We start from the raw sequence: 55,173 nt of genomic DNA, 5'->3' as shown, positions 1-55,173 counted from the left end.
GTTTTTGCTTGAGTTCGGCTTCGTCTGGCGAACCGGTCACGACCTTGGCTTCGGGGTTGGCGCCCAATGTGTATTGCCACACTTTGGCCGGCATCTCCTTGGGTTGAACCAGCAAGTGGTCGCCGCTAATGATAGCCACCGTCTGATCGCTACCCGACGGCTTGATCACACCACTGCCTTTATCGCCTTCAGGCAAGGTCAACAAGTCACGGCCCCAGCACTGTTGGCGGAACTCGCCACCCAGACGGCCCATGATGGTCGGCACGATGTCGACTTGAGTGCCCACGATGTCGCTGCGCGGACCAAATTTCTCCTGGATACCCGGGCCAATCAACAGCAACGGCACGTTGAAGCGTCCCAGGTCCATCTCTGAAATCTGCTGTTCGTTACCGAAGCCGTGGTCGCCCACAACGACAAACAGGGTTTCCTTGAAATACGGCTCCTTGCGGGCCTTCTCAAAGAACTGACCCAATGCCCAGTCCGAGTAACGCATGGCGGTCAAATGTTCATTCAGCGAACCACGGTCCGTCACCGGCTCAACCGGCAACGGTGTCGGCAGCGCGTACGGCGTGTGGTTGGACAGCGTTTGCAGCAAGGCATAGAAAGGCTCTTTGCCTTCACGCTTTTTCAGCTCCTCAAGCCCGCGGTTAAACATGTCCTGATCGGACACGCCCCACGTAGGATCTGAGAACACCGGATCAACGAAATCGTTACGACCTACGAAGGTGGTCATACCCTGATTACTGAAGAAACCGGATTGGTTGTCCCACGCGAAATCACCGTTGTACACATACACGTCATCAAATTTGCGTGCGCTGAGCAACTCAGGCAAACCCGACAACTTGTGGCTGCCTTCCGGGGTTTGCATCAGGTATTCAAAGCCTGGCAAGTTCGGGAAGCACGCCATCGTGGCAAACATACCCTGATGGGTGTGGGTGCCATTGGAGAAGAAGCGATCGAACAACAGACCTTCTTTCGACAATTGGTCGAAGTACGGCGTGATGTTGCCTGGACGGCCCAGCGCGCCAACCGAATGGCCAGCAAAACTTTCCATCAAGATGACCACAACGTTCTTGATCGGCAGCGTTTTTTCGGCCGGTGGCGTGGTGTCACGGCGTACAGGGGCGGTGTCCGGGTCGACCAGCTTGTCGTTATCGGTCAGCAACATTTCACGCACGGTGCTCACGGCGACCGGGTCTTCCAGGGTTGCTTTCCAGATGTTGGTGCGCTCGTCAGAAAAACGGCTTTTCGCAGCAGCGATCAACGAGAGCGAGCCATTGAGGCCCAACTGGTTAGCGAAGTTGGAATCAGTTGTGTAGGCATCGCCCCAACGCAGCGGAGGGCCTTGGCGCAAAGTGCCGCGAGCCGCCACCACACACACCAACAGCACCACGACGAAGACAGCAATGCGTGTATACCAGGGAGCCGCAGCGCGAATAGCGCCCGTACCCGCGGCCGGCAGTTGCGGACGTGTGACCCGATCTGCAGCACGAAAGGCGAAATACAACACCACGGTGCCCACGGCCCACGCCAACAAGTAGCGCACCACAGGGAAGCCATACCAGAGCATGCTCATGACCGTTTTAGGGTCTTCTTTCACATACTGGAACACCAGACCGTTCAACCGTTGATGAAACTCACGGTAGAAGTCCATTTCCATCAGGCCCAAAAACAGTGCCAGGCTAGAGGCCGCAGTCAACCAGAAGCGCATTACACCACGCTGGACCATTGCCTTGACGCTGAGCAAGGCCAGCAGCAGAGGAATGCTGAGATACACCACGATGCGCAGGTCAAAGCGCAGGCCGTTCGCGAACGCTTCCAAAAAAGTCGACGCCGGGGTGTCGAGGATCATTTCCCGGTTGTAAACCAGCAATGCAACCCGAAGCAGGGTAAACATCACCATCATGACCAACGCGCACAACAGCGTAAAAGCCAGATGCGATTTAACGGTTGGTTGCAACACACGCGTTCCAGCGTGCTGTTGTCTTAGGGCGTCCGGGTTTGCCATGTCGTTTTAGGACCCATTGGTTCAGTTGGTATGACGTGGATTGCGCATCGCCCCGCCAGGGCAACAACACCCTGAAGTACGGGCGTGGCGGGTCATGCACGGTGGGCAAATGTTGCACGATCATCCGTGGTTTTCCACTGATGGCGTACTTTTATAACGTAGAACGCGGCAGCCTCTGACTTGAAAGCCTCAACCCAGAGCCTTGTAAGCCGTTATTGGTGCATAAAATGCGAGCGCGAATTCTCTTAAATGGAACGTGAAAATTTCGTTCAAAGCATAATTTGAAACAAAAGAAAGGGCCTTTCGGCCCTTTCCTATATTCAGACGGCTTTAATCGTTGCTGGGCTTGTTCACGGCCTGCAACACGTATTGTGGCAACGCGAAAGCACCAAGATGGATTTCAGGGTTGTAGTAGCGCGTCACAATACCGCTACCTGCAAACCGCTGACGCAGGGTATCCAGTGACACCTTACGGTAAGCGTTGTCGGTCGAGCCCCAAGCAAACGTCATCGCCCCGCCGATGTAAGTCGGCACGGCCGCCTGATAGAAATGCCAGTCTGCAAACAGGCTGCGCAGACGACCCGCCGTGGTTTTGACTTCACCCAACTGCATGAACGGCGTGCCATTTTGCGTGACCAGAACCCCGCCTTCATTCAGGCACCGATGGCAGGCCTCGTAGAAGTTTTCCGAGAACAACACTTCACCCGGCCCAATCGGGTCGGTGGAGTCGGAAATAATCACATCAAACTTTTCGTCGGTGGTGGCTACAAAACGCATGCCATCGTCGATTACCAGGTTCAGGCGTGGATCGTCATAGGCGCCTTTGGAATGGTTGGGCAAAAACTGCTTGCACATGTCCACCACGGTGCCATCGATCTCGACCATGGTGATGTGCTCAATACCCCGGTGCTTGGTCACTTCGCGCAACATGCCGCCATCGCCGCCGCCAATGATCAGCACACGTTTAACCGTGCCGTGGGCCAGGATCGGCACATGGGTGAGCATTTCGTGATAGATGAATTCGTCGGCTTCGGTGGTCTGAATAACGCCATCGAGCGCCATGACGCGGCCCATCACCGGATTTTCGAAAATCACCAGGTGCTGGTGATCGGTGCGCACTTCGTGCAGCAGCTTGTCCATGCGAAAGCGCTGGCCATAGCCTTCATAAAGCGTTTCGAGATAGTCGGTTTTAAGCGCTTCGGTCATGGGAAGTCCCCTTGAATGCTGGTGGCAACGGACGGTCACCCGCCCATGATCGACAGTTGAACGGTGTGCCGCGACGGCACACACGTTCAATTGCCCAAGAAAGGCGCGCATTCTACGTCGAGGAACATGACAGGTCGAACCTTGACGCTGACAAACTCAATGAGCTGTCACGCTAGCAGGTGGCAGCTCACTGACAAACGGGTCAGATTCTGACATTGCCCCTTGGCCCCGCGATGGCCCAGATCACCAGGCCCAACACCGGCAGGAAGATGATGAGCAGTACCCAAAGGATTTTCATCCCGGTTTCGGCACCGCTTTTCAGCACGTTGATGATGGCCCAGATATCCAGAGCCAGAATGATCAGGCCAATCAGGCCGTTAAACGTGGAACCCATGATGACGCTCCTGAGTGAAGGGCTTGTTCACTTAGGATAGTCAGCCGTGGCCAGGGTTCCGTTATTTATTACAGGCCAATACTTCAGACGTGAACAGCCACTTTCAAGGCTTCCAGTGATGGCTCGGCGTGAATACCGACTTCACCACACAGTTCAAGCACGCGGGGTACGTCATTGCCATACACCAGCACCAACTGAATCTCGTCGTCCAGCGGCTGGCTGAGGTTCATCAGCACATAACCGCCATTGTCCTTGTTCATGCTGCCCATCTGGATTTGAATCCGGTTCAGGGCTGTCAGGTCTTCGGTTTTGGCCAATTGCTTGGGTTTGATGTTGAAAGCAACACCCGGACCAAACGAAGCGACAATCTGCTCAAACAGATCCATGTACGTGTCGGCCTGAAACAATACCGTTTCAGGCAGGCTGCCGATCACGACCCATTCACCCAACGAAATCGGGAACGTGTCGTCGTAGTTAATATCTGGATTGGCTGCAAGAAACGCGTCTGGATCAGCGTAAGCCTGAGCTGCCTCGTCCGCGATTTTAGTAATGTCGTTTTCGTCCATGCACCCAGAGCTGATTTTGCTGATGAGTTCTACGAGAGCGGTTTTCATGGGCGAGGCCTGTCACAGGTAAATTTGAGGGCGCGCAGGATATATCAAATGCGCCCCTCAAGGCAGGCTATCAGCCCGACAGCTTCTCAAGTTGAGCGACTGTGTCGGTTGCGCCCATCGTTTTGGCGGCGTCCAGCGCAGTGATGCCATTGGCATCTTTGGCTTTGGGGTCTGCGCCTTTGCTGATCAGGTAATCAATGATCTCAGTGCGGTTAAACATGGCGGCCATCATCAGCGCGGTGCGGCCATCGAACGATGCGCCTTCCACTTGCGCGCCACCTTCAATGAGTGCTTTGACCACCGCCAGGTCACCTTTGAACGCAGCGCCAGCAATCGGACTTTGGCCGTTGTCGTTGCGCACCTCGGGATCAGCGTTGTGTTCAAGCAAGACTTTCACCGCATCCACATGCCCGTGGTAGCTGGCCAGCATCAACAGCGTGTCGCCCTTGTGATTGCGCAAGTTCGCCGGCAGACCTTTGCTCAGCAAGGCGGCGAGCATCGCCGCATCGCCTTCGCGAGCCTTGTTGAAAACCTGCTCGGCAAATTCAGCCGCTTCTTCCGGGGTCATCTGCCGGGGTGAGTCTGCGGGCTTGGTGTCGGACATTTAAGGCTCCAGGTGCGCTACAAAAAGAACGTAGTTTCCTGAGACCGGCAGAGCGTGTCATCCCTTTTTTGTTGAAGATGGCAATAGCCGTAATTTATCAAGCCACTGGCGCGGCTTAGCGCAGCCTTAGCCCGTAAACCGGCCTCCGACGAATGGGCAAAATGCAGGATGCACGATGGCCTTTCATGCAGAATGCACGATGAGTATCATTTTGATAAAACGTAAGCCATTGTTTTATAAGGTTTTTTACAAACAGCAATAGTGGCACAATCACTGCAATACCTACTCCATGCAAGCCCTTCATGAGCTAATGGAGCTGAAAGACATGAGCCTGATTCAAGAAAAATTCGCATCCCTGTTCTCAAACCACACCGTCACCACCCAAGCCCGCCCGGATGGCGGTGTGTTGCTGACGTTGTGCGACAGTGATGGCAAACAGACCCAGCGCTCTATTTCTTATGCGCAACTGCACACCGCGGAACAACTGACTTGGGTTATCAGTGCGATTCGCCGTGACCTGGCAGGCCAAGCCAGCGAACTGCCTACCATTTCGTTGCTGCAAAGCCAGAACCGCTTTGCCCTGCCGACCTATCACAACGCCTGATCGCGCTGGCTACGACAGACAGCAAAAAGCCAGCAACCGCGATAACGCGTTTGCTGGCTTTTTTACGCCTGGCTTACCGATGCTCAGGGATGCGTCAAATCAATCTCGGCAAAACTTCTGACCGTGGTGTGGCCTTCAAGCTCTCCGCCTTCGCGAGCCAGCCCACAGGTCAGCATGCCCGCTTCCTGCGCAGCATCCAGCTCCTGGACAATATCGGACAGAAACAGGATTTTGCCCGCCGGACAGCCAATCGCTTCAGTGATATGCCGATACGATTGCGCGTCACGCTTGGGGCCTGACGTGGTGTCGAAATACCCGCTGAACAAAGGCCTCAGATCACCCGCCTCGGAACAACCGAAAATCAACTGCTGCGCCTGAATCGAACCTGACGAATACACATACAACTCATACCCCTGCTGGTGCCAGGCTTTAAGGGCTTGCACCGCATCAGGGTACACATGGCCTTTAAGTTCGCCCGTTTCATAACCTTGCTGCCAAATCATGCCTTGCAGCGCCTTGAGTGGCGTGGCTTTGCGATCCTCGGCAATCCACTGCTGCAAAATCTCGATCACCCGCTCTACATCGGCTTCTGGCTCCCCGCTGTCCAGGCGTACCGCACCCAATTGCATGGCCACGTCCGGGTCTTCGGCATGCGCACGCACGAATTCGGGCAGGTGTTTGGCCGCATAAGGGAACAACACATCGAATACGAAGCTGACCGCGCTGGTCGTGCCTTCGATATCGGTCAGGATGGCTTTGATCGGCATGTGAAATCCTTAGTCTTCGAGGCGCGGGAAGCGGTTGGCGATGTCCTCACCGGTAAAGTTCGCCACCCAGCCGTCAGGGTTATTGAACAGGCGAATCGCGATGAAATGCGGGTGCTCGCCCATGTCAAACCAATGCGGTGTGCCAGCGGGCACTGAGATCAAGTCGTTCTTTTCACACAACACCGCATACACATAGTCATCAATGTGCAACGTAAACAGACCACGTCCGGCAACAAAAAATCGTACTTCGTCTTCAGCATGGCGGTGTTCGTCAAGAAACTTGGCACGCAATTGGGCTTTTTGCGGATGGTCACTGTTGAGGCTGATGACATCGACGGTGACGTAGCCACGCTCCGTCATCAATTGATCAATCTGCTGACGGTACGCACTGATCACTTCGTCCTGAGCGGCGCCAGGCTGTATCGGTGTGGCCGCTTGCCAACGATCAAAGCGCACGCCCTGCTCGGCCAGCGTCGCGGCGATGTCAGCAAAATGGGTCAGCACTTTATTGGGTAATTCGGGGCTTGAAACGTGATAAACGGACAGGCAGCTCATAGGGCGTAATTCCTCGGCTTGGGCACACTTGCGGCTTTTACAGGCCGTTGCGGCATACCCATCAATCAGGTAGGTGTGTGCTCGACGACGTCAACGTTAACGGTTAAGCACGGCGCGGGTCTTTAGCTCACATTCAAACAAGAACTCGAACGCTTCGATCTGGCGCAAAGCATCGCTCATGCGCGCGCCCCAGGTATACAGGCCATGCCCGCGAATCAGATAACCGACACAGTCTGGATGCGCTTCAAGCCACGGCTGCACCTTGGCGGCCAGGCGCGGGATGTCTTGATCGTTATCGAAAATGGGCACCAGCACCTTCGACTCGTGGGTCGACACGCCGCTGAACGCCTTCTGCAGTTCGTAGTCCTCAAATTCGATACGGTCACCCGCCGTAATACGCGACAGTACCGTCGCGTTCACTGAATGGGTGTGCAACACCGCACCGATCTGCGGGTTCCAACTGTAAAGCTGGGTGTGCAGCAGGGTTTCAGCGGAGGGCTTTTTGCCCGGTTCAAGACTGTTACCGGCCAAATCTGTGGCCAATACATCCTCCAGGCCCAACTGCCCTTTGTGTTTACCCGACACGGTCAGCAGCGCTTCGCTGGCCGAGAGCCGGGTTGAGTAATTGCTGCTGGTGGCCGGCGACCAGCCGCGGCCATACAAAAAGCGCCCGGCGTTTATGATTTCCTGGCTCAGGTGTTCACGGGTAAGGCTCATGGCCTGTCCTCTTGCAGTCGAGTGGCAATGATAACGGCTGCGGCCAGCGCTGCGACGCTCGCCATACTAAAGGTGATAGTGGGGCCCAACGTGTTCCAGCTGTAACCGGCATACAGCGCGCCCATTGCGCCACCGATACCGGCCAGGGTGGCATACAAAGCTTGCCCCTGACCTTGCTGGCCCGGCCCGAAACTGCGCTGCACAAAAGTCATGGCTGCGGCATGAAAACTGCCGAAGGTCGCGGCATGCATCAGCTGCGCCAACAACAATGCCCCGACGTGGTCGGCGAACGAGCCGAGCAACAGCCACCGTGCGCTGGCCAACAAAAAGCTGACCATCAGAACGCGGCGCAGCGAAAAGCGCAGCAAAATGCGGCGCATGGCCATGAACATCAGCACTTCAGCCAGCACCCCCAGCGCCCACAGTAAACCGATGACACCGCGGCTGTAACCCAGCGACTCAAGGTGTAACGTCAAGAACGTGTAATACGGCCCGTGACTCATCTGCATCAGCGCGACACAGGCGTAAAACGCCAGCACACCGGGGCTGCGTAATTGCGCCACAAAGCCGCCCGCCTGGGGTTGGCGGCCCTCGCTTGAAGGTTGAGCATTGGGCACCCACAGGCTGCACAGCACAATCCCGGCCATCACCACGATCAGCGCGACCGGGTAGACATCAAGGCTCAACCACTCAAATACCCGACCTAAAATCACCACGGTCAGAATGAAGCCCACAGACCCCCATAAGCGGATCTGACTGTAACGCTCAGGCTGCTGACGCAAATGAGCGAATGTGATGACTTCAAATTGCGGCAACACGGCATGCCAGAAAAACGCATGCAACGCCATGACCAGCGCCAGCCACGCGTAGCTCTTGCTGACAAAGATCAGCGCAAAACTGAACAACGTACAGAGCGCGCCCAGCCGCACGATCAGCAAGCGTTTACCGGTGTAATCGCCGAGCCAGCCCCACAGGTTGGGGGCCACGCAGCGCATCAACATGGGGATGGCCACCAGCTCGCCGATTCGCGCACTGGAGAAACCCAGATGGTGGAAGTACAGCGCCAGAAAAGGCGCTGTGGCACCCAGCAAGGCGAAGTAAAAAAGATAGAAGCCAGACAGTCGCCAGTAAGGCAGAGGCGCCACCGTCGTCAGACCGTGGCGCTCAACAGGCTTTGCATTACAGCTGGCCCAGCACAGGCGTACTGACACGCACGTCGGCATTCTGACCGCGATGACGCAGCAAGTGATCCATCAGCACGATGGCCATCATGGCTTCGGCAATCGGCGTGGCACGAATGCCAACACAAGGGTCGTGACGACCTTTGGTGATGACATCAACCGGGTTGCCGTGCACATCAATCGAACGCCCCGGTGTGGTAATGCTCGACGTTGGCTTGAGGGCCAGGTGCGCAACGATGGGCTGACCCGAGGAGATCCCGCCCAAAATGCCACCCGCGTTATTGCTCAGGAAACCTTCTGGCGTCATCTCGTCGCGATGTTCGGTGCCGCGCTGGGCGACGCTGGCAAAACCGGCGCCGATCTCAATGCCTTTCACCGCGTTGATGCTCATCAGTGCGTGCGCCAGCTCGGCATCCAGACGGTCGAAAATCGGCTCGCCCAGGCCCGGAATCACGCCTTCTGCCACCACGGTGATTTTGGCCCCGACCGAGTCCTGATCACGGCGCAATTGGTCCATGTAGGCTTCAAGTTCCGGCACTTTGTCCGGATCAGGGCTGAAAAACGCATTGTGCTCAACCGAGTCCCAGGTTTTGAAAGGGATTTCAATCGGGCCCAACTGGCTCATGTAGCCACGAATCACAATGCCCTGCGTCGCCAGGTACTTTTTGGCGATAGCGCCGGCCGCCACGCGCATGGCGGTTTCGCGTGCCGAACTGCGACCGCCGCCACGGTAGTCGCGTTCGCCATATTTGTGGTGGTAGGTGTAGTCGGCATGCGCCGGACGAAACACGTCTTTGATGGCGGAGTAGTCCTTGGACTTCTGATCGGTGTTACGAATCAACAGGCCAATGGCGCAACCGGTGGTACGCCCCTCGAATACGCCAGAGAGGATTTCGACTTCGTCGGCTTCCTGGCGCTGCGTGGTGTGGCGGCTAGTGCCCGGTTTGCGGCGGTCCAGATCGAACTGCAAATCGTCAACAGACAGCTCAAGCCCGGGCGGGCAGCCATCAACAATGGCGACCAACGCCGGGCCATGGCTTTCGCCAGCGGTGGTGACAGTGAACAGCTTGCCGTAGGTATTGCCGGACATGCAGGGCGCTCCGTGAAAAACAGCCGATAAAACTCAGCCTGGATAACTAAGCGCGCCAGTATACGCAGGCTGTCCAAGTAGTTCATCCTCGAACCTTATTCATCCGGGTTTGTCCAACCGGCACTCAGTCAAAGATGGCGAAATGATGCTCAGGATTCTGCTCGTGGCAATAACCTTTTTCAGTGCCGTGGCCCACGCCGCAGCACCCAATGTGCTACTGCGCCCTATCGAACTGAACACCGAAAGTGGCACGCTTTATGGCTCACTGGTATTGCCCAAAAGCGACAAGCCCGTGCCGGTGGTGCTGATCATTGCAGGCTCCGGGCCTACGGATCGCGACGGCAATAACACGCAAGCGGGGCGCAACGACGGTTTGAAGAAACTGGCCTGGCGGCTCGCGCAAAGCAACATTGCCAGCGTGCGCTTCGACAAACGCGGCATCGCCCAAAGCCTGCCAGCGGCGCCGGACGAACGCACGCTCACACTCGACCAATACGTGACCGATGCCGTGGCCTGGGGCCAACAGCTCAAGGCTGACCCACGTTTTGGTGATGTGTATGTGCTGGGGCACAGCGAAGGCGCGCTCATTGCCAGCCTGGCCGCACCGCGCATGGACGCAACCGGGGTTATTTCCATTGCCGGTACAGCGCGGCCCGTCGGCCAAGTACTGCGCGAACAATTGCAGCGTAACCACCTGCCCCCTTCCCTGCTACAACGCAGTTTTGAACTGATCCACACATTGGAAGACGCACGCACGGACGACAACGTGCCGCAAGCCCTGCAAGTGATCTTCAGGCCCAGCGTGCAGCCGTACCTGATCAGCCTGTTGCGCCACAACCCGGCCAAGGCCTTCGCTGCACTGACAATGCCCGCACTGATCATTCAGGGCACCCACGACATTCAGGTGGACGTCAACGATGCACGCTCACTCAAAGCCGCCAAGCCGGATGCCGATTTGACCTTGATCGATGGCATGAACCATGTGATGCGCATCGTACCGATGGACATGAAGCGCCAAATCCAGTCTTACAACGACCCGAACCAGCGCTTATCCAGCGAACTGGGGGACGCCATTGTGCGTTTCATCACTAAAGTGAGCACCCGCTGAGCCGTTAGCCCTCCAGTCCTGCGCATAACGGCCGATAAGGCTATGTCGGCAGCCTTTGTTTTGCCGACATACCGGGCTTGCACAGGATTCCGCCGTTATGAGCGACACCCCATCAAAATCCGCCGACGCTCAAGAGCCGGCGACCCCCGAAGCGCCGCCGCTGCCTTGGGCTGACGTGCAACCCGAGCATTTCAAAATGCTACGGCTCGCGCCTTTGCAAACCGACCGCAACACCGGCGGTCGGCCGCTGCGTTTTGTGCAGTTCGGTTATGCCGAGCGCAACAACAAAGAGCGCAGCCTGTTGCGCATGAACATCTTGTTGCCCGGCCAGCGGGTGCGCAAAGAGCAAAACCAGCTCGACATTTGGGTCGACCACGAAACCCGGCGCGTGAGTATCAGCCCTGAGAGCGGCTTGCAGGTGGAGCCGTGGAATCGCGGCATCGGTCGCTTCCTGATGGCCCAGGCCATTTTATGGGCGCAGAAAAAATGGTCGACATACCGTGTCGACGCCATGGCACTGGCCAGCAAGGATGCCTTGAACGAAGACACCCGCCTGCGTCGCGACCATTTCTTGCGTATGCATGGCTTTGATGTGGTCTACGCCGACGCTCAGCATCTCAAAGCCAGCCTCGAAGACGTGCAGGTGGGTGAGCTGCTGAACAACTGGAACACCGAAAAAGTCCAATTTGTGGAGATTCTGGAGGCCGCGCAAATGCTGCAACAGGCCGAACAGACCTTGCAGGAGCAGGAAGTCAAACTGCGCGAGAAAGAAGAAAAGGTCACTAAATACCAGCGCGAAGACACCGGTCTGCGTTTCACCATCACCTGCCTGGTGGCCTTTGCGGTGTTTCAGGCGGGGCTGCTGATCTGGATCGCCACGCACCGGTAATGCCCACTGAAATTGCGCAGTCATGCGGAGTCGCTACCGGGTAGCACAAGGCTGCGAGCGGGCGTAAAGCCGTTCACGCCAGTGTGAAGACACACTGGGTGATTGCCTTTACGACCGCTTTGCCGTCGATCGCAGCCTCGCGCTACTCGTCAACGGCTACAGCGCCTTGCCCTTACACCCGTGACGCAAACAACGCTTGATGATTGCGGCACTGCTCAGCGGTGAGCATGAACACGCCATGACCGCCGCGCTCAAAATCTAGCCACGCAAAATCGACTTCCGGGTACAGCGCCTCAACATGCACCTGGCTGTTGCCCACTTCGACAATCAACAAGCCCTTCTCGGTCAAATGCTCACCCGCCTCGGCCAGCATGCGACGCACCAGATTCAGCCCATCATCGCCACAGGCCAGGCCCAGCTCTGGCTCGTGCTGATACTCAGCTGGCATGTCAGCAAAATCTTCGGCATCCACATACGGCGGATTGGACACGATCAAATCAAAACGCTGGCCCGGCAACGCGTCGAAACCGTCGCCCTGCACCGTGTACACACGCTCATCCACGCCATGACGCTCGATGTTTTGATTGGCCACCTCAAGCGCTTCGTACGAAAGATCCGCCAGCACCACCTCAGCGTTCTGAAACTCATAGGCGCAGGCAATACCGATGCAACCCGAGCCGGTGCACAAGTCAAGAATGCGTGCAGGCTCAGCCGCCAACCAAGGCTCAAAGCGTTTTTCGATGAGTTCGCCAATCGGCGAGCGTGGGATCAGCACGCGCTCGTCAACGATGAACGACATGCCGCAGAACCACGCCTCACCCAGCAAATAGGCGGTTGGCACACGCTCTTCAATACGACGCTTGAGCAAATACTGAAGGTTTACCAGCTCATCATCTTCAAGACGGCAATCCAGATAGCTGTCAGCAATTTCCCACGGCAGGTTCAACGCGCCCAGCACCAATTGGCGGGCCTCGTCCCACGCATTGTCGGTGCCATGACCGAAGAACAGCTCTTCCCCATGAAAGTGGCTGACGGCCCAACGAATATGGTCGCGCAGAGTGCGCAGACGGGAAGTGATCAACGGTCTTACTCCTCAAAATCGACCGACGATTCTAACAGCCAAAACCCGACCCGGCCAAAGTTGTGCCCGGCGGTCACACCAAACGCCTCCCCTCACACGCCAAACTGAGCAAAATCGTTCTGTTTTATACATTTTTGAACCGCCAATTCAATGCTTGACTTGGCTACAGCCCAACAACCACGGCGTTTACAAGAATGGGCATTCACATAAACGCCCGGCCAGTGGAGAATGTCGCAAAAGCCCCACTCAAAGGAGCCCCGAATGTCAGCTTTAAAAACGATGTTTCAACTGACTGGACGCGGTTATGCCGCCGCCACTCTGAGCAACGCCAGCCTGTTGATCATCGATGCGCAAAACGAGTACCTGAGCGGCCCTCTGGCCCTGTCGGGCATGGACGCTGCCACCGCCAACATCGCCCTTCTGCTGGAGGCCGCCCGCAAGGCCAACCGCCCGGTGGTGCACATCCGTCACCTGGGCACGGTGGGCGGCATGTTCGACCCCCAAGGCGAACGCGGCGAATTCATCAAGGGCCTGGAACCCCAAGGTGATGAGGTGATCATCGAAAAACGCATGCCTAACGCGTTTAACGATACAGGCCTGCAAAAAACCCTTGAGCGACTGGGCTCGCTCGACGTAATTGTCTGCGGTTTCATGAGCCACTCCAGCGTCAGCACCACAGTGCGTGCCGCCAAGGATTACGGGCTTCGCTGCACCCTGGTCGAGGACGCCTGCGCCACCCGCGACCTGCCTACCCGAGACGGCATCATCCCGGCTGCCGAGGTGCAACGCACCGAGATGGCCATCATGAATGACAACTTCGCAACCCTCGCGCTCACTCAAAACCTGATTTGATCTAACGCCCTGCTGATAGGCGGCGCCTACTAACCGCCTATCTGTAATACCCATTTCCTACATATCAAACACCTATTTCCGATTCCACTCCGGAACAAGATGCGAGTCTTCCTGTCGAAGGCCCGATACTCTTTAAGGAAAGATCGGAATGAAGATCTCCGATGGTTTTGATGCTCGTCGGTTACGTCCCAAAGGCCCCAGCCATTGGCGCTCACGCTTTATCTTGACGCTAGCGGCGCTGATCACGCTCTGTGGCTTGCTGATGGCACTGGCCGGTGTGGCGAGTGTGTTGGGCCGCCCTGCGGCCTTGAGTGAACTCAACGCCAACCCGGCCGGGGCTTCAGTGGTGCTGGGCATTGGCCTGCTAATCACTTGGCTGGGGATCTGGATGTGGCGCCGCCGTCGCCGTTACATGCGCCAGCCGCTGGGGCTGAACATGTCTGCACATTTAATGAAAAAGCACGATTAAGGCACATCCGCCGCACGCGGGTCGCCGACTTGGGTAAACTGGCGCCCCTTCGCGGAGGCTGACATGCAAGACGACGATTTTTCCCTGTTCAAAAACGAAATCCGCGGCGTGAAGCCGATCAAACATGATCGGGCTGATACCGGCAAACCCAAAGCTGACCGGGCACAATTGGCCAAACTGCGGCAAAACGCGATTGTGCGTAGCAATGAGACGATCATTGACGGCTTGTCAGACCAGTTTGTGATTGATGTGGGACCCGAAGATCAACTGAGCTGGTCGCGCGATGGCGTGCAAGAAAGCCAGATGCGCAAGCTCAAACTGGGGCAGATCAGCTTTGAAGGCAGCCTTGACCTGCACGGCATGACCGTCGAAAAGGCCCGCGAAACCTTGTGGGAGTTTTTGAGCGAAGCCACCCGGCTCGAAGTGCGCTGCGTCCGCGTGACCCACGGCAAGGCGGTGCGCCTGGATGGCAAACGGCCGATGATCAAAAGCCACGTCAACACCTGGCTGCGCCAGCACTCACAGGTGTTGGGATTCTGCTCATGCCAGTCCAAACACGGCGGCGCAGGTGCGGTGTACGTAATGCTCAAACGCACCATGATGGAGGGTCGCGACGAGTAAACGTCGCGACAAGGGCGCAGACTCAGGCGCCCAGCTCTTCTTTTCTCTTTTCAGACCAGGCGTGATCACACTCAGCACATTCATAGTCATAGCGATTGATCACAAAGGTCGTGCTCATAAAGCGCGTATTGGTGCCGCGTGAATTTTTTTCGTGCACTTTGATACGTCCCTTGAAGCGATCCATCTCCTTGTGCCCCGTGCAGTCAAAATTCAGCGATTTGCACGATGGGCAACGATGACGGATGAAACGGTGCCATACAAAACCACCCAAAATGGCCGCCAATAACAGCCCTGTCCAAAGCAACCACTGCCCGCGTGCCTGACTTTCTTGACGGAGTTGCGTTTGCTGGCGCTGCTCTTGTAAAGCGACGGCCTGCGCCTGCTCGCGCGCAAGCGTGGCTTGCTGCTCGGCCTGGGCTTGTAGTTGCTGAGCCTGGTGCCTGGCGCGTTGCTCGCCATTGGCCTGTGCAATCCAGTATTTGAAGCGCGGGATGCCGTCAATGACCTTTTGCATGGCCTCAGTACGCAAACGGTAGGTCGAGTCCTGAGTGGGATCATTTTGCAAATTACGCTGCGCGTACCAGTTACGCGCTTCTTGCAGTTCGGCCATTTTTTGCTGCTCAAGCCGATACTTCAAATACTCAAAGTCGGCGTCATCCCACTGCAACACCGGCTTGCCAAACAACTTGGCCTGAGGATCACGCCAGGCTGACTCGCTCAATAGCCCCTGCACGTTATAAAAATACTTGGGATCAAACAGAATCGGGATCGGGTTATCGGCCGCCATCGCTGGAGCTGTCGGCGCAATGACCGGGGCCGCGACTGGAGCCGCAACTGGAGCCGCAACTGGAGCGGCCGCGGGCACGCTTGAACTCACCCCGTTCAAAGCATCCAGTTGTTGCTGATAGGCTGCGGTCAAACACACCACGTTTGCCGAACACTGTTCACGCGGGCCTCTGAGCCACGCCAGTTGCCGACTTCTGACCTGAGGGTCCTGCGCAAGCGCCTGACGATAAGTGCGCGACAACTGCTCATCCAGTGCCGACAACGTCGGATTGCCACAAATGGCATATTCGACCTGGGTGCTGGCCTTGGTGCAGTCAAAACTGGCGGCGTTGCTGTGCGTCATGCCCACGCTGAAAAACAGTCCCGCCAACACCCGTGACGACCTGTGCAGTAATGCGTCCATGTCCGCTGTGCATCCTTGATCAAAAAGAGGGCCTGCCCGAATTGGCATCATTTAGCCATTAGGCGCGCATGCTATCGATTTCGCAGTGGGCAAACCAGATGCTCAGTTGCGAATACGCACTGCGCGTACACCCATCGCTCGACCTACGCTACTATGTGCGCCAAATGAAGTGCACCCCAAGTACCTGATCACCCTTCGCGGCACACACTTGCCGATGGGCGCCACCCAGGTACAGTCCACTCGATACCCCTTTGAAACCCACATGGAAAACAGCCCTGTGACATTGGAACAAAACTACACCGCCATCCTCGGTCAACTGGGCGAAGACGTCTCCCGTGAAGGCCTGCTCGACACGCCAAAGCGCGCAGCCAAAGCCATGCAGTACCTGTGCCGTGGCTATGAGCAAACCCTGGAAGAAGTCACCAACGGTGCCTTGTTCAGCTCGGACAACAGCGAAATGGTGCTGGTCAAGGACATCGAGTTGTATTCGCTGTGCGAGCACCACCTGCTGCCGTTTATCGGCAAGGCGCACGTGGCGTACATTCCGAGCGGCAAAGTGTTGGGCCTGTCGAAAGTGGCACGTATCGTCGATATGTATGCCCGCCGCCTGCAAATCCAGGAAAACCTCAGCCGTCAAATTGCCGATGCCGTGATGCAAGTCACGGGCGCCCTGGGCGTTGCGGTCGTGATCGAAGCCAAGCACATGTGCATGATGATGCGCGGTGTCGAGAAGCAGAATTCGTCGATGATCACCTCGGTGATGCTCGGCGAGTTCCGCGACAACGCTGCCACACGCAGCGAGTTCCTGAGCTTGATCAAGTAATACGTGTACAAAAACCGGCGTTCATCGCCGGTTTTTTTTCGTCCGCCGAATTCAGGTAAGCTGCGGGCCTTATTTCTTGCCCCATGAGGCTTTTACTGTGTTTATCAAAGCGCTTCGCGTAGGCCTGGGTCAGTTGATCATCGCTGGCGACTTCATGACCCGCCCCAGTAAAAAACAACGCCCTGACGCTGCTCAGGCGCAGGTGGACCAAGCGGCCAAAAACCTGACCCTGTATCAGTTCCATGCCTGCCCGTTCTGCGTCAAAACCCGCCGTAACCTGCGCCGCTTGAACGTGCCGGTGGCGCTGCGGGATGCGAAAAACAATGAGCAGGATCGCCAGACCCTGCTGGAGCAAGGCGGCAAGATCAAAGTGCCGTGCTTGCGCATTGAAGAAGATGGCAAGACAACCTGGATGTACGAGTCCAAGGTAATCATTGAGTACCTGAACAACCGTTTCGCCAACGTGTAACCCGCAAAACTCAGGCCTCGCCCGCCACTCCAGAGTTGGCGGATGTAAAAAAACCGGCACATGGCCGGTTTTTTTATTGCGCGGGTTTACCCCAGCATCGTCACGTGGTGCGGGTGACTGGCCACCCGCTGTAACCAGGCCTGAATACTCGGGTAAGCCCCAAGCTCAAAGCCGCCCTGATGGGCGACATGGGTGTAGGCATACAGCGTCACATCGGCAATCGAGTAGTGCTCGCCCACCAAATAGGGTGTGCGGGCCAACTGTTGCTCCATGACATCCAGCGCCTTGTAGCCGCGCTTTTGCAGTGCGCGGTACTCCTCAAGTCGCGCTTGCGGCAAACCCAGATAAAACTGGATAAACCGCGCCACCGCGATGTAAGGCTCATGGCTGTATTGCTCGAAAAACTGCCATTGCAGCACCTGGGTGCGCAAGCGCGGTTCGGTCGGCAGGAACTCGCTGCCGTCCGCCAGGTAGTTGAGAATCGCGTTTGATTCCCACAAGCACGTGCCGTCTTCAAGCTCCAGTACCGGCACTTTGCCGTTGGGGTTTTTCGCCAGAAATTGCGGGGTTTCGGTTTCGCCCTTGAGAATGTCCACCGCATGCCATTGGTATTCAAGCCCCAGCAAATGCAGCATCAGCTTGATTTTGTAGCAATTGCCCGAGTTGTAATCGCCATAAACCTTGAGCATCGCGACTCCTTTTACGCCGCCTGGGCGGCTTGTGCCTGACGAATAACATTAGCCAGGCGCTTAAGGCCCTCGTGCAAACGCGCAGGGTCGATGTGGCTGAAGTTCAGGCGCAGGCTGCCAACGTTCTGGTCCGGCTCGGCAAAGAACGGCTCGCCCGGCATGAATGCCACATTCTGCTCCAGCGCCGGCTTGAGCAAGGTACGGGTGTCAAACGGTTGCTTGAGGGTCAGCCAGAAAAACAATCCGCCCTGTGGCACCTGCCAATCGGCCAGATCCGCGAAGTGCTCTTGCAGCGCGGCTTGAAAACCATCACGGCGAATGCGGTAGAAGTCACGCAACTCGGCCAGGTGATTGCTCATTTTTTGCGTGCCGATCCACTGCAAGGCTTGCCATTGGCCCACACGGTTGGTGTGCAGGTCGGCGGATTGCTTGAGGCGCAGCAAATGCGGGTACAGGTCGGGGCTGGCAATCAAGAAACCGACGCGCAGACCTGGCAGCAAGGTTTTGGAAACGGTGCCGGTGTAGATCCAGCTGGCTTTTTTCAAACGGCTGACAATCGGCGTGGCGCTGCCACCGTCGAAGTTCAGCTCGCGGTACGGCTCGTCTTCGATCAGCGTCACACCGAACTCGTCCAGCAAGGCTGCAACGGCATCGCGCTTGGCTTCGCTGTAACGCACGGCCGACGGGTTCTGGAACGTCGGGATCAGGTAGATGAAGGCGGGCGAATGTTGTTCAAGCTCGCTGCGCAGTGCGGCCAGGTCCGGGCCATCGGCTTGCAACGGAAAGCTCAGGCACTGCGCGCCGAACAATTGGAAAATTTGCAGCGCCGCCAGGTAAGTCGGGGCTTCGAGCATGATCTCGGTACCCTTGTCGATGTACAGCTTGGCGGCCAGGTCGAGGGCTTGCTGCGAACCGCTGAGTACCATCACTTGGCTCGCGTCGCAGTCAACGCCCAGGGCGCGGGCCTCTTGGGCCAACACTTCACGCAGCGCCGGTTCGCCTTCGCTCATGCCGTATTGGCCCATCGAGGCGGGCATGTCGGTCCAGTCGACTTTGGGCAGCATCGCTTCGGCCGGTAGACCGCCTGCAAAGGACATGACTTCCGGACGTTGGGCCGCAGCCAGAATTTCACGAATCAAAGAGCTTTTCAGGCGGGAAACACGTTCGGAGAAGGCCATACAGATCACCGGTAGCGGAAGTAATTGGAAATAAGTCAAACTGATTGACCGAAATTACGCCGCGCAGCCTAGATACGTCAATATGCTTGACCTTAAAAATCCGACCACTCAGCGTGCTGCCATGCAAGCCTTCTTCTTTGGCTATCAAGCATTTACCGCCAAAGCGGATGAAATGCTGGCGCGTCGTGGGCTGAGCCGGGTGCATCAGCGCATCGTGTTTTTTATCGCGCATTACCCCGGTGTCAGCGTCAAAGAACTGCTGACATTGTTGGGGGTCAGCAAGCAGGCACTCAATACGCCATTGCGCCAGTTGATCGAGATGAACCTGGTGCGCAGCGTCGCGCCAGAGACCGACAAGCGCAAGCGCCTGCTGGAGTTGACCCCCGAGGGCGTGCGTTTTGAGCGCAATTTGCGTCGCGAACAGGTCAAGCTCTTGCAACGCGTCTTCGCCCAAGAAGGCGAAGACGCGGTGAACGGCTGGTTGGCAATCAATCATGCCTTGGGGCAAAACCGTACCTGACGCGCTCATCACCCTCCCCCTGACAACACCCTTCGTACATTTCTGAAAACATTATTTGCTTTATTTGTATACAAAAGCATAATTCAGCTCACGCTCTTTCTTGACCTTGCAGTCAGAAAAAGCCGTTTTTTGCCTTATTTGCCTCAACCAGCGCGCTCAAAAACAATAAAAGCCTGAGGAAATCACTGTGGACAGCCCTAAACCGCAAGCCCCTGCCCTGGACCTTTCACCGCCCGTTCAACGCGGCTGGCTGGAACGTCTGTTCAAACTGTCGCTGCATGGCACCACCGTCAAAACTGAGTTGATCGCCGGGCTGACCACGTTCATCACCATGGCGTACATCATCTTCGTCAACCCCAACATCATGGCCGACGCGGGCATCAATCACGGCGCAGCCTTTGTTGCCACCTGCATTGCGGCCGCCCTGGGCAGCTTGCTGATGGGTTTGTATGCAAACTGGCCTGTGGGCCTTGCTCCCGGCATGGGCTTGAATGCGTTTTTCACCTACACCGTGGTCGGCACCATGGGCTACAGCTGGGAGACCGCGCTGGGCGCGGTGTTTGTCTCGGGCGTGTTGTTTTTGATCCTGACCCTGTCGCGCATACGCGAATGGCTGCTTAACAGCATCCCCGTGAGCCTGCGCTATGCGATGGGCGCGGGGGTCGGTCTGTTCCTGGGCATCATCGGCCTCAAAACCTCGGGCATCATCGTCGACAGCTCCGCCACCCTGATCAAACTCGGGTCGTTGCGCGATCCGGCCCCTTTGCTGGCCGCCGTGTGTTTTTTGATGATTGCGATCCTCAGTTACCACCGGGTGTTCGGCGCCATTTTGATCAGCATCATTGCCGTTACTTTGGCGGGCTGGGGCCTGGACCTGGTGCACTACAACGGCATCCTCTCCGCCCCGCCCAGCCTGGCGCCAACCTGGATGGCGATGGACCTCAAAGGCGTATTCAACATCAGCATGATCAGCGTGGTCCTGGCCTTCCTGTTTGTGCACATGTTTGATACCGCGGGCACCTTGATGGGCGTGGCGCAACGCGCAGGGCTGGTCAAGGCCGACGGCAAAATCGAAAACCTGTCGCGGGCACTTAAAGCCGACAGCGCTTCCAGCGTTTTTGGCGCCGTGGTCGGCGTGCCACCGGTCACCAGCTACGTCGAAAGTGCCGCCGGGGTGGCCGCAGGCGGGCGCACCGGGCTGACGGCTGTGACGGTCGGCGTGCTGTTCGTTGCGGCCATGTTTTTCGCGCCGCTGGCCGGCATGATTCCGGCGTATGCAACGGCAGGGGCGTTGATTTACGTGGCCATGCTGATGATGGGCGGCATGCAGCACATCAACTGGGAAGAACCCACCGATTGCATCCCGGCGATTGTGACCATGATCATGATGCCGTTGACTTTTTCAGTGGCAGACGGCATCGCCCTGGGCTTTATCAGCTTTGTGGCGCTGAAGGCGGGCACGGGTAAATACCGGGAAATCTCCGTCAGTTTGTGGGTGCTCTGCGCGATTTTCATTGCCAAGTTTATTTACCTGTAAACGCGGCAATACCAACCGGCCCCGCCATTGCGCGGGGCATTTGTTGCAATGGAGGAAGTGATGAGTCTGGAAACCTGGTTGCTGTTCAGCAGCGCGGCATTGGTGGTAATCCTGATTCCAGGGCCGCTGTCGTTATTGATGATCAGCAACAGTTTGAACTACGGCCTGCGCCGTTCGTACCCGGCGTTTCTGGGCGGAGTAATTGCCTCGATCTGTTTACTCAGTGCCTCGGCGCTGGGGCTGGGCGCCTTGCTGCTGGCCTCGGAGCAATTGTTCAGCGCACTCAAAATTGTCGGCGCGCTGTACCTGTTCTACCTCGCCTGGCAGAGCTGGAAGCAATCGCGGCTGCCAGCCCAAGCGGCCCAGGTACCTGAAGCTGCCCCAAAACCGCGCTTCAGCGCGCTGTTTGGGCGCGCCTTTGTTTTGGGCGCCAGCAACCCGAAAGACATTCTGTTTTTTGCAGCATTCTTGCCGCAGTTCCTCAACCCCGACCAACCCTTCCTCAGCCAGTTACTGGTGATGATCGCCACCTGGACGGTACTCGACTTGTGCTGCAAGTTGGCTTACGGGCTGGGCGCCCACGGCGCTGCGGGTTACTTGCGCAGCGGCAAGGGCCAAAGCTGGTTTAACCGGGTCAGTGCCGGCTTGTTCGGTGTGGCGGGTACAGCGTCGTTGTTGAGCCGTTAGGCCCGATCAGCGCGTTTGTGTGGCGCGCACTGTTGAATGTTTGACGACGGCCACGCCGCCGGATCACAGCCCCGCCCCTGCGCGACTCCAGCCTGTAAAGCTAGTCGCGCAGGAGCGCAGCGACGCTGCGATGACCGGGTTGCTTTTCGACAGGCGAAAAAAAGCCCGCAGTGTGAGCGGGCAAAAACCACATGCGCAGGGTGAAAACTAGCTGCCGCGATACGTGGAGTAGCTGTACGGCGAAATCAACAGGGGGACGTGGTAATGCGCTTGTTCGGCATTGATACCGAACCGCAGCACCACGACATCCAAAAAGGCTGGCTCTGGCAGTTGTACACCGCGGGCGCGGTAGTAATCCCCAGCGCTGAACTGCACCTGATACACCCCGGAGCGGTAGTCGTCACCTTCCAGCAATGGCGCGTCGCAACGGCCGTCGCTGTTGGTCAGCGCGGTGGCGACCAGTTCCAGCTGTGAACCCTCAACCCGATACAACTCGACTTTGATCGAGCTGCCTGGGCAACCGTGTGCGGCATCCAAAACGTGCGTGGTTAAACGTCCCATTGATTTTGCGTGCCTGGCGAATGAGTGTTCACTCAGGCCTCGCGCCTCCCGGTGTCAGTGAATAAAAAGGAGCCAGCGCACTCTATCGATGCACGATTGAGCAGCGGCGAAGTCACGATTAAGACATTTATCAAAAAAATTGTACACAATTAAAATCACAACTTAACCCAGGCCCCGAATCACGCGGCCTCACAGCTAATCCCTGTCAACGACGCAGCTCTCGACGACTTTATATTCACGACCTGACCGATCAGGCAGGTTTCTTGCTTGTACACTTGCAGCACAAATCATGGTAAAAATGCAAAAAATCAGGCTTACAAAGTGTTTGTAAAGTTGTATACAATCAGGCCATCGCAGTGAAGCCAGGTCTGGCCGAACGACTGTCAACACGAATAATAAGGAAGACTGTAGTGAGCGCTGATTACCCACGCGACCTGATTGGTTACGGTCCTAACCCTCCCCACCCGCACTGGCCGGATAACGCGCGCATTGCTCTGTCGTTTGTACTCAATTACGAAGAAGGCGGCGAGCGCAACATCCTGCACGGTGACAAAGAGTCCGAAGCCTTCCTCTCGGAAATGGTTTCAGCGCAGCCACTGCAAGGCGAGCGCAACATGAGCATGGAATCCCTCTACGAATACGGCAGCCGCGCTGGCGTGTGGCGGATTCTCAAGCTGTTCAAAGAATTTGATATTCCCCTGACCATTTTCGCCGTGGCTATGGCTGCCCAGCGTCACCCCGATGTGATCCGCGCCATGGTCGCTGCGGGCCATGAGATTTGCAGCCACGGCTATCGCTGGATCGACTACCAGTACATGGATGAGGCGCAAGAGCGCGAACACATGCTCGAAGCGATCCGCATCCTCACCGAAATCAGCGGCGAGCGCCCCTTGGGCTGGTACACCGGCCGCACCGGCCCCAACACCCGCCGCCTGGTGATGGAAGAAGGCGGTTTTTTGTACGACTGCGACACCTATGACGATGACCTGCCGTACTGGGAACCCAACAACCCGACTGGCAAACCGCATCTGGTGATCCCGTACACGCTGGACACCAACGACATGCGCTTCACCCAGGTGCAGGGTTTCAACACCGGCGAGCAGTTTTTCCAGTACCTCAAGGATGCCTTCGACGTGCTCTACGCCGAAGGTGCGCAGGCGCCAAAAATGCTTTCCATTGGCCTGCACTGCCGCCTCATTGGCCGCCCTGCCCGCCTGGCCGCCCTCAAGCGTTTCATTGAATACGCCAAAGGTCATGACCACGTCTGGTTCGCCCGCCGCGTTGATATCGCCCGCCACTGGCACGCCACACACCCTTTCGCCGCGGAGAACTCGAAATGAGCGCATTCAAGACCCTCAAGCCTTCAACCCTGAGCCGCGAAGCGTTCGTGCAAGCCTTTGCCGATATCTATGAACACTCACCCTGGGTCGCCGAGAAGGCCTACGACCTGGGCCTGGATGCCAGCGTCGATCAGATCGAAAGCCTGCACCAGCGCATGAGTGACATTTTGTTGAGCGCCGATCACGCCAGCCAGCTGGCACTGATCAACGCTCACCCGGACCTGGCCGGCAAAGCTGCCGTCCAGGGCCAACTGACCGAAGCCAGCACCCATGAACAGGCTGGCGCCGGTATTCACCAATGCACGGCCGAAGAGTTTCAGCGCTTCACCGAGCTGAACGACGCCTACAAAGCCAAGTTCAAGTTTCCCTTCATCATGGCGGTAAAAGGCAGCGACCGGCACCAGATCCTCGCCGCGTTCGAAACCCGCATCCATAACCCGGCAGACGCCGAGTTCAAGTGCGCGTTGGCAGAAATCAACAAAATAGCCCTGTTCCGATTACTCCAGCTCTAAGCCGACCCGGCATGTGCCGGTCAGGCATCTCCAGCCACTTATTCAAAGGCAGACCAGAAGAATGAAAGCTTACGCCGTACCGTTCGAGAAGTTCGTCAACTTGGCCGACGCCCGCTTGGGCACCAAAATCATCAGCGTCACCGATGATTGGTTCGCCGACGCCAACCGTCTGTTCCAGCCGACCCCGGCCGTATGGAAGGAGGGCGTTTTCGATGACAACGGCAAGTGGATGGACGGCTGGGAGTCCCGCCGCAAGCGCTTCGAAGGCTATGACAGCGCGGTGATCCGCCTGGGCGTACCCGGCTCGATCAAAGGCGTGGACATCGACACTTCATTCTTCACCGGCAACTTCCCGCCGTCTGCCTCGCTTGAAGCCTGCTTCCTGGCCTCGGGCGAACCGAACGAAAACACCCAGTGGGTTGAAGTGCTGTCGGCTGTCGAGTTGCAAGGCAACAGCCACCACTACCACGAGATCAACAACGATCAGGCGTTCAGCCACCTGCGTTTCAACATCTACCCGGACGGCGGCGTTGCCCGCCTGCGCGTCTACGGCGTGCCGTTCCGCGACTGGTCGGCGGTGGGTGACAACGAGCAGGTTGACCTGGCTGCGGCCCTCAACGGCGGCCGCGCGCTGGCCTGCTCCGATGAGCACTTCGGACGCATGAGCAACATCCTCAACCCCGGCCGCGGTATCAACATGGGCGATGGCTGGGAAACTGCCCGTCGTCGTACACCGGGCAATGACTGGGTCATCGTCGCGCTGGGGCATCCGGGCGAGATCGAAAAAATCATCGTCGACACCCTGCACTTCAAAGGTAACTACCCCGACAGCTGCTCGATTCAGGGCGCTTACGTCAAGGGCGGCACCGACAGCCAGATCGAAACCCAATCGCTGTTCTGGCGTGAACTGTTGCCGAGCCAGAAGATGGAAATGCACGCTGAACACACGTACAGCGAGCAACTGAAAAACCTCGGCCCGATCACTCACATCCGCCTCAACCTGTTCCCGGACGGTGGTGTAAGCCGCATCCGTGTACTGGGCAAAGTCGCTAAATAAGGTAGAGCCAGTCGTCGCTGCCGCAGGCGGCGACTGCACCCACAAAACACCACAGCAATCCGAATAAGAAGACCCACCATGCGCACATTAACGATTGAACCCTTGAGCAAAGAAGCTTTCGCCGCTTTCGGTGACGTGATTGAAACCGATGGCAGCGACCACTTCATGATCAACAACGGTTCGACCATGCGCTTTCATCGTCTGGCCGAAGTTGAAACAGCTACCCCGGATGACAAAGCGATCATCAGCATTTTCCGCGCCGATGCGCAGGACATGCCGTTTACCGTACGCATGCTGGAGCGCCATCCGCTGGGCAGCCAAGCCTTTATCCCGCTGCTCGGCAACCCCTTTCTGATCGTGGTCGCGCCCGTTGGCGATGCACCTGTATCAGGTTTGGTCCGCGCTTTTGTCAGCAATGGCAGGCAGGGCATTAATTACCATCGCGGCGTTTGGCACCACCCGGTGCTGACGATCGAAAAGCGGGATGACTTCCTGGTGGTTGATCGCAGTGGCACAGGCAATAACTGCGATGAGCATTTCTTTAAAGAGGATGAGTTGTTGATCCTCGCCCCCCACCAATAAGAGAAGGCCCAAACGCTCAAAAAAGAGCGACGGGCAGAGGTAAAGACTGTGGAAGCACATTTAATGGAATGGCTGAATCTGAGCGTGCGCTGGATTCATATGATCACTGGTGTGGCCTGGATCGGCGCGTCGTTTTATTTCGTCTGGCTGGAAAACAACCTCAACCGTGCCAACCCCAAAGACGGTCTGGCCGGCGACTTGTGGGCCATTCACGGCGGCGGCATCTACCACCTCGAAAAATACAAACTGGCCCCACCGACCATGCCGGAAAACCTGCACTGGTTTAAATGGGAAGCCTATTTCACCTGGATGTCCGGCATTGCCTTGCTGTGCCTGGTGTTCTATTTCAACCCGGCGCTGTACCTGATTGCACCCGGCAGTACCCTCAGTGGCCCTGAAGCGGTCGCCATCGGTATCGGGTCGTTGATTGCCGGCTGGTTTGTCTACGACTTTCTGTGCGACTCCGCTTTGGGCAAACGCCCGGCGTTGCTCGGCTTGGTCCTGTTTGTGCTGTTGGTTGCGGCAGCGTTTGGCCTGAGCAAAGTGTTCAGCGGGCGCGGCGCCTACCTGCACGTCGGCGCCATCATCGGCACCATCATGGTGGGTAACGTGTTCCGCACCATCATGCCGGCGCAGCGCGCGCTGGTGGCGGCCATCAAGGAAGGCCGCACGCCCGATCCGGCACTGCCGGCCAAAGGCTTGCTGCGTTCGCGTCACAACAACTATTTCACCCTGCCGGTGCTGTTCATCATGATCAGCAACCACTTCCCGAGTACCTATGGCAGCCAGTACAACTGGTTGATCCTGGCCGGGATCGCCGTGTTGGCCGTGTTGGTGCGTCACTACTTCAACACCCGCCACAACAGCCATAAATATGCCTGGACCTTACCGGTCGCAGCCTTGGGCATGATTTGCCTGGCGTACGTCACCGGCCCGACCCCGACACCAGCAGCCCCGCAAGCGGCCAAGGTGATCAAGTATCAGCCGATCCCGGAAACCGCCGTCAGCGGTGCCAAGCCAGATGCCCATCCCGCTCCGGTCACGGCGCCCGCCGCCGCTGAAAAACCGGTGGCGACGGTTGATTTCGAACAAGTGCATGCCGTGATCCAGGAACGCTGCACCGTGTGTCACTCCTCAAAACCCACCAGCCCGCTGTTCAGTGCAGCACCGGCTGGCGTGATGTTTGACACGGCACAACAAATCCAGCTGATGGCGCCACGCATTCAGGCGCAGGCCGTCGCCAGTCAAATCATGCCGTTGGGCAACATTACGCAAATGACCCAACAAGAGCGTGAACTCATCGGTTCCTGGATCAACACAGGAGCTCAAACTAACTGATACACACTGTTTGTGGCCGCTACCGAAGGCTGCGATCACCCCTCGCCGGGGTGCCCGGTTCGATACGTCTTGCAGTCTGTCGAACCTGTCGCAGTCTTCGGTAGCGGCTACAAAACCACACCACTAGCTCACAACAATAAAAATGACCGAGGTGTTGCATGTCCGATTTAACTGAAGCGCGCATACCCGCCGTGACCGCCCCGCCGCCTATTCAGCGGTTGCCGATGTTGCAATTGATTCTGGTGGGTTTGCAGCACGTGTTGCTCATGTACGGGGGCGCCGTGGCCGTGCCGCTGATCATCGGACAAGCCGCTGGCCTGAGTCGTGAGGAAATTGCTTTTCTGATCAACGCCGACTTGTTGGTGGCGGGGATCGCAACCATCGTGCAGTCGCTGGGCATTGGCCCTATGGGCATCCGCATGCCGGTGATGATGGGCGCCAGTTTTGCGGCGGTGGGCAGTATGGTGGCGATGGCCGGTATGCCGGGTATCGGCATGACCGGCATTTTCGGTGCCACCATTGCAGCTGGCTTCTTCGGGATGATCATTGCGCCCTTCATGTCCAAAGTGGTGCGCTTCTTCCCGCCACTGGTGACCGGCACGGTCATCACCTCAATTGGTTTGTCGCTGTTTCCGGTCGCCGTCAACTGGGCGGGCGGCGGCAGCAGTGCTGCACAATTCGGCTCTCCGGTGTTTCTGTGCATTGCGGCATTGGTGCTGGGCACCATCTTGCTGATCAACCGTTTCATGCGCGGCTTCTGGGTCAATATTTCAGTGTTGATCGGTATGGCGCTGGGCTATGTGCTGTCGGGTGCGATGGGCATGGTTGACCTAAACGGCATAGGTAACGCGCCGTGGTTCCAGGTGGTCACACCCTTGCATTTCGGCATGCCTGAGTTCCATCTGGCGCCGATCTTGTCGATGTGCCTGGTGGTGGTGATCATTTTTGTCGAGTCCACCGGGATGTTTCTGGCGCTGGGCAAGATCACCGGTCAGGAAGTCACCCCGCGCATGCTGCGCCGCGGCTTGCTGTGTGACGCAGGCGCCTCCTTTCTGGCCGGGTTCTTCAACACCTTCACCCATTCCTCCTTCGCCCAAAACATCGGCCTGGTGCAGATGACCGGCGTGCGCTGCCGTTCGGTGACGATCATGGCGGGGGTGTTTTTGATCACCCTGAGCTTGCTGCCTAAAGCCGCCTTTTTGGTGGCTTCGATTCCGCCAGCGGTATTGGGCGGCGCAGCCATTGCCATGTTCGGCATGGTGGCGGCGACCGGCATCAAAATCCTGCAAGAAGCCGATATCGCCGACCGCCGCAATCAGTTACTGGTCGCGGTCAGTATCGGCATGGGTCTGATTCCTGTGGTGCGTCCCGAGTTCTTCGCCCACTTGCCGATGTGGATGGGCCCCATCACCCACAGCGGTATCGCGATGGCTGCCGTCAGTGCGGTGTGCCTCAATCTGCTGTTCAACGTATTGGGCGGCGCCGAGCGTGCCGCCTTGAGTGGCCACGTGCATCAGCACTGATCACATGCCTTCACCCACTGGGGGCTGATTAAAGCGCTCACCTCACCCCTCTCCCTGTGCAGAGGGTTGGGGTGAGGGCTTTTGCTTTAAAACAATAATAAAAAGGAGTTACCCATGAAGTGCACACACTGGGGCGCTACGCTCGCGGGTGGGTTTTTGGCTGCCGGTCAGGTCATGGCCGGGGATCTGTTTTTATGGCAAACCAACAGCCTGACCTACCTCTACGGCAAGAACTTTGCGATCAACCCCTCGATCCAGCAAACCGTGACCTTTGAGCACGCCGACAAATGGAAGTACGGCGATAACTTCCTGTTCGTCGACCGGATCTTCTACAACGGCAAACCCGATCGCAACAAAGGCCCGCACACCTATTACGGCGAGTTCAGCCCGCGCTTGTCGTTCGGCAAAATCCTGGACCGCAAACTGGAGTTCGGCCCGATCAAAGACGTGCTGCTGGCCATGACCTATGAGTACGGCGAAGGTGACAGCGAGGCGTATCTGATCGGTCCCGGCTTTGATCTGGCCGTGCCCGGTTTCAATTACTTCACCCTCAACTTCTATCGCCGTCACACCGAAGGCCCACGCCCCGGCACAGGTGCCTGGCAGATCACTCCATCGTTTTCCTACACCATCCCCATGGGGCGCTCCAATGTGCTGATCGACGGCTACATGGACTGGGTGGTCGACAACGATCAAAACTCACGCGGCACCTATCACGCCAACCTGCACCTCAACCCCCAGGTTAAATATGACTTGGGCAAAGCGTTGAATGTGGGTGAAAAACAACTGTATGTCGGCTTCGAATACAGCTATTGGAAAAACAAATACGGCATCGAAAACAGCAGCCGCCTGGACACCAACCAGAACACGGCCAGCGCCTTGGTTAAATTCCACTTCTAGCACCCTTTGCGTGCACGCTCCGTCATGGCCTGCCCGGTGGCTATGACGGAGCACTTGAGCCGAACAGTCAGAGACAGTATTCTGCGCGGCCGCTCACACTTGAGCGGTGTTTCAAAGCTGACTTACAAGCCAACTTAATCCATTCAGATCAAGTAGTTACACGCCTAATGACTCAACTGTCCGACACAGCTGAGCGCATTCCCTTGGCCAATCGCCACGTGTGGCCCAACACTTGCTCAGGGTATTAAAGTTGACCGAAGAGCCAACTTTTAAACACGGAACCAAAGTGCCAATACAGAGCACTACGTTCCATTCACCGCGTCACACTTTACTTTTTGGAGCAACCGAATGAAGCGCACACTGACCAGCCTGATGCTCGCGGGGAGCTTGCTGGGCGGGGCACCGGCCGTCGCCGGCGACCTGCTGCAATGGCAAACCAACAGCCTGACTTACTTGTGGGGCAAGAACTTCCAGGTGAATCCATCGATTCAACAAACCCTGACCTTCGAACACGCAGACAGCTGGAAGTACGGCGATAACTTCTTCTTCCTCGACCGTATTTTTTACAACGGTAAAGAAGACGGTAACGTCGGCCCGAACACCTATTACGGCGAGTTCACACCGCGCTTGTCACTGGGCAAAATCTTCGACCAGAAGTTTGAATTCGGCCCGATCAAAGACGTGCTGTTGGCCATGACCTACGAGTTTGGTGAAGGCGATACCGAGGCTTACCTGATTGGCCCAGGTTTTGACCTTGACGTGCCGGGCTTCGACTTCGTGCAGCTGAACTTCTACCAGCGCTTCCCGGAAGGCAACCGCGCCGGCAAAGGCGTGTGGCAGATCACCCCGGTATGGTCTTACACCCTGCCCGTGGGCAACTCTGACGTGCTGATCGACGGCTACATGGACTGGGTGGTCGACAACGACCAAAACGCCCGTGGCACCTACCACGCCAACCTGCACTTCAACCCGCAGGTCAAATATGACTTGGGCAAAGCGTTGAACTGGGGCGCCAAACAGCTGTACGTCGGTCTCGAATACGACTACTGGAAAAACAAATACGGCATCGAAGACAGCGGTTCCTTCAAAACCAATCAGGACACCGCGAGCCTGCTGGTCAAATACCACTTCTGATGCACCGGCCTCAGCCTGCTTGCCCCGGCTGAGGCACTCGCAGCACCCCGCGCAGCATCAAGTCCAGACTGTCCAGCGCCGCCGTCAGGCGCTGCGGCGGTTGTTGATCGGCGGCGATCCAGAACGAGGCATCCATCAAGCCGCCTTGAATCAAACGCGCCAACGCCTCGGGATCGGTGCGCTGAATCACCTGGGCCTCGATCAAGTCGCGCAACATCGCGGCCAGCGACGCACTGCAATCAGACTGGCTGCTTTGCAGGTACTCCGAACCCAATACAGAGGGAGCATCGCGCAACATAATGCGCTGCACTTCAACCTCCAGGGCCATCTGCAAAAATACCCGGCAACGTCCTCTGAACCCTTCCCACGGGCTGCTCGCCTGCTCGGATTCCTGCGCCAGCTGGGCGTCCAGCTCAGCGTCAATCTGTTGCACCACGGCCTGCAATAAGCCCTTCTTGTCGCCAAAGTGGTGATACAGCGCGCCACGGGTCAAACCCACCGAGGCGGTCAGCTCATCCATCGAGGTCTGCGCATAGCCCACCGATCCAAACGCCTGACGCGCCGCCTCGAGCAGCTTGGCACGGGTTTCTTCTATCATTTGTGAACGCGCTTTGGGCGCCATGTCCGCCTCCTTTATTTTTGGATACGCGGCGTATGTTAATTGACATACGTCGCGTATGCGTATATTTCTGCATACGCCGCGTATGTCAGGTTTCAAAAAAGCCCCCTCGCGGCCCACTTATCGTTGCGGAGCTTGTATGGCAAACCCTTATCGCGAGATTTTCAGCGCCCCCGGCAGCATGGCTTTTTGCGCCGCGGGCCTGATCGCACGCATGCCGATTTCCATGACCGGGATCGGCATCATCACCCTGCTGGCACAGTTACGCGGGTCGTATTGGCTGGCGGGCGCCGTCGCCGCGACCTTCGCGCTGGCGATGGCACTCATCGCACCCCAAATTTCACGCTGGGTGGACCGCTACGGGCAAGGCCGCGTATTGCCTGGCGTCACCGCCATCGGGGTCAGCGCGCTGCTGGCCTTGTTGCTGTGCAGTTATCTGGGCACACCCGACTGGACACTCTTCGTATTTGCCGCATTGGCCGGGTTCATACCCAGCATGCCCGCCATGGTGCGCGCACGCTGGAGCGAGCTGTACCGCGGCTCGCCCAAGTTGCACACTGCGTTTTCACTCGAATCGGTGCTCGATGAAGTGAGCTTCATTATCGGCCCGCCCATTTCCGTGGGCCTGAGCGTGGCCGTGTTCCCACAGGCTGGCCCATTGGTTGCCGCCGGGCTGCTGGCCATTGGCGTGACCGCGTTTGTGCTGCAACGCCAGACCGAGCCACCGGTTCACCCGCGCAGCACCGAACACGGCGGGACCGTGTTACGCCAAGGTGCGGTGGTTGTTTTGCTGCTGGTATTGCTGGGTATGGGCACCATCGTCGGCACCGTGGACGTGGTCAGCGTCGCCTTCGCCCAACAACAGGGTCAACCCGCGGCCGCCAGCATTGTGCTGTCGGTGTACGCCTTGGGTTCCTGCGTGGTGGGGCTGATTTTCGGCACGCTAAAACTGAACATGCCCTTGCCCAAGCAGTTTTTGATCGGCGCACTGGCCACCGCCATCACCGTGGTGCCGCTGATGTGGGTCCACAGCATCGCAACCCTGGCGGGCGCCATGTTTGTCGCCGGGCTGTTTTTCGCGCCGACGTTGATCACTGCGATGGGCCTGGTAGAAAACATCGTCCCGGCGGCCAAGCTGACCGAAGGACTGACGTGGATGATTACCGGCCTGGGCATGGGCGTGGCACTGGGTGCTGTGCTCGGTGGCTGGGTGATTGACGCTTACGGCGCGCAGGCAGGTTTTGCCGTGTCGTTGGGCGCAGGCACAGGCGTGCTGTTATTCGCCGTGCTCGGCTATCGCCTGCTGCACAACAGCACCCTGCCCCGCACCGCCAGCTTGGCCGGTTAGATCCTGCCTGCCCGCGCCCGCGCGGGTAGTGGCCATATAATGGCAATGCGCTTTCTATGGCTATTATGTTTCGCGCCCGGCGGCCGATACAGACAGTGCAATATTTTTTCAGAAGACGCTCTGTCTCAAGCCTCGGGAGTACAAACGGATGTTCAACCGCCGATGGCGCCAACGCTGCGCCAACCTTGAAACGCAATTAAATGCGTTAGAGCAGGACAAACAGGCCCTTGAACAGGAGGTTCAAGCCCTGCGTGCACAGGTCATTCAAGACCGCGACCAGCAGCAAGTGCTGGAACACTACGAACGCTACCAACAAGACTTGCACAGCAAGCTGGAGCGTTTTGACGAATCGTTGCAAAAAACCCGCGATGGCGTGGTCGCACAGGCCGAAAGCCTGCAAGGTGAAGTGGTTCACTTGCGCGACAACAGCAATGTATTTGCGCAAACGTCAGCCCTGCTGGCCGGCTTCTCCAGTTCGCTGGGGCATATGGCCGGTCAAGGCGTCAGCAGTGTCGAAAGCGTCGGCGTGCTGCGCCAGCGCGTGGGCGAGATCAGTCGCATCGTCGAGCTGATCAAAGCCGTGTCCGACCAAACCAACCTGCTGGCCCTCAACGCCGCCATTGAAGCGGCCCGCGCGGGTGAACAGGGCCGCGGCTTTGCCGTGGTGGCCGATGAAGTGCGCGCGCTGGCACAACGTACCAATGGCGCAACCCAGGAAATCAGCCAACTGGTGTCGAGTATCAACCAGGAAACCGAAGCCGCCAGCACCGCCATTGGTGTGTTGTCGGATGAAGCCTCACGGCTGTCTGGCGATGTCTCGCGCTCGGCTGAAACCCTCGACGAGATGATGACCCTGGGCGAGCACATGAGTCAGTTGATCGAAGGCATTGCCCTGCGCTCGTTCTGCGAGTCAGTGAAGCTCGATCACTTGCTGTTCAAGTTGATGGTCTATCAACGCTTGTTTAAACAGGACGAGAACCTGCAACTGTCGACCCACACCACCTGCCGCCTCGGCAAATGGTATTTGGCGCCAGAAACCCAGGCGCGCTATGCCGACAACCGCGACTTCCAGCAACTCAACGAGCCGCACCGGGTGGTGCACCAAACCGCGCACAACGCCCTGCATGCAGCCCAGGAGAAAAACTGGAGCCAGGTGCTACTGCAAATCAACGACATGGAAAGCGCCAGCCTCACGGTCAGCGCCATGCTCGACAACCTGAGTCACTGACCGCTCAACCCTTGATGGCGCGCCACACTTTGCTGACCGCCATCACCCCCGCCAACACCACAGCGCCGGCAATGATGCCGGCCACGGCGTTGAGCAACGTCGGCACAATCACCGACAGCGGTCCCACAAAAGGCGCGCTGCTCTGAGCCAACGCCTCAACCCAGTGATGCAGCACCGGCACGCCGTGGACCAGAATCCCGCCACCGACCATAAACATCGCCGCCGTACCAATGACCGTCAGCGCCTTCATCATGTACGGCGCAGCATTCAACACGCCTTGGCCGAAACTGCGCTGAACGCGCGGCCAGGTGCCATCGCCGGTCTTTTGGGTCAGGTACAAACCGCCGTCATCCATCTTCACGATGCCCGCCACCACGCCATAAACCCCGACGGTCATGACGATGGCGATGCCAGACAGCACCACCACTTGCTGCATCAGCGGCGCATCCGCCACAGTGCCCAGGGTGATCGCAATGATCTCGGCCGACAGAATAAAGTCTGTGCGCACGGCGCCCTTGATTTTGTCTTTCTCAAAAGCCACCAGGTCGACTTCAGCATCCGCTGCGGCCGCCGACAGCGCGGCCCGATCGTGTTGATCGGCGTGCTTGCTGTGAAAAAACTTGTGCGCCAGCTTTTCAAAGCCTTCAAAACACAGATACGCGCCGCCCACCATCAACAGCGGCGTCACCGCCCAGGGTGCAAACGCGCTGATGGCCAACGCCGCGGGCACCAGGATCAGCTTGTTGCGAAACGAGCCCTTGGCCACCGCCCACACCACCGGCAGTTCGCGCTCGGCGCGCACCCCGCTGACCTGTTGCGCATTCAGCGCCAAGTCATCACCCAGCACTCCGGCAGTCTTTTTGGCGGCCATTTTTGTCATCAGCGCGACGTCGTCAAGTACCGCGGCGATGTCGTCGAGCAACATCAGCAAACTGCTGCCTGCCATGGGGGGTTGTCCCTTCCAGATTGAATGACGCTAAGCATAGCGTGTGCCAGCCCTCAAGCGGCAATCTTGAGCCGCCCGCAAGCCCGGTGCTACCATGCCCGACCGCCCAAGCAGGCAAGGAAATACGGGTTTATGAGCAGCATCCGCGAACGTAATAAAGAGCTGATTTTGCGCGCCGCCAGCGAAGAATTCGCTGACAAGGGTTTCGCCGCCAGCAAAACCAGCGACATCGCGGCCAAGGCAGGCGTGCCCAAGCCCAATGTGTATTACTACTTCAAGTCCAAGGAGAACCTCTACCGCGAGGTGCTCGAAAGCATCATCGACCCGATTCTACGGGCCTCGACCCCGTTCAATGCCGATGGCGAACCGAACGAAGTACTGAGCAACTACATCCGCTCAAAAATCCTGATTTCCCGCGACCTGCCGTTTGCGTCCAAGGTCTTTGCCAGCGAAATCATGCACGGCGCGCCGCACTTGAGTGAAAAACAGGTCGAGTTGCTCAACGCTCAGGCCAAGCACAACATTGAGTGCATTCAAATCTGGATCGACCGCGGGCAAATTGCCCCCATCGACCCGCACCACCTGATGTTCAGCATTTGGGCCGCAACCCAGACCTACGCAGACTTCGACTGGCAAATCTCGGCCATCACCGGCAAAGCCAAACTCGACGACCACGACTACGAAGCGGCGACCCAGACCATCATTCGGCTGGTACTCAAAGGCTGCACACCGGACTGAAGCTGAACACTGTTGGTAGTCGCCGGCGCAGGCGGCGAGTCTTTAAAAACATCAAAGGCTCGCCGCCTGCGCCAGCGACTACAGCACAAGACTCAGACCACCACGCCTGCATCCGCCCGCAAACCTTGCGCTTCTATGGCGCTGATCGCGCACTGTTCATCGATGTCAGATGTATCGCCGCTGATCCCCATCGCGCCAATCACCTGCCCATGCTCATCGCGTATCAACACCCCACCCGGCGCCGGCACCACCTCACTTTTGCCCATGCCATTGAGCGCTGCAAAAAATGCGGGGCGCTGCTGCGCGTCCAGCGCCAGCAAGCGCGAACCCTTGCCCAGCGCAATCGCGCCCCATGCCTTGCCAATTGCTATGTGGGGCCGCAACAGACTGGCGCCATCTTCACGCTGTAACGCCACCAGATGCCCTCCGCCATCCAGCACCGCCACCGCCAACGGTGCGGCTGAGATCTGACGCCCGGCTGCCAGGGCGTGAGTGGCCAGGTTTAACGCGAGTTTCAAGGTTAAAGCACTCATGGTTGCCGTCCTTATCTTGTTATTGGAAACCCTTTTGGTCGTCTTGATAGACGACCTGATACAACCAATAGAACACAATAAATATTAACTTTGTATACAATTTTACGCATGCGAATCGCCTGATAAAGTTGCAATCCCTCTATTTCACGCCTTCAAAGCCAAGCTCCACAGATTAACTAAAACCCATTGACCTGCACCACGGAGGATGAATACACTCGCCACACAGCCACTTGTATACAATTACAAAACGTAAGAGGCACAAAGCAATGAGCAAAATGAGAGCAATCGAAGCTGCCGTTCTGGTGATGCGTCGCGAAGGTGTCGATACCGCATTCGGTATCCCGGGCGCCGCCATCAACCCGCTGTACTCGGCCTTGCAAAAGGTCGGCGGCATCGATCATGTACTTGCTCGCCACGTGGAAGGCGCCTCGCACATGGCCGAGGGCTACACCCGGACCAAGGCCGGCAATATTGGCGTGTGCATCGGCACCTCCGGCCCCGCAGGCACCGACATGGTGACCGGCCTCTATAGCGCGTCCGCCGACTCCATCCCGATTCTGTGCATCACCGGCCAGGCGCCACGAGCGCGCATGCACAAGGAAGACTTCCAGGCCGTCGACATCACCAGCATCGTCAAACCCGTGACCAAATGGGCGACCACCGTGCTGGAGCCGGGCCAAGTGCCTTACGCCTTCCAGAAAGCCTTTTACGAAATGCGCTCCGGACGCCCTGGCCCGGTACTGATCGACCTGCCGTTTGATGTGCAAATGGCTGAAATCGAATTTGACATTGACGCTTACGAGCCGCTGCCATTGGCTAAGCCGTCAGCCACCCGCGTGCAAGTCGAAAAAGCCCTGGCCATGCTCGACAAGGCCGAGCGCCCGTTGCTGGTCAGCGGCGGTGGCGTGATCAATGCCGACGCCAGCGACCTGTTGGTGGAATTTGCCGAACTGACCGGCATCCCGGTTATCCCGACCCTGATGGGCTGGGGCACGATTGCCGACGATCACCCTCTGATGGTGGGCATGGTCGGCCTGCAAACCTCGCACCGCTACGGCAACGCCACCCTGCTCAAATCGGACGTGGTGCTGGGCATCGGCAACCGCTGGGCCAACCGTCACACTGGCTCGGTCGAGGTGTACACCGAAGGACGTCAATTCATTCACGTCGACATCGAGCCGACACAAATCGGCCGTGTGTTCACCCCTGATCTGGGCATCGTTTCGGATGCAGGTTCAGCGCTCAAGGTCTTCCTTGAAGTGGCGCGCGAATGGAAAGCCGCGGGCAAGCTGAAAAACCGCAGCGCTTGGTTGCAAGACTGCCAGCAGCGCAAAGCCACCCTGCACCGCAAAACCCACTTCGATAACGTGCCGGTCAAGCCGCAACGCGTGTACGAAGAGATGAACCAGGTATTCGGCAAAGACACCTGCTACGTCAGCACCATTGGTTTGTCGCAAATTGCCGGTGCGCAATTCCTGCACGTCTATAAACCACGCCACTGGATCAACTGCGGTCAGGCAGGCCCGTTGGGCTGGACCATTCCTGCTGCGCTGGGCGTGGTCAAAGCTGACCCAAATCGCAACGTGGTTGCCTTGTCCGGCGACTATGACTTCCAGTTCATGATCGAAGAGCTGGCCGTTGGCGCACAGTTCAACCTGCCCTACATCCATGTGGTGGTGAACAACTCCTACCTGGGCCTGATCCGTCAGGCGCAGCGCGGTTTTGAAATGGACTACTGCGTACAACTGTCTTTCGACAACCTCAACGCACCGGAACTCAATGGTTATGGCGTTGACCACGTCGCCGTGGCACAAGGTTTGGGCTGTAAAGCGCTGCGCGTCTTCGAGCCGAGCCAGATCCAGCCCGCACTGCGCCAGGCGCAAGAGCTGATCAAAGAGTTCCGCGTACCGGTGGTGGTGGAGATTATTCTCGAACGCGTGACCAATATCTCGATGGGCACCGAAATCAACGCCGTGAATGAGTTTGAAGACCTGGCGCTGGTGGGTAACGATGCACCGACTGCCATTTCGATGCTCGACTAACTAATCGTCCTGCCCCTCTCCCACAGGGAGAGGGCTCAAAAGCTGGAGTTCGCCATGCCGCGTTTTGCCGCCAACCTGTCCATGCTGTTCACCGAACAGGATTTTCTTGTCCGTTTTCAAGCGGCTGCCAACGCTGGTTTCCACGGCGTTGAATACCTGTTTCCGTACGACTACAGCTCTGCCGATATCAAGGCGCAGCTCGATGCCAACAAACTGACCCAAGTGCTGTTCAATTTGCCAGCCGGTGATTGGGCCAAAGGGGAGCGCGGGATCGCCTGCCTGCCGGACCGTGTTGAAGAGTTCCGTGCCGGTGTCGACCTGGCCATCGCTTACGCGCAAGTGTTGGGCAACGACCAGATCAACTGCCTGGCGGGTATTCGCCCACAAGGCGTTGACGAGGCCGTGATCGAAAAAACCTTCGTCACCAACCTCAAATACGCCGCTGACAAACTGCAAGCGGTGGGCATCAAGCTGGTGATGGAAGCTATCAACACCCGCGACATTCCGGGCTTCTACCTGAACAACACGTCTCAGGCGCTGGCGATTCAGGACAAAGTGGGCAGCGCCAACCTGTTCCTGCAATACGACATCTACCACATGCAAGTCATGGAAGGTGATCTGGCGCGCACGATGCAAACGCACCTACCACACATCAACCATATCCAGTTGGCCGACAATCCAGGGCGCCACGAACCGGGCACCGGCGAGATCAACTACCGCTTCTTGTTCGAACACCTGGACCGCATTGGCTATCAGGGCTGGGTCGGCTGCGAGTACAAACCGTTGACCAGCACGGAAGCCGGGCTGGGTTGGCTCAAGACGCACAACGCGGTGTAAAAGCGTCACGCGCACACGCTGTAGCAGCTGCCGCAGGCGGCGTCCGGCGGCAAAGCCGGCGCAACGGTGTAACCGGCGCGCGCTGCAATGACGATTGCTTGGCAATCGGACGCAGCCTTCGCCAGCGAGTACGGGCAGTGCAGCACCCCCTTAATAAAAACAAGAGGATTTGTCATGGCTAAAATCGGATTTATCGGCACCGGGATCATGGGCTCACCCATGGCCAGCAACCTGCAAAAGGCCGGGCACAGCCTGTTCCTGTCCACTCACCACGGTGCCGCCCCTGCCGAACTGGTTGCCGCGGGCGCCGTCGCACTGGCCAACCCGAAAGAAGTCGCCCAGGAAGCCGAATTCATCATCGTGATGGTGCCCGACACCCCCCAGGTCGATGACGTGCTGTTCCGTGAAGACGGGATTGCGGCGGGCCTTAGCCCCAACAAAGTGGTGATCGACATGAGCTCGATCTCGCCAACCGCCACCAAAGCCTTCGCCGAAAAAATCAACGCCAAAGGCGCGCAGTACCTCGACGCACCCGTCTCTGGCGGCGAAGTCGGTGCCAAGGCGGGCACCCTGAGCATCATGGTCGGCGGTGACGAAAAAACCTTCCAGCGTGCCCTGCCCCTGCTGCAAAGCATGGGCAAGAACATCACGCTGGTCGGCGGTAATGGCGACGGTCAAACCGCCAAAGTCGCGAACCAGATCATCGTCGCCCTGAACATTCAGGCGGTGGCTGAAGCCTTGGTGTTTGCTGCCAAGAACGGCGCCGATCCCGCCAAAGTGCGCGAGGCATTAATGGGCGGCTTTGCGTCATCCAAGATCCTTGAAGTGCATGGCGAGCGCATGATCAAAGGCACTTTCGATCCGGGCTTTCGCATCAGCCTGCATCAGAAGGACCTCAACCTGGCACTGGCCGGTGCGCGCGAGCTGGGCATCAATCTGCCCAACACCGCCAACGCCCAGCAAGTGTTCAGCACCTGCGCCGCCATCGGTGGCAGCAACTGGGATCACTCGGCGCTGATCAAGGGCCTGGAGCACATGGCCAACTTCTCGATCCGCGACAAATAATCGCGCTGTGCTTATAGCCGCTGCCCCACCTCGGGCGGCGGCTACACCTCTCACCCGCCTCTGAAGTGTGTCGCCACCATGCACGCCTCCCCCCTCAGCCAGCATTGCCCGGATTGGGCGACTGCTCTGTGCAACGGTTTCAGCCAGATTTTTTTGCAACGTCACCCCTTGTGTGGCGTGTTTTGCTTACTCGCGATTGTGGTCAGCGCTCCCGCCCTGGTGGGCGGCGCCCTGCTCGGCGGTCTGAGCGGCCTGTTAACCGCCCAGCGACGCGGCTACCCGAAAGCGCAGCGTCAGGCCGGGCTTTACAGCTACAACGGCGTATTACTGGGCTTGTTGCTGAGCCATCAACTGCCGTGGTCGCCCATGCTGCCGCTGCTGATCATCGCCAGTGCCGGCCTGAGCACCATGCTGATTCATCAGTGGCTCAAACGTGCCCACCGCGATCAAAGCCTGATGGCCTACACCGCGCCCTTTGTCGCGCTCGGCTGGCTCTTGCTCAGTCTCAATGCCGCACCCGCTGCCAGCCTGAGCGCCACGCCGCCGGTCAATGCACACACGCTGCTGCAAGGGCTGTTCAGCGGCCTGGGCCAAGTCATGTTGTTGCCGTCGCCGATCGCCGGGCTGCTGATCGTGCTGGGGCTGTGGCTCAGTCATTGGCGGGCCGCGCTGTGGGCGTTGGCTGGTTCATTGGCCGGCCTGGGTTTTAGTCTGCTTGAGCACGAAACGCTGGCCGCGCTGAGTGGGTTGGGCGGTTACAACGCCGCACTCGCCGCACTGGCCCTGAGCCAGGGCACACGCCAGCCCTGGCGGCCACTGGCGGGCATTGCACTGGCCCTGCTGCTGACACCCGGCTTCGCCGCACTCGGCCTGCCTGCGCTGACGGCGCCCTTTATTCTCAGTTGTTGGCTGGTGCATGCCAGCATCCGCATCATTAAACCTGCGGGGGCGCGATCCGGGTTGCGCATTGAACGCTAATCCACGAATCTTCTTACCTTTGAGATTCGAGCTACCCACATGGATAACAACGATTGGCGTCAGCGTTTGTACGTCATGGTCTTTCAGGCCGACACACCCGCCGGACGCCGTTTCGATACCACGCTGCTGCTGATCATTCTGTGCAGTCTGGTGGTGGTGATACTCGACAGCATCGACAGCATTCATCGCGACTACGCCAGCGTGCTGGCCTATATCGAATGGGGCTTCACCTTCGTGTTTGCGATTGAATACGGCTTGCGCCTGTATTGCTCGCCCAAGCCCCTGCGCTACGCCTTCAGCTTTTACGGGCTGGTGGATTTGCTGGCCATTGTGCCCGGCATCCTGGCGATCTATTACAGCGACGCTCAGTACCTGCTGATTATTCGTATCATCCGCATGCTACGAATCTTTCGCGTGCTCAAGCTTGCCCCTTACTTGAGTCAGGCCAATTACCTGCTGTCGGCGTTACGAGGCAGCAAGCAAAAAATCATCGTCTTTCTGGTCAGTGTTTCCACGCTCGTCACCGTGTTTGGCACCCTGATGTACGTGGTCGAAGGACCCGAAAACGGCTTCACCAGCATTCCAATCAGTATCTATTGGGCTATCGTCACCCTCACCACTGTGGGCTTCGGTGACATCGTGCCCAAAACCCCGGTCGGGCAAATCATCTCGGCCCTGGTGATGATCACCGGTTACTCGATCATTGCCGTGCCCACCGGTATTTTCACCGCCGAACTGGCCAATGCCATGCGCGGCGAGCAACTCAAGCACAACTGCCCCACCTGCAAGAAAGAACGCCACGAACCCACGGCCTCGTTTTGCTCGCGATGCGGTAACGCGTTATTCACCAAAAATGCATAAGCAAAGCTTTTTTTAATCTTTTAAGCACTAAGCGCCAGCAGCTATAGTTGCTGGCAAATTGCCCCATTTGCCCCCTATAACAAGGAATGAGCCGTGAAAAAACTTTTTAGCGCTTCTGTCCTGGCCGCAAGCCTGGCCTTTATCGGTGTTGCCCACGCCGCGCCCCAGCCGCTGCTGAACGTTTCGTACGACGTCATGCGCGATTTCTACAAGGAATACAACCCGGCTTTCCAGAAACACTGGGAAGCCGAGCACAAAGAAAAACAGAACATTCAAATGTCGTTCGGCGGCTCCAGCAAGCAAGCGCGTTCGGTCATCGACGGTCTGCCCGCTGACGTCATCACCATGAACATGGCCACCGATATCAACGCCCTGGCAGACAACGGCAAGCTGGTGCCTGAAAACTGGGTCACGCTGCTGCCCGACAACAGCGCGCCGTTCACCTCCGCCACGGTTTTCATCGTGCGCAAAGGCAATCCTAAAGCGCTGAAAGACTGGTCAGACCTGGTCAAGGATGGCGTTGAAGTCATCGTGCCCAACCCGAAAACTTCCGGCAATGGTCGTTACACCTTCCTCTCGGCATGGGGCTACGTGCTGAAAAACGGCGGGGACGAAACCAAGGCCCGCGACTTCGTTGGCAAGCTGTTCGCCCACGTACCGGTTCTGGACACCGGCGGCCGTGCGGCCACCACCACGTTCATGACCAACCAGATTGGCGACGTATTGGTGACCTTCGAAAACGAAGCCGAAATGATTGCCCGCGAATTTGGTCGTGACCAGTTCGAAGTGATCTACCCAAGCGTGTCGGCCGAAGCTGAGCCGCCTGTGGCCGTGGTCGATAAAGTGGTCGACAAAAAAGGCACGCGTGCAGTGGCCCAGGCTTATCTCAAATACCTGTGGTCGCCTGAAGGTCAGGAAATCGCCGCCAACAACTACCTGCGCCCACGTGACCCGGCCGTACTGGCTAAATACCAGGACCGCTTCCCGAAAGTTGACTTCCTGTCGGTGGAAAAAACCTTCGGTAACTGGCGTGACGTGCAAAAAACCTACTTCAACGACGGCGGGGTCTTTGATCAGGTCTACCCGGCCAAGTAACCCGACACAGCCCGGGTCGCAAATCTGCACCCGCGTAGCTGCTGCCGAAGGCTGCGTACGGCGGCGAAGCCGTCGTAAACGCCCTCGGCCGCGGCGACGTGACTTAACGCACACCGCAACAAGCTGTACATAAACACAGTAAAAACAGTTGCTCTCGTTTTAATCTCTGCCATGCTGTGCACCTTCTGCGCAGCATGAACGAGTGAAGCGATGCGGCTGTTTTTGTGTGAAAAACCTTCCCAGGCCAAGGATATTGCGGCCGTGCTCGGCGCCAGCCGACGCGGCGATGGCTGTTGGACGGGACCCAACGCCACCGTTACCTGGTGCATTGGCCACTTGCTCGAAACCGCCCCGCCAGACGCCTACGACGAGCGCTACAAGCGCTGGGTGCTGGCCGATCTGCCGATCATTCCGGATAAATGGAAGATGCGGGTCAAACCCAAAACCGCCAGCCAGTTCAAAGCCGTCAAGCGTCTGCTGGGTGAAGCCAGCGAACTGGTGATTGCGACCGACGCCGACCGCGAAGGCGAAATGATCGCCCGCGAACTGGTCGATCACTGCCGGTATCGCGGCCCGATTCAACGCTTGTGGCTGTCCGCGCTGGACGACGCTTCCATTCGTAAAGCGCTGGCTGCACTCAAACCCGGTGCAGAGACCTTCAACCTGTACCACAGCGCACTGGGACGCTCGCGCGCCGACTGGCTGATCGGCATGAACATGAGCCGTCTGTTTACCCTGCTGGGGCGTCAATCCGGTTATCAGGGCGTGCTACCGGTAGGTCGCGTACAAACCCCGACCTTGCGCCTGGTGGTCGACCGCGACCGCAGCATCAGCGACTTCGTGCCCGTGGCGTACTGGGCCATTGAGGTACACCTCAAGCACGACAGCCAAGTGTTCACCGCGCAATGGCGCGCCGACCCGCACACCTGTGACGAACAAGACCGCTGCCTGAATCAGGCTCACGCCCGGCAGGCGGCCACGGCGATGCAAAACGCCAGCCAGGCGCGCGTGGTCAAACTGCGTACAGAGCGCATGCGCGAAGTCGCGCCGCTGCCCTTCGACCTCGGCACGCTGCAAGAAGTGTGTTCAAAAAAGCTGGGGCTGGGCGCCCAAGAAACCCTCGACATCGCCCAGTCGCTGTACGAAACCTACAAAGTCATCACCTACCCGCGCAGCGATTGTGGCTACTTGCCACAAAGCCAGCACGCTGAGGCCGCGTCAATCCTCCACGCGTTGCAGCAGGCCGACCCCAACCTTGGCGCATTAGCCGCTCATCTGGACCCTCAACGCCGCTCACGGGCCTGGAACGACGCCAAAGTCAGCGCTCACCACGGCATCATCCCCACGTCGGCGGCCAAAAACCTTGAACGCCTGGCGGGCAAACCGCGGGCTGTCTATACGTTGATACGCGCACGTTATCTGGCGCAATTCCTGCCCAATCATGAGTACGACCGCACCCAGGCCGACTTCGATTGCGCGGGCCAGGCCTTGCGCGCAGTGGGCAAACAAATCGTCGAGCCCGGCTGGAAACGCGCACTGCCCCAAGCCCTGGCTCCCGCCAAAGGCGACGCCCCGGCGCCGCAGCCGCTGCCCCTGCTGCGCGAAGGTCTGGATTGTGCGATTACCGACGTGCGGCTCAAAGACCTGTGGACCCAACCGCCCAAACCCTTCACCGAGGGCGATTTGATCAAGGCCATGAAAAACGTCGCCAAGCTGGTGCAAGACCCGCTGCTCAAGCAAAAGCTCAAGGACACCACCGGGATCGGCACCGAAGCCACCCGCGCCGGCATCATTCAAGGCTTGCTGGACCGCGGCTACCTGAGCAAAAACGGCAAAGCGCTGGCCGCCACCCCGCCCGCCTTCAGCCTGATCGACGCGGTGCCGCGCGCCATCGCCGATCCGGGCACCACCGCGATCTGGGAGCAAGCACTGGACATGGTGCAAAGCGGTGAAATGAGCCTTGAGACCTTTGTCTCCAAACAGGCGGCGTGGATGAGCAAGCACATCGAGCGGTGCAGCGGCCTGCAAATGACCATCAGCGGCCCCGCCAGCCCGGCAGGCAGCGCACCGGCCTGGAAGAAAAAACGCAAAAGCTCCACGGCCAAAGCCAAGCCTAAACGCACAGTGCGAAGTTCGAATAAAGAGGCGTGATTGCCTAAAGCACAGTGCGGGCGCACTGCGTCAACGTGTAGCAATCACGCGCTCATGGCGTGGCTCACCCCACCTCTACCCTTTAACCCGACAAGGCACTTAATTACCGACTTTAAGTTCACCCTCGATATTTTCAAGTTTTGGCACATTGGAAGGTTCATAGTAGCCAGAAGTGGGGTAAGAATTTTCGCCGATATGACGCGAACATCTAGCGTTGACATAGCACTGTTCTTTTCCTGTTTTTTCGTTTTTCGTAATCTCCGAACTCACGACCCTACAACTTTTCGACGCGCTGCTTTTATACCAAGCATCCATGCACTTATCAGCAGCGGCGATCTGCTGTCCGCCCAGCATTAATAACAGGAACATCATTACGCACATTAAACGACTCATATAAGTCACCGCCATGAGAAGGGAAGTCATTTAAATGTAGAGGGCAAGTTTGCGGGGGTAAACTGTCAGAACTGACAGTTTTTAATACGTCTTTACTCTGACAACACTCGCGATTAATCCAAAACACTACATCATTCAAGCCCCATCAGATGACGGTATTGAATGATCAATCCAAGTATTCCCGACACGCCCTCAATAAAGAACTTGTTTGATAGTGGGAGACAACGGGGGAATGGACAAAACGCGCCAAGCGCTGGCACTGAAGGCATTTGCCTTCAGTGCCAGTGACCGGTTTTTACTTGAACTGCCGGCTCAAGCCCGGCGGCACACCACTGATGTCAGTTTCTTCCCACGGCCCGTTCGGGCTGACGGAGCGGCTCCAGCCGTTGCTCCAGCGGTAATAGGTGCGCTGGCGGTAGAACGTGTCGGGTTGCTCTTCAAGCACATAAACGCCCAAGCGGGCATCCCAATGACTCGGCCCGCCGGGTGGCGGTGCAAAGGTCGCCGAGGTACGTGGCAATGGCTTTGGCGGTTTGGGAATCGGCATGTCCGGCAACGGCTTGCCAGCTGGCTGCGACGACGGTTGCGGCACCGGGGCTGGCGTGGTCGGGGCGGTTTGATCCGAAGGCTGATGAATCGCACAGGCGCTCAGGCCTAAGGCGAAACTGAGCAGGGTGATGCGAGCAAGCGGATGCATGAGGGTTCTCTTGTCGTTAATCGCGTACAGGCGCGCGTTTGCTCGCGCCTGTACGGGACAGTATTGACCGGTTATTTATCCGGGCTGTCGATGGTCAGCTGTTGCAGCGCTGTGGTGCTGCTGGACAGCGGTTTGCTGCGCCCTGCCCATTCGCCAGCAGTCGGCTGGCCAGCACGGGAGATGCGTGCAACCAGTTGGACTTCAGGAAAGTTCGACAGTTTCAATTGCGGCATCATCGCGTCGCTGTCCGCCAGTTCAACCGTGATGGGCAAGTCGGCCACGGTTACGCGCTTGACCGCCAACGGCGCCGGTGGCCCGGTCACGGCACGGGCGAAAATGAACACGCTGTCGGTCGGCAATACACTGGCTTTCACCGCGTCCGCCAGATCGACACTGACCTTGATCGATGCCTGAGCCTTGGCCACAGGCGCAGCCTCAACCTGGACCCCATTGGCCTGCAATTGCTCACGGGCTTTTTCGATGCCGCCTTCGAGCGCTGCGCGGGACGCGTCGCCTTCAGGCAGTTCGTTCATCAGCCGCTGCCAGTAGCCGATAGCTTGCTGATAACGCTTGGCCTCGAACGCTGCGATGCCCAGCAGCCCCAGGCTGGTGACTTCTTTAGGGTCGGCCTTGAGGGCTTCATCGGTCAGCGCTTGCGTGGTGGCGCTCCACTGTTTGTTGTCCGCAAAATACTGCGCCTGCGCCCATTGGCCCAGCAGCTCAGGTTGACGACCAGCCAGCGCAACGGTTTTTTCGAACACCTTGGCGGCGTCTGCCGGTCGGTTTTGCGCCATGTAAGCGCGCCCCAGAAAGTACAAACCTTCAGCCGACTCAGGCTGTGCGGCGGCCGCACGCTCCAGCCGCGCGACCATTTCTTCAAGCGATTGCGGCGGCTGAGAGAATTCGCGGGTCAGCTCTACTTTGTCGCTCGCACCGTAGTGCAAATAAAGCCCCAGGCCCAGCACCGGCACCATGACGGCAGCCAGCAACGGCACGGCTTTACCGAGGCTGGACACCCGCGCCGGGGCGGCGCCTTCGGTGTCGGCCAACAGTTCGCGCGCCGCTTCCGCACGCCCGGTTTCAAGTTGGGCGTCGGTCAATACACCGTCTTCACGCTGAGCCAACAGCTCAGCCACGCGTTCCTGATACAGGGCCACGTTCAGTGCGGTGCGGTCTTCCTCACGCTGGGCGCGACGGGCGCGCAACACCGGGATCAAGATAAAGCTGAGGGCGATCAGTAGCAGCAAACCGGCTGCAAGCCAGAAATCAATCATCTTTGGTTTTATCCAGCAAAGTGTCGAGGCGCTGACGCTCCTCGGCAGAAAGGGTGTCTACCTGTGTGGCGCGTTGGCTGCGACGGCGGCCCACGATCACGCCAATCACTACCAGACCACCGACCAGCAAGCCCAGCGGGCCGAACCACAGAATGGCGGTTTTGCCGGTCAGCGCCGGTTTGTAACGCACGAAATCACCGTAACGGTCGACCATAAAGTCGATGATCTGCTGGTTATCCTTGCCTTCACCCAGCATGCGGAAAATCTCGCGGCGCAGGTCAGTGGCAATCGGCGCGTTGGAGTCGGCAATGTCCTGGTTCTGACATTTTGGGCAGCGCAGCTCTTTGGTCAGATCACGAAAACGGTCACGCTCGGCGTCATTTTTAAACTCGTACGTGTCGATGGCAGCATGGGCCACGCCCGTGAGGGTCAGGCCAAAGGCGATCGCGGTTAACCAGCGCTTCATGGTTGGGCCTCGTCAACCAGCGTCTGGTACTTGCCCGCCAGTTGTTCACGCCACACGGTTTCATCGATCACGCCCACGAACTTGTGACGAATCACGCCCTGGCTGTCGATGATGAACGTTTCAGGGGCACCGTATACGCCCAGGTTCAAGCCCAGCGAGCCGTCAGCATCGTCGATGTCCAACTGATACGGGTTGTGAAAATCCTTGAGCCATTTTTTTGCGTCGCCGTTGTCGTCTTTGTAATTGACGCCGTAGATCACCACGCCCTGCTCGGCCAGTTTGGTCAGCACCGGGTGCTCGACCCGGCACGAAATGCACCAGGTCGCCCACACGTTGACCAAAGCCGGCTTGCCCTTGAGGTCGGCCTCGGTCAGGGTCTTGTCACCCTCCACCGACGGCAGGCTAAAGGCCGGGAATGGTTTGTCGATCATGGCCGACGGCAATTCGGTCGGGTCCAGGTACAAGCCCTTGTAAAGAAACCACGCCATGCCCAAGAACACCGCCAGTGGAATCAGCATCAACCAACGTCTCATGCCGCAGCTCCTGTCATGCCCAGCGCGTCACGCACACGGGTTTTTACTTTGACCCGGTAACGACGGTCCATCGCGGCCAGTAACCCGCCAAAGCCCGTCAGCAACCCACCAAACCAGATCCAGCGCACAAACGGCTTAACGTGTACACGAACGGCCCAGGCACCGTCGCCCAACGGTTCGCCGAGCGCCACATACAAGTCGCGGGTGAAACCGGCATCGATGCCCGCTTCCGTCATCATCGAACTTTGCACCGTGTACAGACGTTTTTCAGGGTGCAGCACGCTGACTTCCTTGCCATTGCGCACCACGCGCACGGTGCCTTTGTCTGACGTAAAGTTCGGCCCCTGGTAGTGCTTGGCCCCCTCAAAGATGAAGTGATAACCGCCCAGCTCCATCGACTCGCCCGGCGCCAGGCGCAGGTCGCGCTCGGCACTGTTCTGACTCGACAACACCACGCCTACCGCGCACACCGCTATGCCCAGGTGGGCAATTTGCATGCCCCAGTAGCTGCGGGTCAGGCTGCGCAGGCCTTTGACCAGACCTTTGTGACGGGTTTTGTCGCCGATATCGCGCACCCCGGCCAGCAGCACCCAGGCGGCCAGCATAAAGGTGGTCAAGACCGCCCAGTTAAAGTCGCCGTAAGCCACGCCAGCAATCGCCGACAATGCGGCACTGCCCAGCAGCACCGGGGTCAGCATGCCCAACAGCCATTTAACCGGGGTGTCTTTCCAGCGCACCAGCACACCCACCGCCATCACCACCATCAGCAACGCCATCAGCGGGATAAACAGCGCGTTGAAGTACGGCGGCCCCACCGACATTTTGGCGCCACTGATGGCGTCCAGAATCAGCGGGTACAACGTGCCCAGCAAAATCATCGAAGCGGCGACCACCAGAATCAGGTTGTTGCCCAGCAGCAAGGTTTCACGCGACCACAGGTTGAATCCGACGTGGCTTTTCACCACCGGGGCGCGCAATGCAAACAGCGTCAGCGAACCGCCCACCACAAACAGCAGGAAAATCAGGATGAACACGCCGCGCTCAGGGTCAGAGGCAAACGCGTGCACTGAGGTCAATACGCCCGAACGCACCAGGAAGGTGCCCAGCAGGCTCAACGAAAACGCTGCAATGGCCAGCAATACGGTCCAGCTTTTGAACACACCGCGTTTTTCTGTCACCGCCAACGAGTGAATCAGCGCCGTGCCCACCAGCCAAGGCATGAAGGATGCGTTTTCAACCGGGTCCCAGAACCACCAGCCGCCCCAGCCAAGCTCGTAATAGGCCCACCACGAGCCCAGCGTGATGCCGATACCGAGGAAGGCCCAGGCCACGATGGTCCACGGACGCGACCAGCGCGCCCACGCGGCATCAAGACGCCCGCCGAGCAAGGCGGCAATGGCAAACGCAAATGCCACCGAGAAACCCACATAACCCATGTACAGCATCGGCGGGTGAACGATCAGGCCGATGTCTTGCAACAGCGGATTAAGGTCGTTGCCATTGGCCGGAATCTGCGGCAATAGCCGCGCAAACGGGTTGGACGTCAAGATCAGGAACAGCAGGAAGCCGACGCTGATCATGCCCATGATCGACAACACCCGCGCCAGCATCACCTGCGGCAATTGGCGCGAGAAGATCGACACGGCGAAGGTCCAGCCGCCCAGAATCATGGCCCACAACAGCAGCGAGCCTTCGTGGGCACCCCACACCGCGCTGAATTTGTAGTACCACGGCAGCGCACTGTTGGAGTTACTGGCCACATAGGCCACCGAGAAGTCATCGGCCATGAACGACCAGGTCAGGCAACCGAACGCAAACAGCAGAAAGGCGAACTGGCCCCAGGCGGCCGGTTGCGCCAGGCTCATCCATAATTTGTCGCCACGCCAGGCCCCGAGCAACGGCACGATGGCCTGCACAATGGCAATGCACAGCGCCAGAATCATGGCCAACTGGCCCAATTCCGGGATAAACAATCCAAACGTCATCACTTAACCTCTTTGGCCGGTGCAGAATTACCCGGTGCAGGCGCGGATTGGCCGCTCTCTTTCAACGCCTTGGTGACTTCAGGCGGCATGTATTTTTCGTCGTGCTTGGCCAGCACTTCGTCCGCCACTACCACGCCCTGGGCGTTGAGTTTGCCCAGCGCAACGATCCCCTGCCCTTCGCGGAACAGGTCCGGCAGAATGCCGCGGTATTGAATGGTCACCGCTTTATTGAAGTCGGTGACCACAAACTCGACGTCCAGCGAGTCGCCGCTGCGCTTGAGCGAGCCGTCTTGCACCATGCCACCGGCACGAATGCGCGTGTCGACCGGCGCTTCGCCGTTGGCGATCTGGGTCGGGGTGTAAAACAGGTTGATGTTCTGCTGCAAGGCGCTCAAGGCCAATGCCACGGCAGCCCCGGCACCGACCAGAATCGCCAGGATGATGATCAAACGTTTTTTACGCAGCGGATTCACTTCGTGTTCTCCCGGCGCAAACGACGCGCCTCTTGTTGCAGATAACGCCGACGCGCCAGGACCGGCAGCGCCACGTTCAACGCCAGGACCGCCAGGCAAATGCCATAAGAGGTCCAGACATACACCGCGTGATGGCCCATGGCGATAAAGTCGCCAAAAGAAGCAAAACTCATCGCGCACCCTCCAGTGCTTTGAGCACCTCAGCTTTGACCCAACTGCTGCGGGCCTCGCGTTTTAGCACCTCAAGCCGCATGCGCAGCAGCAGCACGGCGCCAAAAAAGCAATAAAACCCCGCCACCGTGAGCAGCAGCGGCAGCCACATTTCCATTGGCATGGCCGGTTTTTCAGTCAGGGTGAACGTTGCCCCCTGGTGCAGGGTGTTCCACCACTCCACCGAGTATTTGATGATCGGGATATTGATCACGCCGACAATCGCCAGCACGGCGCAAGCCTTGGCCGCGCTGTCACGGTTGGTAATGGCATTGCCCAACGCGATCAGGCCGAAATACAGAAACAGCAGAATCAGCATCGAGGTCAGGCGCGCATCCCACACCCACCACGACCCCCAGGTCGGTTTGCCCCAGACGGCGCCAGTGACCAGCGCCACGGCGGTCATCCACGCGCCAATCGGTGCGGCGGCTTGCAGTGCCACGTCGGCGATTTTCATCTTCCACACCAGCCCTACGACGCCGCAGACCGCCAGCATCACGTAGCAGGACTGCGCCAGCATCGCGGCAGGCACATGGATATAAATGATCCGAAAACTGTTGCCCTGCTGGTAGTCCGGTGGCGCAAACGCCAGGCCCCAGACCACCCCGCTGACAATCAGCAATACGGCGGCAATGCTCAACCACGGCAGCAGGCGGCCACTGATGGCATAGAACCATTTGGGCGAGCCGAGTTTGTGAAACCAAGTCCAGTTCATCACGCTGTTTCCATCACGGTGCCGGTCACGACAGGGTGAGTGTCATGCCAACCAGGGTCTTTACTGGCCAATGAATGGCCAGACCTCATTATTCGCCGACGCTGATTTTCAGGCCGGCGGCTATAGCAAACGGTGTAAGGGTTACTGCCAGGGCGGTCAGGCTACCCAGCCAGAGCAAATAACCGGTCGCGGGCATCCCCATAAGCGCCGCCTGCAAGGCACCACTGCCCAGGATCAGCACCGGGATGTAGAGGGGCAGAATCAACAAGGCGAGCAACAGGCCGCCGCGCTTGAGACCCACCGTCAATGCAGCACCCACGGCACCGAGCAAGCTCAGTACCGGCGTGCCAAGCAGCAACGACATCAGCAACACCGGCAGACACGCCACCGGTAGCCCCAGCATTAATGCCAGCAACGGTGACAGAATCACCAGCGCCAGCCCGGAAAACGCCCAGTGTGCCAGCACTTTGGCCAACACCAGTAGAGCAAGGGGGTGCGACGAAAGGACCCACTGCTCCAGCGATCCGTCCTCGAAATCACTGCGGAAAAGCCCGTCCAGCGAGAGCAAAACCGATAAAAGGGCGGCCACCCACAGCAGCCCCGGAGACAAGGTTTGCAACAATTGAGTTTCAGGACCGACTGCCAGCGGGAACATTGCAATCACGATCGCGAAGAACACCAGCGGGTTGGCCAACTCGGCCGGACGACGAAACAATAAACGCGCCTCACGCGCCAGCAACACGGCAAACACACTCATACAGCCCAACGCCCCAAATCAATATCGCGATAACCGCCAGGCACGCGGGTCAAGGTGTGATGCGTGGTGAGCACCACCATGCCGCCCTGTTCGCAATGACGGGCCAGGTGCTCTTCCAGCTGCGCTACGCCTTGTTTATCGAGCGCGGTAAAGGGCTCGTCAAGAATCCACAGCGCCGGGCTGTCCAGATACAGGCGAGCCAGGGCCACACGTCGCTGCTGCCCCGCCGACAAGGTGTGACACGGCACGTCTTCAAAACCTTTGAGGCCCACGGCTGCCAGCGCGGCCCAAATGGCCTCGCGCGACGCCGGACGATGCAGCGCACACAACCAACTGAGGTTTTCTTCGGCGCTGAGCAGGTCTTTGATGCCCGCCGCATGCCCAATCCACAGCAGCGTGTTGGCCAGCTCAGTGCGCTGTTGGCTTAAAGGCTCGCCGTTTAGGCGTATTTCACCCGCCGTCGGCTGCATCAGGCCCGCCAACAAACGCAGCAGGCTGGTTTTGCCGCTGCCGTTGGGGCCGCTGATTTGCAGCATGTCACCGCTGGCCAGACGCAATTCGAGGTTTTCGAACAACATCCGCCAGTCACGCTCACAGGCGAGCGCTACGGCTTCTAGAAGAGGGCTGGTCACGTAATTGAGGCCTTCACGGTTCAAGTCGGCGCGGGCGTGGCCGTTAAAGTGATGCAGGATAAATGCATTTGCGGCCTGATTCAGCGAGCTGGATCAAACATTCGTAATGTTTTGCTGCCCTCTGAACGACGGGGCGGCATTATACATGCCATGTCCTACTCTAAAGAGGGCAATTTCGACAGGTTGTAACGATGAAAGGCGACATGAATATTCCCCCGCTCCTGCCAACGGCACCAAACGGTGCACGCTCCGGCGTGGTCGGGGGTGAGCTGCTCAAGTTATTACAACCCCTCGACGGCTTGATCAGCCCCGGCCAAAGTGCCAAGGCTGAAGTGTTATCGCTCAAGCAAGATGACCAGGCGTTTCAATTGCTGCTCAAGCTGACCCTGGCCGGCGGGCGCCAAACCAACGTGCAAGCCAACAGCAATTTCCCGCTGCCACTGGGTACGCAACTGGCCGTGACCCAGCCCAGCGCTGGCAACCTGGCCATCAGCGTGCAGCAGGCGTTGAGCAGCAGTGTCGCCACCCTCACCCGCCTCGACACTCAGCAGTTGCCCTTGGGCACGTTGTTGCAAGGCAAGGTGCTAACGACCCAGGTGTTGCCACAACCTGCGGGGCAACCGGCGGTGTATCGCTCGCTGGTCACCCTGCTCAATACCGCTCTGAGTGGCAGCACCCTGGCGCTCGACAGCCCACAACCCTTGCGCCTGGGCAGCCTGCTGACGGCACAAGTGCAAGGTGCGCAAAGCCTCAACTTCGTGCCCCTGAGCGGGCGCCAGGATCAACTGGCTATCGCGCAACAATTGGTCACACAACAAAGCCGCCAAGGCTCGCTGGAAGGGCTGTTGAACGCCCTGCAAAACCTGCCGTCTAGCACCCGCATGCCTGCCGAGTTACGCGCATCAATCGATTCGCTATTGGCCGGTTTGCCTACCCCCGCCCAACTGGGCACCCCCAAAGGGTTGAGCGACGCCCTGCTCAATAGCGGCGCGTTTCTGGAGGCCAAACTGCTGGGCGGTCAACCGCAAGCGTTGGCGCCAGACATGAAGGCCACTTTATTGCGATTGATCGCGCACATTTTGCCCGGCGTACCCGCCAATACCAGCCTCAACCCTGGCGCGGCTGCCAGTGCTCAGGCGCAAGCCATGCCGACGTTCGTGCGCAACGCGCTGGGCATGCTGGGGCAAGTCAGCGCCAAACCACAGCCGACTGGCTTCCCGCTGCCCACGCGCACCCCGCACAACGGCGAAGGTGAAGACAGCCTGCAAAGCCTGCTCAAGCTCGCCGCCGCCGCTATCTCGCGCTTACAGAGCCATCAACTGTCCAGCCTTGAGCAAAGCGGGCGCACCCCCGACGGCGGGCTGTTGACCACCTGGCAGCTGGAAATCCCGATGCGCAACGCCCACGACATCGTCCCGCTGCAAGTGAAGTTCCAACGCGAAGACCCGCCCGAAAAAGACCCCGAAGACAAGCGCGAAAGCCGCGAACTCAAAGACCCACTTTGGCGCGTGGAACTGGCCTTCGACCTCACGCCTCTGGGGCCGCTGCATGTGCAGGCGCAATTGCTGCGCGGCAACCTGTCGGGCCAGCTCTGGGCCCGACACGCCTACACCGCCGAACTGATCGCAAGCCAACTGGTTCACCTGCGCCAGCGTCTGAAAGACGCCGGGCTGAGTGTGACCGATCTCGATTGCCACCAGGGCACACCGCCGCAAGGTGGCCATAGCCCACTGGAACAACGCTGGGTCGACGAAACCGCATGAAAACGCCCACTCCCCCGCCGCGCCAGGCGATTGCC

At 58.4% G+C, this 55,173-nt stretch carries 60 protein-coding genes and 1 pseudogene (2 of these 61 only partly in view); 32 read left to right on the top strand and 29 right to left on the bottom strand.

The genetic code is table 11. From position 1 onward, the window contains the following. The 5 genes from ACP7A4_RS19130 to ACP7A4_RS19110 form a co-directional block, all read right to left on the bottom strand. Positions 1-2,008, bottom strand: the 5' portion of a protein-coding gene (locus tag ACP7A4_RS19130) for an LTA synthase family protein (protein ID WP_203302469.1). The gene continues 71 nt to the left of window position 1, outside the view; only the first 2,008 of its 2,079 coding nucleotides appear in the window; its start codon is at positions 2,006-2,008; its stop codon lies off the left edge, out of view. A gap of 330 nt (positions 2,009-2,338) precedes the next feature. Beyond that, complete coding sequence (gene speE / locus ACP7A4_RS19125) at positions 2,339-3,214, bottom strand: polyamine aminopropyltransferase (protein ID WP_059762974.1); 876 nt, start codon at positions 3,212-3,214, stop codon at positions 2,339-2,341. 202 nt (positions 3,215-3,416) lie between these two features. Further along, positions 3,417-3,608 (bottom strand): PLDc N-terminal domain-containing protein, encoded by a 192-nt coding sequence (locus tag ACP7A4_RS19120; protein WP_048366153.1) that lies wholly within the window; start codon positions 3,606-3,608, stop codon positions 3,417-3,419. Between the two features lie 83 nt (positions 3,609-3,691). Then, positions 3,692-4,222, bottom strand: a complete 531-nt coding sequence (locus ACP7A4_RS19115) for a hypothetical protein (protein ID WP_203302468.1) — start codon at positions 4,220-4,222, stop codon at positions 3,692-3,694. A 70-nt stretch (positions 4,223-4,292) separates the two neighbouring features. Next, on the bottom strand, positions 4,293-4,826 hold the full coding sequence (locus ACP7A4_RS19110) for an ankyrin repeat domain-containing protein (RefSeq protein ID WP_203302467.1): 534 nt from the start codon (positions 4,824-4,826) through the stop codon (positions 4,293-4,295). 325 nt (positions 4,827-5,151) lie between these two features. Here ACP7A4_RS19110 and ACP7A4_RS19105 point away from each other — a divergent pair, with 325 nt between their 5' ends. After that, on the top strand, positions 5,152-5,430 hold the full coding sequence (locus tag ACP7A4_RS19105) for a DUF3509 domain-containing protein (RefSeq protein WP_048366189.1): 279 nt from the start codon (positions 5,152-5,154) through the stop codon (positions 5,428-5,430). Between the two features lie 83 nt (positions 5,431-5,513). Here the strand turns inward: ACP7A4_RS19105 and mtnC are convergent, their stop codons facing one another. The 5 genes from mtnC to aroC form a co-directional block, all read right to left on the bottom strand. Further along, the gene (gene mtnC / locus ACP7A4_RS19100; protein WP_059762977.1) at positions 5,514-6,197 is read right to left on the bottom strand and encodes an acireductone synthase; all 684 of its coding nucleotides are present in this window, start codon (positions 6,195-6,197) and stop codon (positions 5,514-5,516) included. A gap of 9 nt (positions 6,198-6,206) precedes the next feature. Then, positions 6,207-6,752, bottom strand: a complete 546-nt coding sequence (locus ACP7A4_RS19095) for a 1,2-dihydroxy-3-keto-5-methylthiopentene dioxygenase (RefSeq protein WP_426247949.1) — start codon at positions 6,750-6,752, stop codon at positions 6,207-6,209. A gap of 96 nt (positions 6,753-6,848) precedes the next feature. Further along, the gene (locus tag ACP7A4_RS19090) at positions 6,849-7,469 is read right to left on the bottom strand and encodes a methylthioribulose 1-phosphate dehydratase (RefSeq protein ID WP_426247948.1); all 621 of its coding nucleotides are present in this window, start codon (positions 7,467-7,469) and stop codon (positions 6,849-6,851) included. Next, positions 7,466-8,614 (bottom strand): MFS transporter, encoded by a 1,149-nt coding sequence (locus ACP7A4_RS19085; RefSeq protein ID WP_426247947.1) that lies wholly within the window; start codon positions 8,612-8,614, stop codon positions 7,466-7,468. The genes ACP7A4_RS19090 and ACP7A4_RS19085 overlap by 4 nt, the downstream gene beginning before the upstream one ends. A 34-nt stretch (positions 8,615-8,648) precedes the next feature. After that, positions 8,649-9,740 (bottom strand): chorismate synthase, encoded by a 1,092-nt coding sequence (gene aroC / locus ACP7A4_RS19080; RefSeq protein ID WP_059762980.1) that lies wholly within the window; start codon positions 9,738-9,740, stop codon positions 8,649-8,651. A 142-nt stretch (positions 9,741-9,882) separates the two neighbouring features. On the opposite strand from aroC, the gene ACP7A4_RS19075 reads away from it, so the two are divergent. Together ACP7A4_RS19075 and ACP7A4_RS19070 are read left to right on the top strand one after the other, a co-directional pair. Then, entirely contained in the window at positions 9,883-10,848 is a 966-nt protein-coding gene (locus ACP7A4_RS19075) for an alpha/beta hydrolase (RefSeq protein ID WP_426247946.1), read from the top strand. A gap of 97 nt (positions 10,849-10,945) precedes the next feature. Next, complete coding sequence (locus ACP7A4_RS19070) at positions 10,946-11,737, top strand: hypothetical protein (protein ID WP_203302462.1); 792 nt, start codon at positions 10,946-10,948, stop codon at positions 11,735-11,737. Between the two features lie 172 nt (positions 11,738-11,909). Here the strand turns inward: ACP7A4_RS19070 and prmB are convergent, their stop codons facing one another. Then, positions 11,910-12,818: a 50S ribosomal protein L3 N(5)-glutamine methyltransferase gene (prmB, locus tag ACP7A4_RS19065; protein WP_426247945.1), complete on the bottom strand. Its 909-nt coding sequence runs from the start codon at positions 12,816-12,818 to the stop codon at positions 11,910-11,912. A gap of 261 nt (positions 12,819-13,079) precedes the next feature. On the opposite strand from prmB, the gene ACP7A4_RS19060 reads away from it, so the two are divergent. The 3 genes from ACP7A4_RS19060 to ACP7A4_RS19050 all read left to right on the top strand — a co-directional run bounded on the left by ACP7A4_RS19060 (position 13,080) and on the right by ACP7A4_RS19050 (position 14,760). Then, the gene (locus tag ACP7A4_RS19060) at positions 13,080-13,670 is read left to right on the top strand and encodes a cysteine hydrolase family protein (RefSeq protein WP_048366164.1); all 591 of its coding nucleotides are present in this window, start codon (positions 13,080-13,082) and stop codon (positions 13,668-13,670) included. 148 nt (positions 13,671-13,818) lie between these two features. Continuing rightward, positions 13,819-14,139 (top strand): hypothetical protein, encoded by a 321-nt coding sequence (locus ACP7A4_RS19055; protein WP_059762983.1) that lies wholly within the window; start codon positions 13,819-13,821, stop codon positions 14,137-14,139. Positions 14,140-14,202: 63 nt separating this feature from the next. Next, a complete protein-coding gene (locus ACP7A4_RS19050; RefSeq protein WP_426247944.1) occupies positions 14,203-14,760 on the top strand; it encodes a Smr/MutS family protein in 558 nt (185 codons plus the stop codon). Between the two features lie 22 nt (positions 14,761-14,782). Here the strand turns inward: ACP7A4_RS19050 and ACP7A4_RS19045 are convergent, their stop codons facing one another. Next, positions 14,783-15,949, bottom strand: coding sequence for a lysozyme inhibitor LprI family protein (locus ACP7A4_RS19045; RefSeq protein ID WP_426247943.1), 1,167 nt, complete (start codon positions 15,947-15,949; stop codon positions 14,783-14,785). A gap of 277 nt (positions 15,950-16,226) precedes the next feature. Here ACP7A4_RS19045 and folE point away from each other — a divergent pair, with 277 nt between their 5' ends. Both folE and ACP7A4_RS19035 read left to right on the top strand, forming a co-directional pair. Further along, entirely contained in the window at positions 16,227-16,772 is a 546-nt protein-coding gene (gene folE, locus ACP7A4_RS19040; RefSeq protein WP_048366310.1) for a GTP cyclohydrolase I FolE, read from the top strand. Between the two features lie 97 nt (positions 16,773-16,869). After that, complete coding sequence (locus ACP7A4_RS19035; RefSeq protein ID WP_426247942.1) at positions 16,870-17,241, top strand: glutathione S-transferase N-terminal domain-containing protein; 372 nt, start codon at positions 16,870-16,872, stop codon at positions 17,239-17,241. Between the two features lie 86 nt (positions 17,242-17,327). Here the strand turns inward: ACP7A4_RS19035 and ACP7A4_RS19030 are convergent, their stop codons facing one another. Both ACP7A4_RS19030 and ACP7A4_RS19025 read right to left on the bottom strand, forming a co-directional pair. Continuing rightward, entirely contained in the window at positions 17,328-17,930 is a 603-nt protein-coding gene (locus ACP7A4_RS19030; protein ID WP_203302459.1) for a glutathione S-transferase family protein, read from the bottom strand. A gap of 11 nt (positions 17,931-17,941) precedes the next feature. Next, a complete protein-coding gene (locus tag ACP7A4_RS19025; protein WP_048366307.1) occupies positions 17,942-19,108 on the bottom strand; it encodes a PLP-dependent aminotransferase family protein in 1,167 nt (388 codons plus the stop codon). A gap of 82 nt (positions 19,109-19,190) precedes the next feature. Between ACP7A4_RS19025 and ACP7A4_RS19020 the strand changes: the two genes are divergently transcribed. From ACP7A4_RS19020 to ACP7A4_RS19010, 3 genes are all read left to right on the top strand, one after another. Then, on the top strand, positions 19,191-19,628 hold the full coding sequence (locus tag ACP7A4_RS19020) for a MarR family winged helix-turn-helix transcriptional regulator (protein WP_059762988.1): 438 nt from the start codon (positions 19,191-19,193) through the stop codon (positions 19,626-19,628). A gap of 187 nt (positions 19,629-19,815) precedes the next feature. Beyond that, positions 19,816-21,165 (top strand): NCS2 family permease, encoded by a 1,350-nt coding sequence (locus ACP7A4_RS19015; protein ID WP_203302457.1) that lies wholly within the window; start codon positions 19,816-19,818, stop codon positions 21,163-21,165. 60 nt (positions 21,166-21,225) lie between these two features. Continuing rightward, a complete protein-coding gene (locus tag ACP7A4_RS19010; protein WP_048402431.1) occupies positions 21,226-21,852 on the top strand; it encodes a LysE family translocator in 627 nt (208 codons plus the stop codon). Positions 21,853-22,059: 207 nt separating this feature from the next. Here ACP7A4_RS19010 and uraH read toward each other — a convergent pair whose 3' ends face one another. After that, positions 22,060-22,413 carry a hydroxyisourate hydrolase gene (gene uraH, locus ACP7A4_RS19005; RefSeq protein ID WP_048366303.1) on the bottom strand — a complete coding sequence of 118 codons (354 nt, stop codon included), beginning with the start codon at positions 22,411-22,413 and terminating at the stop codon, positions 22,060-22,062. Between the two features lie 410 nt (positions 22,414-22,823). Between uraH and puuE the strand changes: the two genes are divergently transcribed. The 8 genes from puuE to ACP7A4_RS18965 all read left to right on the top strand — a co-directional run bounded on the left by puuE (position 22,824) and on the right by ACP7A4_RS18965 (position 30,799). Beyond that, positions 22,824-23,753 carry an allantoinase PuuE gene (puuE, locus tag ACP7A4_RS19000; protein ID WP_426247941.1) on the top strand — a complete coding sequence of 310 codons (930 nt, stop codon included), beginning with the start codon at positions 22,824-22,826 and terminating at the stop codon, positions 23,751-23,753. After that, positions 23,750-24,265: a 2-oxo-4-hydroxy-4-carboxy-5-ureidoimidazoline decarboxylase gene (gene uraD / locus ACP7A4_RS18995; protein ID WP_203302456.1), complete on the top strand. Its 516-nt coding sequence runs from the start codon at positions 23,750-23,752 to the stop codon at positions 24,263-24,265. Before puuE ends, uraD begins: the two co-directional genes overlap by 4 nt. 61 nt (positions 24,266-24,326) lie before the next feature. Continuing rightward, complete coding sequence (gene alc, locus ACP7A4_RS18990; protein ID WP_048366300.1) at positions 24,327-25,322, top strand: allantoicase; 996 nt, start codon at positions 24,327-24,329, stop codon at positions 25,320-25,322. Positions 25,323-25,400: 78 nt separating this feature from the next. Then, entirely contained in the window at positions 25,401-25,904 is a 504-nt protein-coding gene (locus ACP7A4_RS18985; RefSeq protein WP_059762993.1) for an ureidoglycolate lyase, read from the top strand. A gap of 48 nt (positions 25,905-25,952) precedes the next feature. Then, on the top strand, positions 25,953-27,242 hold the full coding sequence (locus ACP7A4_RS18980; protein ID WP_059762994.1) for a urate hydroxylase PuuD: 1,290 nt from the start codon (positions 25,953-25,955) through the stop codon (positions 27,240-27,242). Positions 27,243-27,400: 158 nt separating this feature from the next. Continuing rightward, positions 27,401-28,765, top strand: coding sequence for a nucleobase:cation symporter-2 family protein (locus ACP7A4_RS18975; protein ID WP_048402428.1), 1,365 nt, complete (start codon positions 27,401-27,403; stop codon positions 28,763-28,765). A 114-nt stretch (positions 28,766-28,879) separates the two neighbouring features. Next, a complete protein-coding gene (locus ACP7A4_RS18970) occupies positions 28,880-29,665 on the top strand; it encodes an outer membrane protein OmpK (protein ID WP_059762996.1) in 786 nt (261 codons plus the stop codon). A 348-nt stretch (positions 29,666-30,013) separates the two neighbouring features. Further along, positions 30,014-30,799: an outer membrane protein OmpK gene (locus ACP7A4_RS18965; protein WP_059762997.1), complete on the top strand. Its 786-nt coding sequence runs from the start codon at positions 30,014-30,016 to the stop codon at positions 30,797-30,799. A gap of 10 nt (positions 30,800-30,809) precedes the next feature. On the opposite strand, the gene ACP7A4_RS18960 is transcribed toward ACP7A4_RS18965, so the two are convergent. Further along, positions 30,810-31,421: a TetR/AcrR family transcriptional regulator gene (locus tag ACP7A4_RS18960; protein WP_426247940.1), complete on the bottom strand. Its 612-nt coding sequence runs from the start codon at positions 31,419-31,421 to the stop codon at positions 30,810-30,812. A 136-nt stretch (positions 31,422-31,557) separates the two neighbouring features. Between ACP7A4_RS18960 and ACP7A4_RS18955 the strand changes: the two genes are divergently transcribed. The 3 genes and pseudogenes from ACP7A4_RS18955 to ACP7A4_RS18945 all read left to right on the top strand — a co-directional run bounded on the left by ACP7A4_RS18955 (position 31,558) and on the right by ACP7A4_RS18945 (position 33,994). Next, positions 31,558-32,766, top strand: coding sequence for an MFS transporter (locus ACP7A4_RS18955; RefSeq protein ID WP_426247939.1), 1,209 nt, complete (start codon positions 31,558-31,560; stop codon positions 32,764-32,766). Positions 32,767-33,322: 556 nt separating this feature from the next. Beyond that, positions 33,323-33,601, top strand: a pseudogene (locus ACP7A4_RS18950) (methyl-accepting chemotaxis protein); the annotation flags it as partial. A 9-nt stretch (positions 33,602-33,610) separates the two neighbouring features. Beyond that, the gene (locus tag ACP7A4_RS18945; RefSeq protein ID WP_420877426.1) at positions 33,611-33,994 is read left to right on the top strand and encodes a CZB domain-containing protein; all 384 of its coding nucleotides are present in this window, start codon (positions 33,611-33,613) and stop codon (positions 33,992-33,994) included. Between the two features lie 4 nt (positions 33,995-33,998). Here ACP7A4_RS18945 and ACP7A4_RS18940 read toward each other — a convergent pair whose 3' ends face one another. Beyond that, the gene (locus tag ACP7A4_RS18940) at positions 33,999-34,940 is read right to left on the bottom strand and encodes a DUF808 domain-containing protein (protein WP_059763001.1); all 942 of its coding nucleotides are present in this window, start codon (positions 34,938-34,940) and stop codon (positions 33,999-34,001) included. Positions 34,941-35,072: 132 nt separating this feature from the next. On the opposite strand from ACP7A4_RS18940, the gene ACP7A4_RS18935 reads away from it, so the two are divergent. Next, a complete protein-coding gene (locus tag ACP7A4_RS18935; RefSeq protein ID WP_048366291.1) occupies positions 35,073-35,678 on the top strand; it encodes a TetR/AcrR family transcriptional regulator in 606 nt (201 codons plus the stop codon). A gap of 92 nt (positions 35,679-35,770) precedes the next feature. Here ACP7A4_RS18935 and ACP7A4_RS18930 read toward each other — a convergent pair whose 3' ends face one another. Next, positions 35,771-36,211 (bottom strand): GlcG/HbpS family heme-binding protein, encoded by a 441-nt coding sequence (locus tag ACP7A4_RS18930; protein WP_048366290.1) that lies wholly within the window; start codon positions 36,209-36,211, stop codon positions 35,771-35,773. Between the two features lie 266 nt (positions 36,212-36,477). Between ACP7A4_RS18930 and gcl the strand changes: the two genes are divergently transcribed. The 7 genes from gcl to ACP7A4_RS18895 all read left to right on the top strand — a co-directional run bounded on the left by gcl (position 36,478) and on the right by ACP7A4_RS18895 (position 45,240). Next, a complete protein-coding gene (gene gcl / locus ACP7A4_RS18925; protein ID WP_059763002.1) occupies positions 36,478-38,253 on the top strand; it encodes a glyoxylate carboligase in 1,776 nt (591 codons plus the stop codon). A 54-nt stretch (positions 38,254-38,307) separates the two neighbouring features. Next, positions 38,308-39,090: a hydroxypyruvate isomerase gene (gene hyi, locus ACP7A4_RS18920; RefSeq protein WP_048402424.1), complete on the top strand. Its 783-nt coding sequence runs from the start codon at positions 38,308-38,310 to the stop codon at positions 39,088-39,090. Positions 39,091-39,264: 174 nt separating this feature from the next. Then, entirely contained in the window at positions 39,265-40,155 is an 891-nt protein-coding gene (locus ACP7A4_RS18915; protein WP_048366287.1) for a 2-hydroxy-3-oxopropionate reductase, read from the top strand. 78 nt (positions 40,156-40,233) lie between these two features. Then, complete coding sequence (locus ACP7A4_RS18910; protein ID WP_426247938.1) at positions 40,234-41,133, top strand: urea transporter; 900 nt, start codon at positions 40,234-40,236, stop codon at positions 41,131-41,133. 39 nt (positions 41,134-41,172) lie between these two features. Further along, the gene (locus ACP7A4_RS18905) at positions 41,173-41,994 is read left to right on the top strand and encodes an ion transporter (protein ID WP_048402421.1); all 822 of its coding nucleotides are present in this window, start codon (positions 41,173-41,175) and stop codon (positions 41,992-41,994) included. A gap of 93 nt (positions 41,995-42,087) precedes the next feature. Beyond that, positions 42,088-43,089 carry a sulfate ABC transporter substrate-binding protein gene (locus ACP7A4_RS18900; RefSeq protein WP_203302454.1) on the top strand — a complete coding sequence of 334 codons (1,002 nt, stop codon included), beginning with the start codon at positions 42,088-42,090 and terminating at the stop codon, positions 43,087-43,089. A 210-nt stretch (positions 43,090-43,299) separates the two neighbouring features. Then, positions 43,300-45,240: a DNA topoisomerase III gene (locus tag ACP7A4_RS18895; RefSeq protein WP_426247937.1), complete on the top strand. Its 1,941-nt coding sequence runs from the start codon at positions 43,300-43,302 to the stop codon at positions 45,238-45,240. 99 nt (positions 45,241-45,339) lie between these two features. Here ACP7A4_RS18895 and ACP7A4_RS18890 read toward each other — a convergent pair whose 3' ends face one another. The 11 genes from ACP7A4_RS18890 to ccmA all read right to left on the bottom strand — a co-directional run bounded on the left by ACP7A4_RS18890 (position 45,340) and on the right by ccmA (position 53,375). Next, positions 45,340-45,648 carry a hypothetical protein gene (locus tag ACP7A4_RS18890; RefSeq protein WP_426247936.1) on the bottom strand — a complete coding sequence of 103 codons (309 nt, stop codon included), beginning with the start codon at positions 45,646-45,648 and terminating at the stop codon, positions 45,340-45,342. 280 nt (positions 45,649-45,928) lie between these two features. Continuing rightward, positions 45,929-46,330: a hypothetical protein gene (locus ACP7A4_RS18885; protein ID WP_059763007.1), complete on the bottom strand. Its 402-nt coding sequence runs from the start codon at positions 46,328-46,330 to the stop codon at positions 45,929-45,931. Positions 46,331-46,401: 71 nt separating this feature from the next. Beyond that, positions 46,402-47,604, bottom strand: coding sequence for a c-type cytochrome biogenesis protein CcmI (gene ccmI, locus ACP7A4_RS18880; RefSeq protein WP_059763008.1), 1,203 nt, complete (start codon positions 47,602-47,604; stop codon positions 46,402-46,404). Then, a complete protein-coding gene (locus ACP7A4_RS18875; RefSeq protein ID WP_059763009.1) occupies positions 47,597-48,070 on the bottom strand; it encodes a cytochrome c-type biogenesis protein in 474 nt (157 codons plus the stop codon). Before ACP7A4_RS18875 ends, ccmI begins: the two co-directional genes overlap by 8 nt. Next, positions 48,067-48,603: a DsbE family thiol:disulfide interchange protein gene (locus ACP7A4_RS18870; RefSeq protein ID WP_426247935.1), complete on the bottom strand. Its 537-nt coding sequence runs from the start codon at positions 48,601-48,603 to the stop codon at positions 48,067-48,069. The genes ACP7A4_RS18875 and ACP7A4_RS18870 overlap by 4 nt, the downstream gene beginning before the upstream one ends. Next, positions 48,600-50,588, bottom strand: coding sequence for a heme lyase CcmF/NrfE family subunit (locus ACP7A4_RS18865; RefSeq protein ID WP_059763011.1), 1,989 nt, complete (start codon positions 50,586-50,588; stop codon positions 48,600-48,602). Before ACP7A4_RS18865 ends, ACP7A4_RS18870 begins: the two co-directional genes overlap by 4 nt. After that, a complete protein-coding gene (gene ccmE, locus ACP7A4_RS18860; protein WP_426247934.1) occupies positions 50,588-51,061 on the bottom strand; it encodes a cytochrome c maturation protein CcmE in 474 nt (157 codons plus the stop codon). Before ccmE ends, ACP7A4_RS18865 begins: the two co-directional genes overlap by 1 nt. Then, positions 51,058-51,234: a heme exporter protein CcmD gene (gene ccmD / locus ACP7A4_RS18855; protein ID WP_048366274.1), complete on the bottom strand. Its 177-nt coding sequence runs from the start codon at positions 51,232-51,234 to the stop codon at positions 51,058-51,060. The genes ccmE and ccmD overlap by 4 nt, the downstream gene beginning before the upstream one ends. Then, the gene (locus ACP7A4_RS18850) at positions 51,231-51,989 is read right to left on the bottom strand and encodes a heme ABC transporter permease CcmC (RefSeq protein WP_203307742.1); all 759 of its coding nucleotides are present in this window, start codon (positions 51,987-51,989) and stop codon (positions 51,231-51,233) included. Before ACP7A4_RS18850 ends, ccmD begins: the two co-directional genes overlap by 4 nt. An 85-nt stretch (positions 51,990-52,074) precedes the next feature. Continuing rightward, a complete protein-coding gene (gene ccmB, locus ACP7A4_RS18845) occupies positions 52,075-52,743 on the bottom strand; it encodes a heme exporter protein CcmB (protein ID WP_048366272.1) in 669 nt (222 codons plus the stop codon). After that, positions 52,740-53,375, bottom strand: a complete 636-nt coding sequence (gene ccmA / locus ACP7A4_RS18840; protein WP_059763066.1) for a cytochrome c biogenesis heme-transporting ATPase CcmA — start codon at positions 53,373-53,375, stop codon at positions 52,740-52,742. The genes ccmB and ccmA overlap by 4 nt, the downstream gene beginning before the upstream one ends. A gap of 191 nt (positions 53,376-53,566) precedes the next feature. On the opposite strand from ccmA, the gene ACP7A4_RS18835 reads away from it, so the two are divergent. After that, positions 53,567-55,138 (top strand): flagellar hook-length control protein FliK, encoded by a 1,572-nt coding sequence (locus tag ACP7A4_RS18835; RefSeq protein WP_426247933.1) that lies wholly within the window; start codon positions 53,567-53,569, stop codon positions 55,136-55,138. Continuing rightward, a protein-coding gene (locus ACP7A4_RS18830) for an EscU/YscU/HrcU family type III secretion system export apparatus switch protein (RefSeq protein ID WP_048366270.1) crosses the window boundary here: on the top strand, positions 55,135-55,173 show its 5' end (the start). The gene runs 282 nt beyond the window's last position; 39 of the gene's 321 nt are visible here — the first part of the coding sequence; it begins with the start codon at positions 55,135-55,137; its stop codon lies beyond the right edge, outside the window. Before ACP7A4_RS18835 ends, ACP7A4_RS18830 begins: the two co-directional genes overlap by 4 nt.

Origin of the sequence: Pseudomonas sp. TWR3-1-1, assembly GCF_049896545.1 — a bacterium.
GTDB lineage: Bacteria > Pseudomonadota > Gammaproteobacteria > Pseudomonadales > Pseudomonadaceae > Aquipseudomonas > Aquipseudomonas weihenstephanensis.
This window is presented reverse-complemented; position numbering and strand designations above follow the sequence as displayed.

Coding starts and splice junctions, on each gene's coding strand:
- ACP7A4_RS18915 (WP_048366287.1), top strand. CDS start 39,265: ATGGCTAAAATCGGATTTATCGGCACCGGGATCATGGGCTCACCCATG.
- ACP7A4_RS18965 (WP_059762997.1), top strand. CDS start 30,014: ATGAAGCGCACACTGACCAGCCTGATGCTCGCGGGGAGCTTGCTGGGC.
- ACP7A4_RS18910 (WP_426247938.1), top strand. CDS start 40,234: ATGCACGCCTCCCCCCTCAGCCAGCATTGCCCGGATTGGGCGACTGCT.
- ACP7A4_RS19060 (WP_048366164.1), top strand. CDS start 13,080: ATGTCAGCTTTAAAAACGATGTTTCAACTGACTGGACGCGGTTATGCC.
- ACP7A4_RS18890 (WP_426247936.1), bottom strand. CDS start 45,648: ATGGCGGTGACTTATATGAGTCGTTTAATGTGCGTAATGATGTTCCTG.
- ACP7A4_RS18865 (WP_059763011.1), bottom strand. CDS start 50,588: ATGACGTTTGGATTGTTTATCCCGGAATTGGGCCAGTTGGCCATGATT.
- ACP7A4_RS19055 (WP_059762983.1), top strand. CDS start 13,819: ATGAAGATCTCCGATGGTTTTGATGCTCGTCGGTTACGTCCCAAAGGC.
- ACP7A4_RS19050 (WP_426247944.1), top strand. CDS start 14,203: ATGCAAGACGACGATTTTTCCCTGTTCAAAAACGAAATCCGCGGCGTG.
- ACP7A4_RS19075 (WP_426247946.1), top strand. CDS start 9,883: ATGATGCTCAGGATTCTGCTCGTGGCAATAACCTTTTTCAGTGCCGTG.
- hyi (WP_048402424.1), top strand. CDS start 38,308: ATGCCGCGTTTTGCCGCCAACCTGTCCATGCTGTTCACCGAACAGGAT.
- ACP7A4_RS18930 (WP_048366290.1), bottom strand. CDS start 36,211: ATGAGTGCTTTAACCTTGAAACTCGCGTTAAACCTGGCCACTCACGCC.
- ACP7A4_RS18895 (WP_426247937.1), top strand. CDS start 43,300: ATGCGGCTGTTTTTGTGTGAAAAACCTTCCCAGGCCAAGGATATTGCG.
- uraH (WP_048366303.1), bottom strand. CDS start 22,413: ATGGGACGTTTAACCACGCACGTTTTGGATGCCGCACACGGTTGCCCA.
- ACP7A4_RS18955 (WP_426247939.1), top strand. CDS start 31,558: ATGGCAAACCCTTATCGCGAGATTTTCAGCGCCCCCGGCAGCATGGCT.
- ACP7A4_RS18905 (WP_048402421.1), top strand. CDS start 41,173: ATGGATAACAACGATTGGCGTCAGCGTTTGTACGTCATGGTCTTTCAG.
- speE (WP_059762974.1), bottom strand. CDS start 3,214: ATGACCGAAGCGCTTAAAACCGACTATCTCGAAACGCTTTATGAAGGC.
- ACP7A4_RS19045 (WP_426247943.1), bottom strand. CDS start 15,949: ATGGACGCATTACTGCACAGGTCGTCACGGGTGTTGGCGGGACTGTTT.
- ACP7A4_RS18885 (WP_059763007.1), bottom strand. CDS start 46,330: ATGCATCCGCTTGCTCGCATCACCCTGCTCAGTTTCGCCTTAGGCCTG.
- ACP7A4_RS19120 (WP_048366153.1), bottom strand. CDS start 3,608: ATGGGTTCCACGTTTAACGGCCTGATTGGCCTGATCATTCTGGCTCTG.
- ACP7A4_RS19105 (WP_048366189.1), top strand. CDS start 5,152: ATGAGCCTGATTCAAGAAAAATTCGCATCCCTGTTCTCAAACCACACC.
- ACP7A4_RS18975 (WP_048402428.1), top strand. CDS start 27,401: ATGTCCGATTTAACTGAAGCGCGCATACCCGCCGTGACCGCCCCGCCG.
- gcl (WP_059763002.1), top strand. CDS start 36,478: ATGAGCAAAATGAGAGCAATCGAAGCTGCCGTTCTGGTGATGCGTCGC.
- ACP7A4_RS18970 (WP_059762996.1), top strand. CDS start 28,880: ATGAAGTGCACACACTGGGGCGCTACGCTCGCGGGTGGGTTTTTGGCT.
- ACP7A4_RS18875 (WP_059763009.1), bottom strand. CDS start 48,070: ATGAAGCGCTGGTTAACCGCGATCGCCTTTGGCCTGACCCTCACGGGC.
- ACP7A4_RS19070 (WP_203302462.1), top strand. CDS start 10,946: ATGAGCGACACCCCATCAAAATCCGCCGACGCTCAAGAGCCGGCGACC.
- alc (WP_048366300.1), top strand. CDS start 24,327: ATGAAAGCTTACGCCGTACCGTTCGAGAAGTTCGTCAACTTGGCCGAC.
- ACP7A4_RS18870 (WP_426247935.1), bottom strand. CDS start 48,603: ATGAGACGTTGGTTGATGCTGATTCCACTGGCGGTGTTCTTGGGCATG.
- ACP7A4_RS19010 (WP_048402431.1), top strand. CDS start 21,226: ATGAGTCTGGAAACCTGGTTGCTGTTCAGCAGCGCGGCATTGGTGGTA.
- ACP7A4_RS19090 (WP_426247948.1), bottom strand. CDS start 7,469: ATGAGCCTTACCCGTGAACACCTGAGCCAGGAAATCATAAACGCCGGG.
- ACP7A4_RS19030 (WP_203302459.1), bottom strand. CDS start 17,930: ATGCTCAAGGTTTATGGCGATTACAACTCGGGCAATTGCTACAAAATC.
- aroC (WP_059762980.1), bottom strand. CDS start 9,740: ATGTCCGGCAATACCTACGGCAAGCTGTTCACTGTCACCACCGCTGGC.
- ACP7A4_RS19025 (WP_048366307.1), bottom strand. CDS start 19,108: ATGGCCTTCTCCGAACGTGTTTCCCGCCTGAAAAGCTCTTTGATTCGT.
- ACP7A4_RS19020 (WP_059762988.1), top strand. CDS start 19,191: ATGCTTGACCTTAAAAATCCGACCACTCAGCGTGCTGCCATGCAAGCC.
- ACP7A4_RS18935 (WP_048366291.1), top strand. CDS start 35,073: ATGAGCAGCATCCGCGAACGTAATAAAGAGCTGATTTTGCGCGCCGCC.
- ACP7A4_RS18945 (WP_420877426.1), top strand. CDS start 33,611: ATGATGACCCTGGGCGAGCACATGAGTCAGTTGATCGAAGGCATTGCC.
- ccmB (WP_048366272.1), bottom strand. CDS start 52,743: ATGAGTGTGTTTGCCGTGTTGCTGGCGCGTGAGGCGCGTTTATTGTTT.
- ACP7A4_RS19115 (WP_203302468.1), bottom strand. CDS start 4,222: ATGAAAACCGCTCTCGTAGAACTCATCAGCAAAATCAGCTCTGGGTGC.
- ACP7A4_RS18985 (WP_059762993.1), top strand. CDS start 25,401: ATGCGCACATTAACGATTGAACCCTTGAGCAAAGAAGCTTTCGCCGCT.
- ccmD (WP_048366274.1), bottom strand. CDS start 51,234: ATGAGTTTTGCTTCTTTTGGCGACTTTATCGCCATGGGCCATCACGCG.
- ACP7A4_RS18835 (WP_426247933.1), top strand. CDS start 53,567: ATGAAAGGCGACATGAATATTCCCCCGCTCCTGCCAACGGCACCAAAC.
- ACP7A4_RS18940 (WP_059763001.1), bottom strand. CDS start 34,940: ATGGCAGGCAGCAGTTTGCTGATGTTGCTCGACGACATCGCCGCGGTA.
- uraD (WP_203302456.1), top strand. CDS start 23,750: ATGAGCGCATTCAAGACCCTCAAGCCTTCAACCCTGAGCCGCGAAGCG.
- mtnC (WP_059762977.1), bottom strand. CDS start 6,197: ATGCCGATCAAAGCCATCCTGACCGATATCGAAGGCACGACCAGCGCG.
- ACP7A4_RS19110 (WP_203302467.1), bottom strand. CDS start 4,826: ATGTCCGACACCAAGCCCGCAGACTCACCCCGGCAGATGACCCCGGAA.
- ACP7A4_RS19095 (WP_426247949.1), bottom strand. CDS start 6,752: ATGAGCTGCCTGTCCGTTTATCACGTTTCAAGCCCCGAATTACCCAAT.
- ACP7A4_RS18960 (WP_426247940.1), bottom strand. CDS start 31,421: ATGGCGCCCAAAGCGCGTTCACAAATGATAGAAGAAACCCGTGCCAAG.
- ccmI (WP_059763008.1), bottom strand. CDS start 47,604: ATGATTGATTTCTGGCTTGCAGCCGGTTTGCTGCTACTGATCGCCCTC.